The organism is Propionicimonas paludicola, assembly GCF_002563675.1.
GTDB classification, from domain to species: domain Bacteria; phylum Actinomycetota; class Actinomycetes; order Propionibacteriales; family Propionibacteriaceae; genus Propionicimonas; species Propionicimonas paludicola.
This window is the reverse complement of record NZ_PDJC01000001.1, coordinates 286,356-343,069: the sequence shown is the minus strand read 5'-3', so window position 1 is coordinate 343,069 and position 56,714 is coordinate 286,356. Positions and strand designations below refer to the sequence as shown.

At 68.3% G+C, this 56,714-nt stretch carries 56 protein-coding genes and 1 pseudogene (2 of these 57 cut by a window edge); 31 read left to right on the top strand and 26 right to left on the bottom strand.

The genetic code is table 11. From position 1 onward, the window contains the following. Together ATK74_RS01565 and ATK74_RS01560 are read right to left on the bottom strand one after the other, a co-directional pair. A protein-coding gene (locus ATK74_RS01565; RefSeq protein ID WP_169923684.1) for an extracellular solute-binding protein crosses the window boundary here: on the bottom strand, positions 1-494 show its 5' portion. The gene continues 769 nt to the left of window position 1, outside the view; only the first 494 of its 1,263 coding nucleotides appear in the window; its start codon is at positions 492-494; the stop codon falls past the left edge of the window. A 38-nt stretch (positions 495-532) separates the two neighbouring features. Continuing rightward, positions 533-1,237 carry an SDR family NAD(P)-dependent oxidoreductase gene (locus ATK74_RS01560; RefSeq protein WP_169923683.1) on the bottom strand — a complete coding sequence of 235 codons (705 nt, stop codon included), beginning with the start codon at positions 1,235-1,237 and terminating at the stop codon, positions 533-535. 237 nt (positions 1,238-1,474) lie between these two features. On the opposite strand from ATK74_RS01560, the gene ATK74_RS01555 reads away from it, so the two are divergent. The 14 genes from ATK74_RS01555 to ATK74_RS01490 all read left to right on the top strand — a co-directional run bounded on the left by ATK74_RS01555 (position 1,475) and on the right by ATK74_RS01490 (position 16,566). Continuing rightward, positions 1,475-2,482, top strand: a complete 1,008-nt coding sequence (locus ATK74_RS01555; protein WP_098459396.1) for an SIS domain-containing protein — start codon at positions 1,475-1,477, stop codon at positions 2,480-2,482. A 17-nt stretch (positions 2,483-2,499) separates the two neighbouring features. Beyond that, positions 2,500-3,315 (top strand): PfkB family carbohydrate kinase, encoded by an 816-nt coding sequence (locus ATK74_RS01550; protein ID WP_098459395.1) that lies wholly within the window; start codon positions 2,500-2,502, stop codon positions 3,313-3,315. A 56-nt stretch (positions 3,316-3,371) separates the two neighbouring features. Beyond that, a complete protein-coding gene (locus ATK74_RS01545) occupies positions 3,372-3,752 on the top strand; it encodes a VOC family protein (RefSeq protein ID WP_098459394.1) in 381 nt (126 codons plus the stop codon). 66 nt (positions 3,753-3,818) lie between these two features. Next, positions 3,819-4,823, top strand: a complete 1,005-nt coding sequence (locus ATK74_RS01540; RefSeq protein ID WP_098459393.1) for a LacI family DNA-binding transcriptional regulator — start codon at positions 3,819-3,821, stop codon at positions 4,821-4,823. A 166-nt stretch (positions 4,824-4,989) separates the two neighbouring features. Then, the gene (locus ATK74_RS01535; protein ID WP_098459392.1) at positions 4,990-6,657 is read left to right on the top strand and encodes a glycoside hydrolase family 13 protein; all 1,668 of its coding nucleotides are present in this window, start codon (positions 4,990-4,992) and stop codon (positions 6,655-6,657) included. 34 nt (positions 6,658-6,691) lie between these two features. After that, positions 6,692-8,104: an ABC transporter substrate-binding protein gene (locus tag ATK74_RS01530; protein WP_098459391.1), complete on the top strand. Its 1,413-nt coding sequence runs from the start codon at positions 6,692-6,694 to the stop codon at positions 8,102-8,104. A 72-nt stretch (positions 8,105-8,176) separates the two neighbouring features. Beyond that, positions 8,177-9,100, top strand: coding sequence for a carbohydrate ABC transporter permease (locus tag ATK74_RS01525; RefSeq protein WP_211283247.1), 924 nt, complete (start codon positions 8,177-8,179; stop codon positions 9,098-9,100). Continuing rightward, complete coding sequence (locus ATK74_RS01520; RefSeq protein ID WP_098459390.1) at positions 9,097-10,023, top strand: carbohydrate ABC transporter permease; 927 nt, start codon at positions 9,097-9,099, stop codon at positions 10,021-10,023. Before ATK74_RS01525 ends, ATK74_RS01520 begins: the two co-directional genes overlap by 4 nt. Before the next feature lie 71 nt (positions 10,024-10,094). Next, a complete protein-coding gene (mptB, locus tag ATK74_RS01515; RefSeq protein WP_098459389.1) occupies positions 10,095-11,450 on the top strand; it encodes a polyprenol phosphomannose-dependent alpha 1,6 mannosyltransferase MptB in 1,356 nt (451 codons plus the stop codon). 37 nt (positions 11,451-11,487) lie between these two features. Then, entirely contained in the window at positions 11,488-12,381 is an 894-nt protein-coding gene (locus ATK74_RS01510; RefSeq protein WP_098459388.1) for a TIGR01777 family oxidoreductase, read from the top strand. A gap of 50 nt (positions 12,382-12,431) precedes the next feature. Beyond that, positions 12,432-13,940, top strand: coding sequence for an IMP dehydrogenase (guaB, locus tag ATK74_RS01505; protein ID WP_098461870.1), 1,509 nt, complete (start codon positions 12,432-12,434; stop codon positions 13,938-13,940). 14 nt (positions 13,941-13,954) lie between these two features. Next, on the top strand, positions 13,955-15,061 hold the full coding sequence (locus tag ATK74_RS01500) for a GuaB3 family IMP dehydrogenase-related protein (protein ID WP_098459387.1): 1,107 nt from the start codon (positions 13,955-13,957) through the stop codon (positions 15,059-15,061). Between the two features lie 9 nt (positions 15,062-15,070). Then, a complete protein-coding gene (locus tag ATK74_RS01495) occupies positions 15,071-15,883 on the top strand; it encodes a sensor histidine kinase (RefSeq protein ID WP_098459386.1) in 813 nt (270 codons plus the stop codon). After that, positions 15,880-16,566 carry a response regulator gene (locus ATK74_RS01490; RefSeq protein WP_098459385.1) on the top strand — a complete coding sequence of 229 codons (687 nt, stop codon included), beginning with the start codon at positions 15,880-15,882 and terminating at the stop codon, positions 16,564-16,566. The genes ATK74_RS01495 and ATK74_RS01490 overlap by 4 nt, the downstream gene beginning before the upstream one ends. Before the next feature lie 34 nt (positions 16,567-16,600). Here the strand turns inward: ATK74_RS01490 and ATK74_RS01485 are convergent, their stop codons facing one another. From ATK74_RS01485 to groES, 4 genes are all read right to left on the bottom strand, one after another. Continuing rightward, the gene (locus ATK74_RS01485) at positions 16,601-17,836 is read right to left on the bottom strand and encodes an ABC transporter permease (protein WP_098459384.1); all 1,236 of its coding nucleotides are present in this window, start codon (positions 17,834-17,836) and stop codon (positions 16,601-16,603) included. Beyond that, complete coding sequence (locus ATK74_RS01480; RefSeq protein ID WP_098459383.1) at positions 17,833-18,801, bottom strand: ABC transporter ATP-binding protein; 969 nt, start codon at positions 18,799-18,801, stop codon at positions 17,833-17,835. Before ATK74_RS01480 ends, ATK74_RS01485 begins: the two co-directional genes overlap by 4 nt. Positions 18,802-18,936: 135 nt before the next feature. Next, positions 18,937-20,541: a chaperonin GroEL gene (gene groL, locus ATK74_RS01475; protein WP_098459382.1), complete on the bottom strand. Its 1,605-nt coding sequence runs from the start codon at positions 20,539-20,541 to the stop codon at positions 18,937-18,939. A gap of 9 nt (positions 20,542-20,550) precedes the next feature. Next, the gene (gene groES, locus ATK74_RS01470; protein WP_098459381.1) at positions 20,551-20,847 is read right to left on the bottom strand and encodes a co-chaperone GroES; all 297 of its coding nucleotides are present in this window, start codon (positions 20,845-20,847) and stop codon (positions 20,551-20,553) included. Positions 20,848-21,085: 238 nt separating this feature from the next. Between groES and ATK74_RS01465 the strand changes: the two genes are divergently transcribed. The 7 genes from ATK74_RS01465 (at position 21,086) to ATK74_RS01435 (ending at position 27,240) form a co-directional block, all read left to right on the top strand. Then, the gene (locus ATK74_RS01465) at positions 21,086-22,459 is read left to right on the top strand and encodes a DUF4032 domain-containing protein (protein WP_098459380.1); all 1,374 of its coding nucleotides are present in this window, start codon (positions 21,086-21,088) and stop codon (positions 22,457-22,459) included. Between the two features lie 41 nt (positions 22,460-22,500). Beyond that, a complete protein-coding gene (locus ATK74_RS01460) occupies positions 22,501-22,815 on the top strand; it encodes a GntR family transcriptional regulator (protein ID WP_342745414.1) in 315 nt (104 codons plus the stop codon). 9 nt (positions 22,816-22,824) lie between these two features. Then, positions 22,825-24,234, top strand: a complete 1,410-nt coding sequence (gene cysS, locus ATK74_RS01455) for a cysteine--tRNA ligase (protein WP_098459378.1) — start codon at positions 22,825-22,827, stop codon at positions 24,232-24,234. A 7-nt stretch (positions 24,235-24,241) separates the two neighbouring features. Beyond that, on the top strand, positions 24,242-25,210 hold the full coding sequence (rlmB, locus tag ATK74_RS01450; protein WP_098459377.1) for a 23S rRNA (guanosine(2251)-2'-O)-methyltransferase RlmB: 969 nt from the start codon (positions 24,242-24,244) through the stop codon (positions 25,208-25,210). A 127-nt stretch (positions 25,211-25,337) separates the two neighbouring features. Then, on the top strand, positions 25,338-25,850 hold the full coding sequence (locus ATK74_RS01445; RefSeq protein ID WP_098459376.1) for a SigE family RNA polymerase sigma factor: 513 nt from the start codon (positions 25,338-25,340) through the stop codon (positions 25,848-25,850). Then, entirely contained in the window at positions 25,847-26,692 is an 846-nt protein-coding gene (locus tag ATK74_RS01440; protein WP_098459375.1) for a hypothetical protein, read from the top strand. The genes ATK74_RS01445 and ATK74_RS01440 overlap by 4 nt, the downstream gene beginning before the upstream one ends. A 155-nt stretch (positions 26,693-26,847) precedes the next feature. Next, the gene (locus tag ATK74_RS01435; RefSeq protein ID WP_098459374.1) at positions 26,848-27,240 is read left to right on the top strand and encodes a cytochrome b5 domain-containing protein; all 393 of its coding nucleotides are present in this window, start codon (positions 26,848-26,850) and stop codon (positions 27,238-27,240) included. A 155-nt stretch (positions 27,241-27,395) separates the two neighbouring features. Here ATK74_RS01435 and ATK74_RS01430 read toward each other — a convergent pair whose 3' ends face one another. Then, positions 27,396-28,289, bottom strand: coding sequence for a DMT family transporter (locus tag ATK74_RS01430; protein WP_098459373.1), 894 nt, complete (start codon positions 28,287-28,289; stop codon positions 27,396-27,398). A gap of 86 nt (positions 28,290-28,375) precedes the next feature. On the opposite strand from ATK74_RS01430, the gene ATK74_RS01425 reads away from it, so the two are divergent. Next, positions 28,376-29,188: a TrmB family transcriptional regulator gene (locus ATK74_RS01425; protein WP_098459372.1), complete on the top strand. Its 813-nt coding sequence runs from the start codon at positions 28,376-28,378 to the stop codon at positions 29,186-29,188. 21 nt (positions 29,189-29,209) lie between these two features. Here the strand turns inward: ATK74_RS01425 and ATK74_RS01420 are convergent, their stop codons facing one another. Further along, complete coding sequence (locus ATK74_RS01420) at positions 29,210-29,752, bottom strand: type 1 glutamine amidotransferase domain-containing protein (RefSeq protein ID WP_245840576.1); 543 nt, start codon at positions 29,750-29,752, stop codon at positions 29,210-29,212. Further along, positions 29,752-30,672: a DMT family transporter gene (locus ATK74_RS01415; RefSeq protein ID WP_098459370.1), complete on the bottom strand. Its 921-nt coding sequence runs from the start codon at positions 30,670-30,672 to the stop codon at positions 29,752-29,754. Before ATK74_RS01415 ends, ATK74_RS01420 begins: the two co-directional genes overlap by 1 nt. A 180-nt stretch (positions 30,673-30,852) precedes the next feature. Here ATK74_RS01415 and ATK74_RS01410 point away from each other — a divergent pair, with 180 nt between their 5' ends. Together ATK74_RS01410 and ATK74_RS01405 are read left to right on the top strand one after the other, a co-directional pair. Beyond that, the gene (locus tag ATK74_RS01410) at positions 30,853-31,848 is read left to right on the top strand and encodes a LacI family DNA-binding transcriptional regulator (RefSeq protein ID WP_098459369.1); all 996 of its coding nucleotides are present in this window, start codon (positions 30,853-30,855) and stop codon (positions 31,846-31,848) included. Positions 31,849-31,985: 137 nt separating this feature from the next. Beyond that, positions 31,986-33,635, top strand: coding sequence for a fucose isomerase (locus tag ATK74_RS01405; protein ID WP_098459368.1), 1,650 nt, complete (start codon positions 31,986-31,988; stop codon positions 33,633-33,635). A gap of 52 nt (positions 33,636-33,687) precedes the next feature. Here the strand turns inward: ATK74_RS01405 and ATK74_RS01400 are convergent, their stop codons facing one another. Then, positions 33,688-34,890 carry an amino acid aminotransferase gene (locus ATK74_RS01400; protein WP_098459367.1) on the bottom strand — a complete coding sequence of 401 codons (1,203 nt, stop codon included), beginning with the start codon at positions 34,888-34,890 and terminating at the stop codon, positions 33,688-33,690. A 95-nt stretch (positions 34,891-34,985) separates the two neighbouring features. Further along, positions 34,986-35,534, bottom strand: a complete 549-nt coding sequence (locus ATK74_RS01395; protein WP_245840573.1) for an NUDIX hydrolase — start codon at positions 35,532-35,534, stop codon at positions 34,986-34,988. 119 nt (positions 35,535-35,653) lie between these two features. Between ATK74_RS01395 and ATK74_RS01390 the strand changes: the two genes are divergently transcribed. After that, entirely contained in the window at positions 35,654-37,093 is a 1,440-nt protein-coding gene (locus ATK74_RS01390; RefSeq protein WP_098459366.1) for a glycine hydroxymethyltransferase, read from the top strand. A gap of 36 nt (positions 37,094-37,129) precedes the next feature. Here the strand turns inward: ATK74_RS01390 and ATK74_RS01385 are convergent, their stop codons facing one another. Beyond that, positions 37,130-38,809 (bottom strand): DUF2207 domain-containing protein, encoded by a 1,680-nt coding sequence (locus tag ATK74_RS01385; protein WP_143483522.1) that lies wholly within the window; start codon positions 38,807-38,809, stop codon positions 37,130-37,132. Positions 38,810-38,921: 112 nt separating this feature from the next. Between ATK74_RS01385 and ATK74_RS01380 the strand changes: the two genes are divergently transcribed. Next, entirely contained in the window at positions 38,922-40,097 is a 1,176-nt protein-coding gene (locus ATK74_RS01380; RefSeq protein ID WP_169923682.1) for a neutral zinc metallopeptidase, read from the top strand. 3 nt (positions 40,098-40,100) lie between these two features. Here the strand turns inward: ATK74_RS01380 and ispF are convergent, their stop codons facing one another. From ispF to ATK74_RS01350, 6 genes are all read right to left on the bottom strand, one after another. Continuing rightward, a complete protein-coding gene (gene ispF, locus ATK74_RS01375) occupies positions 40,101-40,571 on the bottom strand; it encodes a 2-C-methyl-D-erythritol 2,4-cyclodiphosphate synthase (protein WP_098459363.1) in 471 nt (156 codons plus the stop codon). Then, positions 40,568-41,260 carry a 2-C-methyl-D-erythritol 4-phosphate cytidylyltransferase gene (gene ispD / locus ATK74_RS01370; RefSeq protein WP_098459362.1) on the bottom strand — a complete coding sequence of 231 codons (693 nt, stop codon included), beginning with the start codon at positions 41,258-41,260 and terminating at the stop codon, positions 40,568-40,570. Before ispD ends, ispF begins: the two co-directional genes overlap by 4 nt. Before the next feature lie 9 nt (positions 41,261-41,269). Then, entirely contained in the window at positions 41,270-41,755 is a 486-nt protein-coding gene (locus ATK74_RS01365; protein ID WP_098459361.1) for a CarD family transcriptional regulator, read from the bottom strand. A 176-nt stretch (positions 41,756-41,931) separates the two neighbouring features. Further along, positions 41,932-42,885 (bottom strand): ribose-phosphate diphosphokinase, encoded by a 954-nt coding sequence (locus ATK74_RS01360; protein ID WP_098459360.1) that lies wholly within the window; start codon positions 42,883-42,885, stop codon positions 41,932-41,934. Positions 42,886-42,949: 64 nt separating this feature from the next. Then, complete coding sequence (locus tag ATK74_RS01355) at positions 42,950-43,627, bottom strand: response regulator transcription factor (RefSeq protein WP_098459359.1); 678 nt, start codon at positions 43,625-43,627, stop codon at positions 42,950-42,952. Next, positions 43,624-44,772 (bottom strand): sensor histidine kinase, encoded by a 1,149-nt coding sequence (locus ATK74_RS01350; RefSeq protein WP_245840570.1) that lies wholly within the window; start codon positions 44,770-44,772, stop codon positions 43,624-43,626. The genes ATK74_RS01355 and ATK74_RS01350 overlap by 4 nt, the downstream gene beginning before the upstream one ends. Before the next feature lie 194 nt (positions 44,773-44,966). Between ATK74_RS01350 and phoU the strand changes: the two genes are divergently transcribed. Beyond that, on the top strand, positions 44,967-45,632 hold the full coding sequence (gene phoU / locus ATK74_RS01345; RefSeq protein ID WP_098459358.1) for a phosphate signaling complex protein PhoU: 666 nt from the start codon (positions 44,967-44,969) through the stop codon (positions 45,630-45,632). A gap of 81 nt (positions 45,633-45,713) precedes the next feature. Here phoU and ATK74_RS01340 read toward each other — a convergent pair whose 3' ends face one another. Continuing rightward, positions 45,714-46,463, bottom strand: a complete 750-nt coding sequence (locus ATK74_RS01340) for a phosphoglyceromutase (protein WP_098459357.1) — start codon at positions 46,461-46,463, stop codon at positions 45,714-45,716. A 68-nt stretch (positions 46,464-46,531) separates the two neighbouring features. Here ATK74_RS01340 and ATK74_RS01335 point away from each other — a divergent pair, with 68 nt between their 5' ends. Next, complete coding sequence (locus tag ATK74_RS01335) at positions 46,532-47,275, top strand: SDR family NAD(P)-dependent oxidoreductase (protein ID WP_098459356.1); 744 nt, start codon at positions 46,532-46,534, stop codon at positions 47,273-47,275. Here ATK74_RS01335 and ATK74_RS15250 read toward each other — a convergent pair. From ATK74_RS15250 to ATK74_RS01305, 6 genes are all read right to left on the bottom strand, one after another. Then, the gene (locus ATK74_RS15250) at positions 47,268-47,600 is read right to left on the bottom strand and encodes a DUF2752 domain-containing protein (RefSeq protein WP_169923681.1); all 333 of its coding nucleotides are present in this window, start codon (positions 47,598-47,600) and stop codon (positions 47,268-47,270) included. The genes ATK74_RS01335 and ATK74_RS15250 overlap by 8 nt on opposite strands. A 101-nt stretch (positions 47,601-47,701) precedes the next feature. Next, the gene (locus ATK74_RS01325) at positions 47,702-48,019 is read right to left on the bottom strand and encodes a CD225/dispanin family protein (protein WP_098459354.1); all 318 of its coding nucleotides are present in this window, start codon (positions 48,017-48,019) and stop codon (positions 47,702-47,704) included. Positions 48,020-48,143: 124 nt separating this feature from the next. After that, entirely contained in the window at positions 48,144-48,371 is a 228-nt protein-coding gene (locus ATK74_RS01320) for a DUF3073 domain-containing protein (protein ID WP_098459353.1), read from the bottom strand. Positions 48,372-48,484: 113 nt separating this feature from the next. Further along, complete coding sequence (purM, locus tag ATK74_RS01315; protein ID WP_098459352.1) at positions 48,485-49,549, bottom strand: phosphoribosylformylglycinamidine cyclo-ligase; 1,065 nt, start codon at positions 49,547-49,549, stop codon at positions 48,485-48,487. Beyond that, complete coding sequence (gene purF / locus ATK74_RS01310) at positions 49,539-50,996, bottom strand: amidophosphoribosyltransferase (RefSeq protein WP_098459351.1); 1,458 nt, start codon at positions 50,994-50,996, stop codon at positions 49,539-49,541. The genes purM and purF overlap by 11 nt, the downstream gene beginning before the upstream one ends. Positions 50,997-51,038: 42 nt before the next feature. Next, the gene (locus ATK74_RS01305) at positions 51,039-51,503 is read right to left on the bottom strand and encodes a DUF4870 domain-containing protein (protein ID WP_098461863.1); all 465 of its coding nucleotides are present in this window, start codon (positions 51,501-51,503) and stop codon (positions 51,039-51,041) included. A gap of 274 nt (positions 51,504-51,777) precedes the next feature. Between ATK74_RS01305 and ATK74_RS01300 the strand changes: the two genes are divergently transcribed. Further along, positions 51,778-53,256: a succinic semialdehyde dehydrogenase gene (locus ATK74_RS01300; protein WP_211283246.1), complete on the top strand. Its 1,479-nt coding sequence runs from the start codon at positions 51,778-51,780 to the stop codon at positions 53,254-53,256. Then, entirely contained in the window at positions 53,256-54,038 is a 783-nt protein-coding gene (locus ATK74_RS01295; RefSeq protein WP_098459349.1) for an SDR family oxidoreductase, read from the top strand. The genes ATK74_RS01300 and ATK74_RS01295 overlap by 1 nt, the downstream gene beginning before the upstream one ends. Before the next feature lie 609 nt (positions 54,039-54,647). Here the strand turns inward: ATK74_RS01295 and ATK74_RS01290 are convergent. Continuing rightward, positions 54,648-55,481: pseudogene (locus ATK74_RS01290) on the bottom strand (phosphoribosylaminoimidazolesuccinocarboxamide synthase); the annotation flags it as partial. 146 nt (positions 55,482-55,627) lie between these two features. Between ATK74_RS01290 and purL the strand changes: the two are divergent. Next, positions 55,628-56,714: the start of a phosphoribosylformylglycinamidine synthase gene (gene purL, locus ATK74_RS01285; RefSeq protein WP_098459347.1), read on the top strand. It continues 2,804 nt past the right edge of the window; the window shows 1,087 of its 3,891 coding nt (coding positions 1-1,087); it begins with the start codon at positions 55,628-55,630; the stop codon falls past the right edge of the window.

Here is a 56,714-nt window from a genome sequence, read left to right as displayed (position 1 = left end):
ACCTCCACACCGGCCTGCTTCAGTAGGTCGGTGCGGTAGTAGAGCATGTAGACCGCGCCGAACCACGGGATGCCGTACTGCTTGCCGTCCACGGTGGCCCACTTGGTGTAGGCGGGGACGAAGTCCGCGGCGTTGAGGTCCTTCTTGGCCGAGATCATGTCGCCCAGCGGACTGAGGTAGCCGTCCTTGATGTACTGCGGCATCCACAGGTAGTCGAAGCCGATCACGTCGTAGCTGTCCTTGCCGGAGCTGAAGCCGAGGACGGTGCGCTCGCGGACCGCGTCGTAGTCGTAGAGGTCGACCTCGACCTTGCCCTTGCCAGCCGCGGTGTAGGCCTCAGCGGCCGCCTTGAGTGCTTCACCGGGGCCACCAGCCTGAGCGACCACCCGGATCGTGTCTTGCGTCTCCGATTTGGCCGACACCGCACAGCCGCTCAGCGACAACGCGGCCGCCAAGCCGAGGGCGACCATCGCGCGGGACCCGAAGGATCCCATGCGCCTTATCTCCATCTGCGTTCCTTCCTCGGTAATCGTTAGTTGTCCACGGTGAAGCCGAGATGCGCCCCACCACTGACCGGCAGCAGGACGCCGGTCAGGTAACTGCTCTCCTCGCCCGCAAGGAAGCGGACGACGCTGGCGACCTCGGCAGGCTCGGCCACACGGCCGAGGGGGGTGGTCCGCTCATAGTCAGCGAAGACCTGCTCAGGGGTCTTGTGGGTCAGCTCGGCCTCCCAGGCCAGCTCCCTGGTTTCCATCGGAGTGCGCACGTACATCGGGCATACCCCGTTGATCCGGATGCCGTGAACCGCGAGTTCCGGGGTTGCCGACTCGATCAGCCCACTCACGGCGAACTTGGACGCGCAGTACGCGCTCAAGAACGGAGCCCCACGCAGGCCACCCATCGAGTCGATGATCACGATCGATCCGCCGCGACGAACCTTGGGCGCCAATGCGCGCACGCAGTTGAAGACGCCGAAGGCGTTCACTCCCATCTGGAAGTTCCAGTCCTCGTCCGTGGTCTCCAGCAGCGGGGCCATCCGAGAGACGCCGGCGGCCAGCACCACCGCATCGAGTTCACCGACGCCCGCAGCAGCCTGTGCAACCGAGGCGGACGAAGCCACGTCCACCCGTTCGGGCGAGTTCAGATCCCAGCCAAGGACCTCGTAACCGGCCTCAGCCAGGGCCTGCACGCAGGCGGCGCCGATGCCGCTCGCCGATCCAGTGACCACAGCCTTCATCCGTATCTCCATTCCTCTGATGCATACCTTGGCACTCTGATGAGTTGGCCGCACGGCCTAGGATTGCACCTCGAAACTCATCGCGCTAGACCCCGGAACAAAGTTGCAACCAACAGTCTCCAGATCGTTACATCACGCGGTAATCAAGGGTGGAAGCGTTGACACCCGACCTCGGCGAGCCTAGGCTCACCGATGACTCATTCAGTCCTCAGACAAGTTGATGCAGAAAGGCAAGAGATGCTGAATCTGGACGAGGATCGCTTCTTGGCGATCCAGTCAGGCGCCGTGGCTCAGGCCGCTCCGATTCGTGCAGCGGTGCGCGAACTCCAGACGACCGGGCTTCGTAACGTGTACTTCCTGGGCGCCGGTGGCGCCGGGATTCTGATGCAGCCCGCTGCAGACCTGATCACACGCGAGTCCACGGTCCCCTGCTTCCTCGCGTATCCCGCCGAGGTGGTCGTCCAGGGCGCCCCGAACCTCGGTGCAGGTTCGCTGGTAGTCCTCCCGTCACTGTCCGGGACGACCAAGGAAGCAGTCGAGATCATCGACTACGCCCATGCCGCTGGAGCGAAGGTGCTGGCCATGACCGGCCATGCCGACAGCCCGGTCGCCCAGGCCGCGGACTACTCCATCGTGAACTTCGCCGCGGACGACACCTCCAGCGAGTCCTTCTACGTGCAGTCCCTGCTGCTGGCCAAGGCCGTCATTTCCGACGACGCCGACTACGACAAGCTGGTACTCCAGCTGGACGCACTGCCGAACGCGCTGCTGGAAGCCAAGCGCCAGTTCGAGCCCCGGGCCCAGGAACTGAGCGTTCACTTCGCCGATCACGAGAACTTCCACATCTTCACCAGCGCCGGCAACACCTGGGCCGAGGCATACTACTTCGCCATGTGCATCCTGGAAGAGATGCAGTGGATCCGGACTCGTCCGGTTCATGCGTCCGACTTCTTCCACGGCACCCTCGAGCTGGTGGAGAAGGGGGTCAGCGTGATCGCCCTCAAGGGTGAGGACGCGACTCGTGCCGTCGTCGAGCGGGTCGAGGCGTTCGCTCCCCAGGTGACCGACTCGCTGGTCGTGATCGACACCGCCGAGTTCGCCCTCGACGGCCTCGATGCGGAGACTCGCGCACTGGTCTCGCCGGCCGTGCTGGCCACCGTCTGCGAGCGGCTCAGCGTGTACATCGAGCATGAGCGCCGTCACCCGCTCACCGTGCGGCGGTACTACCGTCGGATCGCCTACTGAACCGAAAGCACCAGCCCATGCCTCGCGCCAAAGTAGCTGTGGTCGGCGACAACACCGTCGATCGCTTCCTCGACACCGGCATCGACCTGATCGGCGGTGACGCGCTGAACACCGCCGTCCAGCTGGCGATGCTCGGTGCCGAGGTCAGCTACTTCGGCGCGATCGGCGATGACGAGCCCGGACGGCTGGTCATCGCCGAAGCGCAGCGCTGCGGCGTGGACGTCGCCTCGGTGGTCACGATGCCCGGTGTCACCGCCTTGACCACGATTCGGGTGCTTCCGAACGGCGACCGCCACTTCGAAAACGAAGACTTCGGAGTCACCGCTGAGTATGTTCCCGATGAGGCGGCGCTGCTCCGGATCGCCTCGGCCGACTGGGTGCACATCGGCATGCTGCCCCGGGCCGAGGCGTTCCGTCAGCGCCTGTTCGACATCGCCCCACTGCTTCCGATCAGCCAGGATTGCTCGGTGGCGCGGGGCTTCGAACACCTTGAGGTCGCCTTCCTCTCTGCGGCGATGGTGGCCGACACGGTCGAAGCTGCCGCGACACGAGCGCTGGAAGGGGGCGCTCAGCTGGCCGTGGTCACCATGGGCGGCGACGGGGTCTACGCCAGCGACGGGGAGGGCCACTGGCAACTTCCGGCACAGCCGATCCAACCGAAGGATGCCACCGGAGCCGGGGACGCCTTCATGGCCGGCTACATCTCCGGCTTCCTGGCCACCGGAGAGGTCGCGGCCGCTCTGGACACAGGAGTGCGCCGGGGTGCGTTCGCTTGCACCTACACCGGCGGCTGGCCGCAAACGCCCGAGGATCGCGTCCGAGCCGAGGGCTGACCGGCAACTCCTCACCGGCTCTTCCGGACCGGCTGACTCCGGCCTAGCGTGAGGCCATGGCAACTCCGATCGCACGTTCGCCGATCTTCGTCCTGGACTGCCCGGACGCAGCCGGCCTTGCTTCGTTCTACTCAGCGCTGACCGGCTGGCCGGTCGCCGTCGACCCGGACGCCGACAGCGACTGGGTCGAGCTGGACAGCGGCCAGCCGACCACCCTGGCCTTCCAGCAGGTGTCCGACTACCAGCCGCCCGACTGGCCCGGCCAGCTGCAGCCGCAACAGGCGCACCTCGACTTCACCGTCGACGACCTGGACGCCGCCGAGTCCGCAGCCGTCCTACTCGGCGCCCGCACGCACCCGCATCAACCGGGCACCGGCTTCCGGGTCTTCCTGGATCCGGCCGGCCACCCGTTCTGCCTGTGTCGGGCCGGCGCCTGAGCCACAGACCGCCTCGTTGAGCACAACTGCGAAAGTCTGCGCAAGTTCTTGCATATGATGTCGGCCATGGCTGGTCGACTTTCCGTGGTCGCCGACAAAGTCGGCGTGAGCGAGGCAACGGTCTCCAGAGTGCTCAACGGGCGACCGGGAGTCTCGGAGGCAACGCGCAACGCCGTCCTGACCGCGTTGGATGTCCTGGGCTACGAGCGACCGACCAAGCTTCGCGGTGATCGCAACCGGCTGGTCGGCTTGGTGCTGCCCGAGCTGGGCAACCCGATCTTTCCGGCCTTCGCAGAGGTGATCGGCGGCGCCTTGGCCCAACAGCGGTTCACCCCTGTGCTGTGCACTCGCTCAGCGGGCGGAATCACCGAGGCCGAGTACGTGGACCTGCTCCTCGACCAGCAGGTGTCCGGGGTGATCTTCGTCGGCGGGCTGTTCTCCGAGCGGGCGGCAGATCACAGCCACTACGACCGATTGCATTCCCTCGGCCTCCCCGTGGTGCTGGTCAATGCGGCGATCGAGTCGATGCCCTTTGCCAAGGTCGCCTGCGATGACGCCCTGGCAATGGAGCAGGCACTAGGCCATTTGTACTCGCTGGGGCACGAGCGAGTGGGCGTCCTGCTCGGCCCGTCCGACCACGTCCCCTCCCAGCTGAAGCTGGATGCGGCGCGGAAGTACTGGCAGCGAAACCATCTCCAGGTCGACCCACGGCTGATCGTGCACAGCCAGTACTCGCTCGAGGCCGGGCAGGCCTCCTGCGCACAGCTCCTCGACGCCGGGGCGACCGGTATCGCCTGCGCGTCCGACATGCTCGCCCTGGGCGCCATTCGCGCGGCCAGGCGAGCCGGCCTGAAGGTCCCCGAACAGATCTCGGTCGTCGGCTATGACGACTCCGCACTGATGAACTCCACCGAACCCGCACTGACCACCGTCCGTCAGCCCATCGAACCGATGGGTCGGGCAGCGGTCGAGATCCTCTCCCAGCTGATCCTCGGCTCAGGGAGCACCAGCCCGGCGCTGCTGTTCGAGCCCGAGCTCGTGGTGCGCGCGTCCACCGCAGCCCAGCGCTGATCCACCCCGTCCCGCGGGTCCACTGCATTGGACCCGCGCTGAGCCATGTCGCGATTTGATAACGTGACTGTCCAGTTCTTGCGTTCTTTCAGTCGTTCCCTTACGTTGATCTTGCTGCGCACCCAACGGAGGGTGCGGTCGCTCTGGACGAGGAGGTCCCTAGGTCATGCCGACCGCTGATTGGTGGCGAAGTGCCGTCATCTACCAGATCTATCCGCGCAGCTTCGCGGACGGAAACGGTGACGGCACCGGCGACCTGGCCGGTGCGCGCAGTCGGCTCCCCTATCTCCACGACCTCGGCGTGGACGCGGTCTGGCTCACCCCGTGGTACCTCTCGCCCCTCGCCGATGGCGGCTACGACGTCGCCGACTACCGGCAGATCGATCCGGCCTTCGGCGACCTGGCCCAGGCGGAGGCGTTCATCCGGGAGGCGGACGCCCTCGGCATCCGGACGATCATCGACATCGTCCCCAATCACATCTCCTCTGCCCATGAGTGGTTCCAGGCCGCGCTCGCGGCCGGCCCCGGCGCTCCGGAGCGGGACCGGTTCTGGTTCCGGCCTGGGCGCGGCCCGGGCGGCGACGAACTGCCCACCAACTGGGTCTCCAGCTTCCAGGGGAGCACGTGGACGCGGACCACCAACCCCGATGGCACCCCCGGCGACTGGTACCTGCACCTGTTCACCCCGGAGCAGCCCGACCTGAACTGGAACCACCCGGACGTCCGTGCCGAGCACGAGGCCGTCCTGAAGTTCTGGTTCGACCGCGGCGTCGCCGGGATCCGGATCGACTCGGCCGCAGTGATCATCAAGGACCCCGACCTCCCGGAGGTGCCGGCCGACGAGGCTGCGATCGCACCCGGTGGGCACCCCTTCATCGATCGAGACGCGATCCACGAGGTCTACCGCTCGTGGCGCACGATCGCCGACTCCTACGATCCGCCGCGGGTGCTGGTCGGCGAGATCTGGCTGCCGGACACGCAGCGCTTCGCCGCATACCTCGGCGATCAGGAGATGCACACGGCGTTCAACTTCGACTTCATGGCTCAGCCCTGGTCCGCCCCGGCACTGCGCCAGTCGATCCAGACCACGCTGGCTGCACACGCGAGCGTCGGAGCGCCCACAACCTGGGTGCTGTCCAACCATGACGTGACCCGCCCGGTGACTCGCTACGGACGCGAGGAGAGCTCCTTCGCCTTCCTCGCCAAGCGGTTCGGCACCCCGACCGACCTGGCGCTCGGCACTCGGCGGGCCCGCGCCGCCTGCCTGATCACCGCGGCGCTGCCCGGCTGCCTGTACCTCTACCAGGGCGACGAACTCGGCCTTCCCGAAGACGAGGAACTGCCCCTGGCCTGCATTCAGGACCCCATGCACTTCCGGTCCGGCGGAACCGACCCTGGCCGAGACGGTTGTCGAGTGCCGTTGCCCTGGACCTCCGATCCGGCGGCGAACTTCGGGTTCTCCGATCCCGAGGATCCGGCCCCGGCCTGGTTGCCCCAGCCGGACTGGTGGGGCCGGTACGCCGCATGGGCGCAGGCCGACGATCCGTCCTCGATGCTGTGGCTGTATCGCGACGCTCTCCGGCTGCGCCGCAGCGCCATAGATCCTCTGGCTCCCCTCGACTGGCTGAACCTAGGCGACGACGTGGTCGCATTCAGCCGTGGCCGGTTGGTCTGTATCGCCAACCTCAGCGCACACGACCTGGACCTCCCTGCCGCCTCGGTGATCCTCGCCAGCCAGCCGCTCCACCAGCACCGGCTCGCACCGGACTGCGCGGTGTGGCTGCACCTCCCGCCGACCGACTCTTCACAAGACCACCGCAAGATCCTCGGCTGAGCCGAGGAACAACGCCAGAAAGGAAACGACAAAGATGTCCGCAACAATCCGCAGGGCCATCGCAGGCCTTGGGGTGGTCGCACTCGCCACCACCGCAGTCGCCTGCGCCAGCCCCTCGGCGTCCAGCCCTTCCGCTTCCACAGCCCCTTCCAGCTCGGCTCCCGCCGCCCCGGTCAATCTGACCGTGGTCGGCCTGCTTCCCGGCGCGACTCCCGAGGCGCAGAAGAACCTGGCCAACCAGGTGAAGCTGTTCGAGGAGGCCAACCCGAACATCACGGTGACCACCAAGGAGTACGAGTGGAAGGCCACCACCTTCGCGGCCGATCTCGCCGGAGGCACCCTTCCCGATGTCTTCGAGATCCCCTTCACCGACGCCAAGACGCTGATCGCCAACGGCCAGATCTCCGACATGAACGACATGCTCGGTGAGTTCCCGTTCGGCGGCGCCTTCAACCCGAACGTCCTTCAGTACGGCCAGGGCCCGGACGGTCACGCCTACGCCATCCCGGCCAAGTCGGTCTATGGCATCGGCCTGCACTACAACCGTGAGCTGTTCACCAAGGCCGGGCTCGACCCGAACAAGCCCCCGACGACCTGGGACGAGGTCCGCAGCTACGCCAAGCAGATCGCCGACAAGACCAAGGCGGCCGGCTACGTGCAGATGACCCAGTCGAACACCGGTGGCTGGCAGCTGACCGTCGCCACCTACGCCCGCGGCGGCCAGATGGAGACCATCGGTGCCGACGGCAAGGCCACCGCGACCCTCGACAACGCGGCCACCAAGGCGGCCCTGCAGTTCCTGAAGGACGTCCGCTGGACCGACAATGCCGCCGGCTCCAACTTCAACCTCGACTGGGGCACCATCAACCAGGCCTTCGCCGCGGGCCAGATCGGGATGTACACCTCCGGTCAGGACGTCTACACCTCGCTGGTCCAAGCCAACGCGATCAAGCCCGACATCTACGGCCTGGCCATGATCCCGCTGGAGGGTGCCAACTCCGGCATCCTGGGCGGTGGCACGATGGCTGCGGTGAAGTCGGGTGCGTCGGACGACGTCCGACGGGCCGCAGCGAAGTGGATCTCGCACTGGTACCTGTCGCGCTACACCAGCGAGAAGGCCGCCCTGGCCTTCAACCAGCAGGCCTTCGACGACAAGCAGCCGGTCGGGACTCCGGAGCTACCGATGTTCTCCGACGCCAATCTCGAGCAGTACCGAGCCTGGATCAAGCCGCTGATCAACGTCCCGCTGGATCACATGACCGCCTTCACCAGCCAGATCGGTTCCGCGAAGATTCTGAATGAGCCCCCGGTGGCCACCCAGGACGTCTACGCCGCCCTCGACCCGGTGGTTCAGGCAGTCTTCACCGACAAGAACGCCGACATCGACGCTCTCCTGGCAGCGGCCAACAAGACCGCGCAGCGAGCGATCGACAAGGCACAGCGCTAGCCAGCTGCCGGCCGGCCCAGGCTCTACTCCCGAGCCCGGGCCGGCCGGCCCAACCTCATCCTGGAGAAGTTCATGGATCCGGCTCTTCCCCCAGCGCGGCGCCGCAGCCCACTGACGTGGGTGCGCGGCGGCGGCCCCACCACGCTGCTCTTCGCCCTGCCGATGATCGTCATCTTCGGCGTCTTCTCGGTCTGGCCCATCCTGCGCTCGGTGGTGATGGCCTTCCAGGAGACGAACCTCACCGGCACCGCGAAGTGGGTGGGCCTGGACAACTTCGCCTGGGTGCTCAGCGATCCTGATCTGCCGCTGGCTATCGGCAACACCGCCTACTTCGCCTTGCTGGCCCTGGTCTTCGGCTTCCCCATCCCGCTGATCGGCGCCGTGCTGATGAGCGAGGTGAAGCGGCTCAAGGGGTTCTTCACCACCCTGGCCTACCTTCCCGCAGTGATCCCGCCGGTGGTGTCGGTGCTGCTGTGGCGGTTCTTCTACGACGGTGCTCCGACCGGTGTGTTCAACCAACTGCTCGGCTGGATCGGGCTCGGTCCGTTCCCGTGGCTGAATGACCGCTGGTGGGCCATGCCGTCCCTGGTGCTGGAAGCAACCTGGGCCGGTGCCGGCGGAACGGTGATCATCTACCTGGCTGCTCTGGTCGGGGTGCCCGGTGAGCTCTACGAGGCCGCCGAACTCGACGGAGCCGGCATCTGGCGCAAGATCTGGCACGTGACCCTGCCCCAGCTGCGGGGCGTGCTGTTCATCACCTTGATCCTGCAGCTGATCGCCACCGCGCAGGTCTTCCTTGAGCCCTATCTGTTCACTGGAGGCGGTCCGAACAAGGCGACGCTGACCATCCTTCTGATGATCTACAACTACGCATTCGGGGCTTCGCTGGGCTCCGACTACGGCGCGGCGACGGCGCTGAGCATGATGCTGGCCGCCTTCTTGGCGATCTTCTCGCTGATCTACTTCCGGCTCACTCGATCCTGGAGCCAATCATGAGCATTGTGAGCACCCTTCGACACCGTCGCCGCGATCCACTTGTGCCCGGCGATCGGGCCGCCATCTCCCCGCTGGAGCGGCGTCGTCCGTCCGTCCGGGCCGTACTGGCCCTGATCAACGTGGGGCTGTTCGTGGTGCTGGCCCTGGCCTGCTTCGGCCCGCTGTTCCTGCTGCTGAAGTTCTCCATCACGCCCACCCAGGACATCCTGCGCACCCCGATGGCGCTGTTCCCGAACGGGGTTCGGTGGGAGAACCTGGCACACGCGTGGAACGACGTCCAGATCAACCGCTACTTCCTGAACACCGTCGTCATCGCCGCCGGCTCCTGGTTCTTCCAGATGCTGGTCGGGACCACCGGGGGCTACGTCTTGTCCGTGCTCCGCCCCAAGTACGCCCCGATCCTCAACGCGCTGGTCATCTCGACCTTGTTCGTCCCGGCCGTGGTGCTGCTCGTCCCGCTGTATCTGACCGTGCTGAACCCGCCTCTACTCGGGCACTCCCTGCTGAACACCTACTGGGCCGTGTGGCTGCCGTCGGCGGCCAGCGCCTTCAACGTGGTGATCATCAGCCGCTTCTTCGACTCCCTGCCGCGTGAGATCTTCGAAGCGGCCCGAGTGGACGGTGCCGGGCCCTTCCGGCTGTTCTGGTCGATCGTCCTTCCGATGTCGAAGCCGATCCTCGGCGTTGCCTCGGTGTTCGCGATCATCGCGAGCTGGAAGGACTTCCTGTGGCCACTACTGGTCCTCAAGCAGCCGGCCATCCAGCCGCTGTCGGTACGGCTGCCGGCGATTCAGGCACAGACCGACCTGGGCGTCTTCCTGGCGGCCCTGGCCATCTCCACCCTGGTGCCGGTCCTGCTGTTCCTGGTCTTCCAGCGTTCGTTCCTGCATGGAGCGGGAATGAGCGGCGCGGTGAAGGGCTGACCAGGCGGGCGCATCCTCGCTCTCGCGGTGGGCGTCCCTAGACTGGCAGCGCCCAACTCTCAGGAGACGCGATGATGTCCGGCCTTCAGGCCACGCTGCGATCACCGGCAGTGTGGCTCGGTGTGCTGGGCAGCGTCCTGGTGGGCTGGGGCTCGAGCCATCCCGAGTTCGCCCTCACCGGCACCTGGGGTGCGGACTGGATCGACCAGCTCGGCCGGACCGCCCCGATCCCGGCCGACCGGATCCTGCTGATCGCCGGCTGCCTGGGACTGACCTGGGCCTGGTGGCTGATCCGGCCCCAGCCGGGCCGGAATCACTCGGCTGCGCTGATCCTGAGCCTGTGGAGCCTGCCGCTCCTGCTCGTCCCGCCCGTGCTCAGCCCGGACGCCGTCCTCTACGCCGATCTCGGCTGGACGCTGGGCACCGGGGCCAACCCCTACGACGTCGGGTTGGCCAGCAGTGGCGGCCCGTTCGCGGCCCGGGTCGACCCCTTGTGGGCCGGCCACGGTGTCGCCTATCCCCCACTCACGCTACGCCTGGACCAGGCCGTGGTCTGGGCCACCGGTGCCGACCCGTACTGGTCGGTGGTGGCGATGCGGCTGCCGGCCATCCTGGCCGTGGTCGCCATGCTCTTCCTGGTGCCGCGGCTGGCCGCGGCGCTGGGCCGATCCGGCTCGCAGGCCACCTGGCTGGGCGTGCTCAACCCCCTGCTCGTGCTGCACTTCATCGGCGGTGCCCACAACGACGCGCCCATGGCCGCGCTCAGCCTGGCCGCGATCTGGCTGGTCGTCCGGCGCCCGAGCTGGTGGATGTCACTGATCGCCGCGCCGGTTCTGGTCGGGCTGGCCATGGCCGCCAAGCAACAGGGCGGACTGACCGTGATCGCGGTGGCCGGTCTGCCGGTGGCGGCCACGTTGGCAGCGCTGCCGCTGGGCCGCCGACTGTGGCTGCTCGGCTGGCGCACGGCGGTGGCCACAGCGGTGGCGGTCGCGACCTTCGTGGCGGTCAGCCTGCTCAGCGGGCTGGGCTTCGGCTGGACGCGCTGGCTGGATCTGATGGGGCTGGCCCACACTCCGGCCCCGCTGGCCTGGCTGAGCAAGGGCGGCGCCTTGCTGTGGGGCCTCGGCGGCGGTGACCCGACAGCCTTCCTGGTGGTGGCCGGCCGGGTGACCACGGTGATCCTGATCGTCGCGGTGGCCTGGACCCTGGTCCACTTCGCCGACCGGCCGCTGCCAGCGCTGGCCTGGGGCTCGGCGGTCCTGGTCGTCCTGGGCCAAGCCGTCCATCCCTGGTACGTCCCGTGGAGCCTGGCCCTACTCGCCCTGTGCCCAATGACGCGGCGCCAGCAGCGGCTGGTGATCGGCCTGACGATCACGTTCGCTGCCTGGAACGGGATCCAGACCGCGATCTGGCATGGCAGCGTCTGAACCGGTCCAGTTGGGCCTCAGTGGCAGGATCAACAGTATGCGAGTAGCAATCGGTGGCAGCAGCGGGTTCCTGGGGAGCGCGCTTGCTCGTCGGCTGTTGCGCAACGGGCACGAAGTGGTCCGGCTGGTACGCGGACGTCCGGCGGCCGCGGACCAGCGGCGCTGGGATCCCGACGCCGGACGCATCTTCGGCGCCGGCCTGGACGACGTGGACGCGGTGGTCAACCTGGCCGGCGGCCCGATCGCGGCCGGCCGCTGGACCAAGGAGCGCAAGGCTGAACTGCGCCGCTCTCGGGTCACGGCCACGCTCACCATCGTCACCTCACTCAGCCCGGACGGACGTTGCCAGCGGCTGCTCAACGGTTCGGCCGTGGGCTACTACGGCGACACCGGGATCGAGGTCGTGGACGAAACCTGGCCGCAAGGCCGGGGCTTCCTGGCCGGCCTTGTCGCCGACTGGGAGGCGGCAGCCAGTCATTCTCCGGTGCCAACGGTCACGCTGCGCACCGGACAGGTGCTGGCCCGCGAAGGCGGCTTCCTGGCCCGGCTGTGGCCGATCTTCGCTGCCGGAATGGGCGGACGGATCGGCGACGGCCGACAGTTCCTGAGCTGGATCAGCCTGGCCGACCAAGTCCGGGCCATGGAGCACCTGCTCACCTCCGAGCTCACCGGGCCGGTGAACCTGACTGCCCCGGTGCCAGTCAGCAATGCCGAGTTCACCCAAGCCTTGGGCGACCGGCTGAACCGGCCCACAGCCATCCCGATGCCGCTGACCCCGATGCGCGTGCTGTTCGGACGAGAGTTCGTCACCGAGGCCCTGCGGTTCGGCCAGCGGGCTCGTCCGGCACAACTGCTCGCCGACGGCTTCACCTTCGAACACTTGACCGTTCAACAGGCGCTGGCCGCAATCGAGCCCACATCACGGGGATAGACTGACCTCTCGATCCGACAGATTGGTGGCCTGTGTCGAGCCCAGCTGAGTTGACCCCGAGTGGAGTTCCCGGTCCCTTTGCGGCCCTGGGCCTGACTTTCGATGATGTCCTGCTCCAACCCAATGAGAGCGACGTCATTCCGTCCAGTGCGGACACCTCTACCCGGATCAGCAAGCGGATCGAGGTGCGCGTCCCGCTGCTCAGCTCGGCCATGGACACCGTCACCGAATCCCGGATGGCGATCGCCATGGCCCGCGAGGGCGGCATCGGCATCCTGCACCGCAACATGTCTGCCGAGGAGCAGGCCGACCAGGTCGACCGGGTGAAGCGGTCCGAGGCCGGCATGATCGACCAGCCGATCACCACCACCACCGACTCCACCATCGGCGAGGTGGACGAGCTGTGCGGGCAGTTCCGGATCTCCGGTGTCCCGGTGGTGGACGCCGAGATGCGTCTGCTCGGCATCGTCACCAACCGCGACATGCGCTTCGAGGACAACCCGAACCGTCCGGTCGGCGAAGTGATGACCAAGATGCCGCTGATCACCGGTTGGCCCGGGATCTCCTCGGAGGAAGCGCTGGCCCTGCTGGCCAAGCACAAGATCGAGAAGCTGCCGCTGGTCGACGCCGACGGCAAGCTGCGTGGCCTGATCACGCTGAAGGACTACGTGAAGTCCGACAAGTACCCGCTGGCCAGCAAGGATCCGCAGGGGCGGCTCCGGGTCGGCGCGGCCATCGGCTTCTTCGGGGACGCCTGGGAACGGGCCATGCTGCTGGTCGATGCCGGCGTGGACGCCATCATCGTCGACACGGCGCACGGCCACACCCGCGGCGTGATGGACATGATCCGCAGGCTGAAGGGTGAGCCGGCTGCTCGCGAGGTGGACATCATCGGCGGCAACGTCGCCACCTACGCCGGTGCCAAGGCCCTGGTCGAGGCCGGCGCGGACGGTGTGAAGGTGGGCGTCGGGCCGGGCTCGATCTGCACCACCCGGGTGGTCTCCGGCGTCGGCGTGCCCCAGGTCACCGCGATCTGGGATGCCGCGCAAGCCTGCCGTCCGCTCGGCGTCCCGGTGATCGGTGACGGCGGCCTGCAGTACTCCGGCGACATCGCCAAGGCCCTGGTGGCCGGCGCGGACGCCGTGATGCTCGGCTCACTGCTGGCCGGCTGCGACGAGAGCCCCGGCGAACTGGTCTTCATCAACGGCAAACAGTTCAAGGCGTACCGCGGCATGGGCTCGCTGGGCGCGATGGCCAAGCGTGGACGCAAGGCGTCCTACTCCCGCGACCGCTACTTCCAGGCCGACGTGAGCAGCGACGACAAGCTGGTTCCCGAGGGCATCGAAGGCCAGGTGGCCTACCGTGGCCCGCTGGCCGCGGTGGCCTACCAACTGGTCGGCGGACTGCGCCAGTCGATGTTCTACACCGGCGCGGCGAACATCGCCGAGCTGCACGAGAAGGGCCGCTTCGTCCGGATCACGTCAGCGGGCCTGCGAGAATCGCACCCACACGACATCAAGATGACCACCGAGGCTCCGAACTACTCAGCCCAGCAGTGAAGGCAGGATCAAGGATGATCGAAATCGGGCGTTCCAAGCGCGCCGTGGAAGTCTTCGGCTTCGACGACATCGCGATCGTCCCCACCCGGCGTACCCGCGGCCTGGAAGAGGTGAACCTGTCCTGGCGGATCGACGCACTCACCTTCGACTTCCCGATCCTGGCCGCTCCGATGGATTCGGTGATGAGCCCGGACACGGCGATCACCGTGGGCAAGCTCGGCGGCCTGGGCGTGCTCAACCTCGAAGGCCTGTGGACGCGCTACGCCGACCCCGAGCCGCTGCTGGACGAGCTGTCCCGGATCGACGACCAGCTGGCCGCCACCCGGCGGATGCAGGAGATCTACGCCGAGCCGATCAAGGCCGAGCTGATCACCGAGCGGATGCGGCAGGTCCGCGAAGCCGGGGTTCCGGTGGCCGGCTCGCTGTCTCCGCAGACCTGCGCCGAGTTCGCCGCCGTGGTCGAGAAGGCCGGAGTGGACTTCTTCGTGATCCGCGGCACCACGGTGTCGGCCGAGCATGTGTCCAGCGTCAGTGAGCCGCTGAACCTGAAGAAGTTCATCTACGAACTCGACGTCCCGGTGATTGTCGGCGGCTGCGCGACCTACCAGTCGGCGCTGCACCTGATGCGCACCGGTGCGGCCGGCGTGCTGGTCGGTTTCGGCGGTGGCGCCACCAAGCGGACCCGCAATGTGCTGGGTGTCGAGGTGCCGATGGCTTCGGCTCTGGCGGACGTGGCCGAGGCCCGCCGCGACTACCTGGACGAGTCCGGCGGCCGCTACGTCCACGTGATCGCCGACGGCGCCCTGGGCCGCTCCGGCGACATCACCAAGGCACTTGCCTGTGGCGCGGACGCCGTCATGGTCGGCTCTCCGCTGGCCCGGGCCACCGAGGCGCCCGGCCGCGGCTACCACTGGGGCCCGGAGGCCTGGCACCCGACCCTGCCGCGTGGCGAGCGGGTCAAGTTCTCCCGGGTCGGCAGCCTGGAGGAGATCCTGCTCGGCCCGTCCCATGTGGCTGACGGGACCATGAACTTGGTAGGCGCGCTGCGCCGGGCGCTGGCCACCACCGGGTACTCCGACGTCAAGGAGTTCCAGCGAGTGGAGATCGTCGTCCACCAGTAGGTTGGCCCCATGACCAAGCTGGAGGTGGCGCTGGCGCTGGCCGTGTTCGCGCTGGTGGCGCTGCTGGTGGTCTTGGTGATCGTGCTGCGCCGATCCCAACTGGAGCGCCGGGCCGCATTGGCGTCCCGGGCTGCCGCGCTGGACGCTCGGGAGCGGGTCGCCGAGCTGGCCGCCGGCAACGAGCGGATTCGGATCCTGCGCGAGATGCACGACGTGATCGCCCACTCGCTGGCCATCATGATCGCCCAAGCCGACGGCGGCAGCTATGTGGTCGCCGACCAGGCCGCCGCCAAGCGGGCGCTGACCACAATCGCCGAGACCGGACGCGCCGCGCTGGCCGACACCCGGCGGATCCTGGGCATCCTGCGCCACGGTGAGCCGGACGATCCGGTGCTGGCCCCGGCCGGGGATGGCCGGATCGACGACCTGGTCGCTCAGGCCCGCGCGGCCGGCGTGGAGGTGTCCCTGGTCCGAGTCGGCGAGTCCCGTCCGCTGCCCTCGGGGACGCAGATGGCCCACTATCGGATCTGCCAGGAGGCGCTGACCAACGTGATGAAGCATGCCGGAACCGGCGCCCGGGTCACCATCACCGAAAGCTGGCGGGCCGAGGATCTGGCCCTGACCATCACCGACGCCGGTGGAGATCGCGGATCGGTGGTCGCCTTGGACGGCGAGCCGCTGGCCGCGCTGGGCCTGGGCCTGGTCGGGATGCGGGAGCGCGCCGAACTGGTCGGCGGCAGCTGTCAGGCTGGACCCACCGAGGACGGCTACCAGGTGCGTGCCGTCCTGCCGTTCCGGCTTCCCGGGGAGGAAACCGAATGACCGAGCAGATCCGGGTGGTCCTGGTCGACGATCAGCAGCTGGTCCGGGCCGGGCTGGCCATGGTGATCGACTCCCAGCCCGATCTGCGAGTGGTCGGTCAGGCCGGCGACGGCCTGGAGGCACTCCGGCTGATCGCCACTCAGCCCTGCGATGTGGTGCTGATGGACGTCCGGATGCCCGGCCTGGACGGCCTGGAGGCCACCCGGCGGATCCTGGCCGACGCCGACCGAGCCGGCCGGACGCCGCCCCGGATCGTGATGCTGACCACCTACGACCTGGACGAGTACCTGCTCACCGCGATCCGGGCCGGGGCGTCCGGCTTCCTGCTGAAGAACACACCGCCGGAGGATCTGCTCTCCGCGATCCGGACGGTGTTCACCGGTGATGCCGTGATCGCACCCTCGGCGACCCGGCGGCTGCTCGATCACGTGGCCAACGGTTCGCCCGAGCCGGTGGCCGCCGATCCGAGGCTGGACTGCCTGACTGAGCGGGAGGCCGAAGTGCTGATGCTGATCGCCCGCGGTCTGTCGAACGCGGAGATCGGCGCCGAACTGTTCTTGTCCGAGACCACGGTGAAGACCCACGTCCGCCATCTGCTGGCCAAACTCGAGGTGCGCGACCGGGTGCAGGCCGTGGTCTTCGCCCACGAGTCCGGGCTGCTGCGCGGTCGCAACGGCGGCTGAGCCGGCGGCCAGGAAGCCCGACCGCCGGTCCGACTCAGGCGACCCGAGTGCCCGGCGCCAGCTTGCGGTAGGGCACCGACAGCCGCCGCACGGCCAGCCAGAACATCACGCCGCCGATCAGAACGTTCACGCCCAGCCCCCAGGGCCAGATCGGCGAGTCCACGCCGACCTTGCGGACCTTCACCGGGCTCTTCACGTCCACGGGGGCACCCGCGTTAGTGGTCACCACCAACTCCCCGGCATCGTTCCAGTTGACCTGGTATCCGGGGATCGAGCCGTACAGCTGGGTGCAGTCGTCCCGCTCTCCGGTCTCCGGTTGGGCCATCCTGCGGATGCCGTAACGGATCAGGGCCAGCGGGTCGGAGGAGCGGTTGGCGTAGTCGCCGAGATCCTTGGTGGCGGCCGGTGGTAGCGGGGCCGCATCGGCAACGATCACGAACGGGTTGGCCACACTGATCCACCAGATCCGGTCCAGATGGGGCACTCGCTGCTCACCGTCGTACCAGGCGCATTGGGCGACCGGCGGCAGCGGGCCGTAGGTGGCGTCCGGGTTCTCATTCCAGAACTTCTCGGTCTGGGCGTCGTACTCAGCCTGGACGGTCGGCGGCAACCCCCACACTCGGACCGGCTCATCCCGGATCACCAGCGGTGCCAGCAGCGCCATGATGATCAGGCTGATCACGGTCAGGAAGACCACGCTCAGATAGGTCATCATCGTTGACATGGCCGTCCGGTTCAGCAGCGCCGACCAGCCGATCCCGATGGCGCAGATCACGGCGACCTCGGCGAAGACCACAACGAAGGTGACTAGCACCTGGACGATCGAGATGTCGCCCCAGATCATCGACAACGCGATGAACGGCAGCGCGACCACCAGGAACAACGCTGCGGTCAGCCAGGCGGCGATCAACTTGCCCAGCGCGATCTCCAGGGCGCTCAACCGGGTGGCCTGGAGGAGCGCGAGGGTGCCCGCCGATCGGTCACCGTTGATCGAGGTGGCAGTGAAGGCCGGCGCGATGATCAGCCCCATGCCGAGCACGAAGAAGGTGATCGTGCCGAAGGCCAGCGGCCCAGCCCCAGGACCATGTTCGCCCGGTGAGTTGAAGCCCAGCAGCATCGGCACCGCGGCCAGAATCAGCCAGGTCACCGCGCCGATCACCACGAACCACAGCGCCAGCACCCAGATCCATCGCTTGGATCGGATCCGCTGCCGCAACTCCAGACCGGTGACGGTGCGGATGCCGTTCCAGGTCAACTGCCAGGTGTTCATATCCGCTCCTCGTTCAAGGCCAGGTAGGTCTGCTCCAGGCGTCCGGCGATCGGGGCGATGGTGTGCAGGCTCACGCCGGCACTGATCGCCGAGCGGGCCAGATCGGCTGCCGAGTCATAGCCGGCCAGGGACACCACAACCTCGCCGGCCGAGCTGCCCTGGGTCCAGGGGACGGCGATCGAGTCGAGGTAGGTGCGCAAGCCGGCGGGATCCAGCGCCTCCAGTCGCCAACCACGCATGGTCGGCGCGGACGCCTGGGCGGAGGCGGCCACGTCGACCGTGCGTCCCTTGGACAGGAACACCGCGTGGTCGTAGACCTCCTCCAGCTCGGACAGGACGTGGCTGGAGACCAGCACGGTCTTGCCCTCGGCCGCCAGCTCGCGCAGCAGGTCGCGCAGTTCGATTCGGGAGCGCGGGTCCAGCCCGGAGGCCGGCTCGTCCAGCAGCAGCACCTGCGGATCGTGGATCAGCGCCCGGGCCAGGCCGAGCCGCTGCTTCTGGCCGCGGCTGAGCACCCGAGCCGGCCGCTGGGCGAACTCGTCGAGGTGGACCCGCGCCAGCAGGTCGGCCACCTTCGCCGGAGTGGCCGCCACCCGCCGATCGATGGCGTAGGCGTGCGCGAACGCGGTCAGGATCTCGGTGCAGGTCAGCGCGTCCCAGGTGCCGAAGCTGTCCGGCATCCAGCCGGTCGCTGCCCGCGCCGCCAGCGACTCGGTGCCCAGGTCGTGGCCGGCCACCATGGCCCGTCCGTCGTCGGGAGCCAGCAGTCCGGCCAGCAACAGCAGCAAGGTGGTCTTGCCCGAGCCGTTGGGGCCGATCAGGGCGGTCACCGCACCGGCTGGGGCCTCGAAGCTGACCCCGTCCACGGCGTGCACATCGCCGAACCACCGCCGCAGCCCGTGGGCCTCGATTCCCGGCGGCACCGCGCGAGGCGGCTGCGCCGGTGCCAACTCTTCTATGGTCATGGCCCGAGCCTAGGAAGCCCGGACCGCGGCGACATCATCCTGATCGGCAGACTCGGTCATCCCCTGGGACGAGGTGGCCTACGACGCAAAGCGGGCCCCCACCGGTAGGTGGAGGCCCGCTTGTGGCGAACTCACTCAGTGGCTGTGGCCAGCCTCGTCGTCGTCATCAGCCGGCTTGTCGACCACCGCAGTCTCGGTGGTGAGCAGCAAGGCGGCGATCGAAGCGGCATTGGCCAGCGCGGAGCGGGTGACCTTGACCGGGTCGATTACACCCTGGGCGACCAGGTCGCCGTAGGTGTTGGTGGCGCCGTTGTAGCCCTGACCGGGCTCCATCTCGGCGACCTTGGAGACGACCACCAGGCCGGGCTCGCCACCGTTCTCGGCGATCCAGCGCAGCGGCTCGACGACCGCCTTGGCCACGATGGCCACACCGGTCTTCTCGTCGCCCACCAGGCCCAGGCCGTCAGCCAGCACCTTGGCGGCGTGCACCAGCGCGGAGCCACCGCCGGGGACGATGCCCTCTTCGATGGCCGCACGAGTAGCCGAAACGGCGTCCTCGATGCGGTGCTTGGTCTCCTTCAGCTCCACCTCGGTGGCGGCGCCGACCTTGATCACACACACCCCGCCGGCCAGCTTCGCGACCCGCTCGGAGAGCTTCTCGCGATCCCAGTCGGACTCGGTGTTCTCGATCTCGGCCCGCAGCTGAGCCACCCGACCGGCGACGTCGGCCGGAGCACCGGCACCCTCGACGATCGTGGTGTTGTCCTTGGTGACCACGACGCGACGGGCCCGGCCCAGCACGTCCAGCCCGATCTGATCGAGCTTGAGGCCGACCTCGGGAGCGATCACCTTGCCGCCGGTGAGGATCGCGATGTCCTCCAGCATCGCCTTGCGGCGATCGCCGAAGGCCGGAGCCTTGACCGCGAGCGAGGTGAAGGTGCCCTTGATCTTGTTGACGACCAGGGTGCTCAGAGCCTCACCCTCGACGTCCTCGGCCACCACGAACAGGGTGCCGCCAGCGGCGATGACCTTCTCCAGGACCGGCAGCAGCTCGGCCATCGAGGAGATCTTGCCCTGGTTGATCAGGATGTACGGGTCGTCCAGGACGGCTTCCATCCGCTCCGGATCGGTGACGAAGTACGGCGACAGGTAGCCCTTGTCGAACTGCATGCCCTCGGTGAACTCCAGCTCGGTGCCGAAGGTGTTCGACTCGTCGACGGTGATCACACCGTCCTTGCCGACCTTGTCGAAGGCATCGGCGATCAGGGCGCCGATCTGCTCGTCACGAGCGGAGATGGTCGCGACGTTGGCCATGTCGGCCGTGGTCTCGACATCGCGGGCGATCCGCCGGAGCTCGGTGGCGATGGCCTCGGTGGCCTTCTCGATGCCCCGCTTCAGGGCGATCGGGTTGGCGCCGGATGCAACCGCGCGCAGCCCCTCGTGGACCAGGGCCTGCGCCAGCACGGTGGCCGTGGTGGTGCCGTCGCCGGCCACATCATTGGTCTTGGTGGCGACTTCCTTGGCCAGCTGAGCGCCCAGGTTCTCGAACGGATCGGAGAGCTCCACCTCCTTGGCGACGGTGACACCGTCGTTGGTGATGGTCGGAGCGCCCCACTTCTTGTCCAGGACGACGTAGCGGCCCTTGGGGCCGAGCGTCACCTTGACGGTGTTGGCGAGGATGTCCACACCACGCTCGAGCGAGCGGCGGGCGTCCTCGTCAAACTGAAGAATCTTCGGCATGTGGAGTCCTTACTTGGTGACGACAGCGAGGATGTCGCGGGCGTTCAGCAGCAGGTACTCCTGGCCGTTGTACTTGACCTCGGTGCCGCCGTACTTGCTGAAGATGACGATGTCGCCCTCAGCGACGTCCAGCGGGACGCGGTTGCCGTTGTCGTCGATGCGCCCGGGGCCGGTGGCGAGCACCTTGCCCTCCTGGGGCTTCTCCTTGGCGGTATCGGGGATGACCAGCCCGGAAGCGGTGGTCTGCTCGGCTTCCAGCGGCTGAACGAGGATCCGGTCCTCCAGCGGCTTGATCGTGACTGCCACGTCAAAAACCTTTCGTTGCGCGGGCCTTTCGGCCCATCAGGGTCAGGTGTTCCGAGCCCCCGGCGTCGTCGCGGTGCCGCCGTAGGCTGATTGGCACCCTCACACCGAGAGTGCTAACAGCGAATGTATACCGCCCTTAGCACTCGATCAAGCCGAGTGCCAATCGCTGCGCAGGGTGTCCCGGCGCGGCAGGCCCGGCTCGGTGCGGGTGCGGCGGCGGCTTGTGCGAAACTGAACTGTGCCTCGGTTTCTGTCTTCGCGCCCCGACTCACGGCTGATTCCGCTGCCGTGGGAGGTGCCGCTGGCCGAGTGGCCGCCGGAGTACCTGGTCGCACTCCCCCGTGGCATCTCCCGCCACGTCGTCCGCTTCATCAAGGTGGGCAACTCGGTGTACGCGGCCAAGGAAGTGCTCGAGGCACTGGCCATCCACGAGTACCGCATGCTCACCGATCTGCACCGGACGAACACTCCGGCCGTCGAGCCGCTGGCTGTGGTCACCGGACGGGTCGGCCCGGACGGTGAGCCGCTGGACCCGGTGCTGATCACTCGGCACCTGGAGTTCTCGCTGCCCTACCGCTCGCTGTTCGCCCAGGGCGTCCGCCCCGAAACCGTCGGACGCCTGCTGGACGCCATGGTGCTGCTGCTGGCTCGCCTGCACCTGGTCGGCTTCCTGTGGGGCGACGTCTCGCTGTCCAACGTGCTGTTCCGGCGCGACGCCGGTGAGTTCGCCGCCTACCTGGTCGACGCCGAGACCGCCGAGATGCATGACACCTTGACCAAGGGTCAGCGCGAGCACGACCTGATGATCGCCACCACCAACCTGTTCGGCGAGTTCTGCGACCTGGAGGCCGGCGGCCTGCTGGACGAGTCGCTGAACCCGCAACGGCTGGTCGATTCGATCCTGGCAAGGTACCGCGAACTGTGGGCCGAGCTGACCGGGGCCGAGGAGTTCTCCGACCAGGAGGTGTTCCGGATCGAGAAGCGGGTCCGCCGACTGAACGCGCTGGGCTTCGACGTGGCCGAGTTGGCCATCGACACCATCGAGGACGGCTCCCGGATCCGGATCCAGCCCAAGGTCGTCGACGCCGGCCACCACACCCGGCGACTGCTCCGGCTGACCGGCTTGGACGTCGAAGAGAACCAGGCCCGCCGCCTGCTCAACGATCTGGACACCTTCCGGGCCCGCTCCAACCAGGGACACATGGACGAGGCCGTGGTGGCCCACGAGTGGTTGACCCAGTGCTTCCAGCCGGTGACCTCCGCGGTGCCGTCCGACCTGCGCGGGAAGCGGGATGCGGCGCAGATCTACCACGAGGTGCTCGACTACCGCTGGTACGCCTCCCAGCGCGCGCAACGCGAGGTGCCGCTGCTGGAGGCCACCCACGGCTACATCAACGACGTGCTGCGGGCGCTGCCGGACGAGGCCATGTCGGACACCCGACCGGTCGACGGACGCCAGCTGGCCAACCCCTACGACCCGTCCCAGGGCTTCATCGACGACGAGGGCCCGATGCCGGTCGATCCTTGGGAGGAAGCCGCGGCGGCCGGTGACCCGGTGACCCCGCAGGGCTTCCTCGACATCGACGCGCTTCGAGCCCGCAAACGCGGATGATCCGGATCGAGTCCGGTTCTGCCGAACCACCCTTCGACCAGGTGAAACGGCAGCTGACCGAGCAGATCGCGGCCGGCGAGCTGGCTGCCGGAACTCGGCTGCCGACGGTCCGGGCCTTGGCCGACCAGCTCGGACTGGCCCCCAACACCGTGGCCAAGGCCTACCGCGAGCTGGAAGCCGCCGGACTGATCGACACCCGGGGCCGGGCTGGCACCTTCGTCAGCGGGGACGGTGCCGCCGCCAGCGCCCGCAAAGCCGCCGCCGAGTACGTCCGGCGGACCCGGGAACTGGGCCTCAGCCCCGCCGAAGCGCTGGCCCTGGTGGAGCGCAGCCTGGGCGGTGCCGGCGGTCGATAGACTGCTGCAGTGAGTCTGCACCTATTTGATACCGCCCGACGCGAGGTGGTCGAGTTTGTCCCGCTGGTTCCCGGCGAGGTCTCGATCTACTGCTGTGGCGCCACGGTGCAGTCAGCTCCCCACCTGGGCCATGTGCGGAAGGAAGTCAACTTCGACGTCCTGCGCCGCTGGCTGGAGGTGAGCGGCTACCAGGTCACCATGCTCACCAACGTCACCGACATCGACGACAAGATCCTGGCCAAGGCCGAGGCGGCCGGTCGTCCGTGGTGGGCGCACGCCTTCCTGTTCGAGGCGGCTTTCCACGATGCGTTCCGCGCCCTCGGGGTCCGTCCGCCGACCTACGAGCCGCGCGCCACCGGCCACGTCCCCGAGATGATCGAGCTGATGGCCACCCTGATCGAGCGGGGCCACGCCTACGCCGCCGAGGACGAGTCCGGTGATGTCTACTTCGATGTGCGCTCCTGGCCCAGCTACGGCGAGCTGTCCGGGATGAAGATCGATGACATGTCGCCAGCAGAGGACGCCGACCCGCGCGGCAAGCGCGATCCGCGAGACTTCGCGCTGTGGAAGGGCGTCAAGCCCGGCGAACCGGCTTCGGCTTCCTGGGACACCCCGTGGGGGCGCGGCCGTCCGGGCTGGCACCTGGAGTGCTCGGCCATGGCCGGCAAGTACCTGGGTGACGCCTTCGACATCCACGGCGGCGGCATCGACCTGCGGTTCCCGCACCACGAGAACGAGATCGCCCAGTCCAAGGCGGCCGGACGTCCCTTCGCCAACTACTGGCTGCACAACGCCTGGGTGACCATGGCCGGGGAGAAGATGAGCAAGTCGCTGGGCAACACCGCCGACGTGCTCGCCGCAGTCGCCGCCCACGGCGGACGCGCCGTTCGGCTCTACCTGGCCGGACCGCACTATCGCTCAGCAATCGAGCTGTCCGACGCCTCGCTGGCCGAGGCTGCCGCCCAGCTGGCCCGGATCGACGGTTTCCTGTCCCGGGTGAAGGCGCTCAGGCCCGCCACGGCCACTGCCGAGCTGCCGGCCGAGTTCGTGGCCGCCATGAACGACGATCTGGGCACCCCGACCGCGCTGGCCACGGTCTTCAACACCGTCAAGCAGGGCAACATCGCCCTGGACGCCGGCAACCCCGATGCGGCTGTGGCCGCCTATGCGCAGGTGCTGGCCATGCTGGACGTCTTCGGGCTGAACCCGGACGCCCCGGAGTGGGCGCATGAGACCGGCGCCTCCAGTGATCTGACCCCGGTGGTCGACGGCCTGGTTCAGGCCCTGCTCGACCAGCGCACCCAGGCCCGAGCCCGCAAGGACTGGGCCGCCGCCGATGCCATCCGCGACCAACTGGCCGACCTCGGCCTGAAGGTCACTGACACCCCCGATGGGCCACGATGGTCCATCGAGAAGTGAGGACCTGATGCCAGGAAACAGCCAGCGCAAGGGCGCCGTCCGCAAGAAGGGCAAGACCACTCCGGCCGGTTCCGGCGGACGCGTCCGCCGCGGACTGGAGGGCAAGGGCCCGACCCCCAAGGCCGAGGATCGTCCCTACCACAAGGCATATCGCCGGCGCGGGCCGGACGAGCCGGGCAAGACCAGCGGCAAGCCGCGGACCCGTCCGGGCACCCGGGCGGCCAACTCGGTCGCGGCCGGCTCGGACTGGGTGATCGGACGCAACCCGGTCTTCGAGGCGCTGCAGGCCGGCCTGCCGGTGCGTCGCGCCTACGTGGCCGACGGCGTCGATCGCGATGACCGGCTGCGCGACATCTTGAAGTTCGCCGCCGAGAACGGCATTCCGCTGCTCCAAGCCACCCGCACCGAGCTCGACCGGCTCACCGGTGGCGCCGTGCATCAGGGCGTGGCTCTGCAGCTGCCTCCGTTCGAGTACGCCGACGCCGAGGACGTCCTGGACGACGCGCTGGGCTCGGAGACTGCACCGATCGTGGTGGCCTGTGACTCGATCACCGACCCCCGCAACCTGGGCGCGATCATCCGCAGCGCGGCCGCCTTCGGGGCGTCCGGAGTGATCATTCCGGAACGCCGCTCGGCCCAGCTCACCGCCGCGGCCTGGAAGACCTCAGCCGGAGCAGCCGCGCGCATCCCGGTGGCCCAGGTGACCAACCTCAACCGGACCCTCAAGCGCTATGCCGATGCCGGCTTCACCATCGTGGGCCTGGCCGGCGAGTCCGAGATCGACGTGGCCGGCTTCCCCGGCATCGACGGTCCGGTGCTGGTGGTGATCGGCTCCGAAGGCGAGGGGCTGGCTCGACTGGTCCGGGAGAACTGCGACGTGCTGATCTCGATTCCGATCGATTCGGCCGTCGAGTCGCTGAACGCGTCGGTGGCCGCCTCGATCGCGCTGTACGAGATCAGCCGCAGCCGCGGCTGATCTCCGACCGGGTTCGTCCCCGGAGGCCTAGAGTCGTGCCGTGACCAGCGAGCCACGGCCGGACGCTGATCCGCATTCTCCGCCCGAAGCCATGCAACCTTCGGCGAGCGCCGGGCGTCTACCGGATATGACCGTCTCATCCACCCCGGTGCAGTTGGACGCCGAACTCAGCTTCGAGTCCTTCGTCGCCGATCACCAGGTGCGGCTGCGGCGCTACGCCCTGGCCCTGACCCGCAACCCCACGGATGCGGACGATCTGCTGCAGACGACTCTGGTCAAGGTCTACCTGGCCTGGCACCGCATCGAAGACCCTGCCCAGGTCGTCGCCTTCGCCCGCACCACCATGTCGCGTAGCTACGTGTCGGCCTGGCGCCGATGGGGACGCCACGAGGCCCCCATCGCCGATCTGCCGGACAGGCCGTCCCCCGGTACCGACCCACTCGCTGACCGCGACCTGATCTGGCGGGGCCTGGACCGCCTCGGACGCCGCCAGCGCGCCGTCGTCGTCCTGCGCTACCTCGAAGACCTCGAACTCTCCGCGATCGCCGAGATCCTCGGCATCTCGACCGGAACGGTGAAGAGCCAACTCTCCCGCGCCCTCGACAACCTTCGCGACTACCTGGGAAGTGACCAATCATGAACGACCTGGACGATCTCATCCGCACCTCCCTGGTCGAGCACACCTCGGCCGGGACCCCCGATGACACCTTGGCCGAGCGCGTCGAAGCGACCGGCCGCCGGATCCGCCGTCAGCGGCGGGTGGCCGGCATCACCGCGAGCCTGGTCGCCGTGGCCGGGCTGGGCTGGGGAGCCACCCTGCTCCCCCACCCCGCACAGCCGGGGATCGCGGCATCACCGAGCCCGGTTCCGTCCAGCTCCAGCCCCACGAGCAGTGCGCCGCCGTCGCCGTCGCAGACGCCGAGTACCACGCTCGTCCGTCCGAACTGGGACCCGACGGCGACCACTCGAGATGTCTCGAGCGTGGGTGAGCAGATCGAGTACTCGGCGGCTGACATCAAACTGCGAGAGACGCGAGTGAGCTTCTTCTCCTCGCCGAGCGGCAAGTTCTGGTGCAGCATCAGCACCGAGTTCGCCAACTGCGACAACAACGTTGAGATGCCCGGGATCGAACCCACCCGCGAGCAGCTCGGCTGCGACGACGGGGTGGTGGAAGGCGTTGAGGTGAACACCGTAGGCCGCGGCGCCTGGTGGTGCGGCAGCGATCAGACCCAGTACCCTCAGTTGAATGACCCGAACGGGTGGGGGATGAGCGTTGACGGCACGCTGTGGTGGGACGCGCAGTTCGGCCAGACCCGTCCCGGTCTGCAAGATCCGTCTTACACGCTGGCGGTCTTGCCCTACGGCAAGACGCTGACCGCGGGCGACTTCAGCTGCACTCCGGAGACGAGCGGAGTGACGTGCACCAACGCTCGCACCAAGCATGGCTTCCGGATCAGCCAGTCCGCCGTCAAGCTCTTCTGAAGCGCAACCGCACCCCGAACCGTCCACCTCACGGAGCCGATCACTTCGGCTCCTTGAGGTGGACTTGAGGTTGGCTTGAGGACGTTCTGAGACGGCCCGACCTAGCGTCGGCTGTGGAGCCGTCCGGCTCCACAGACCCGAACGAAAGGCCGTGAATGTCTTCCCTCACGACGACCCTCGCCAAAGTCATCCTGATCCCGCTGGCCACCGCACTATCCCTGGTCGCCTGGGGCCCCGCCGTGGCCCCGGCCGTGGCCGCACCCGTCTCCGCCTCCGCCACCGTCAGCACCAGCCAGGTGCACGTGGCCGCGGTCAAGAAGTACAAGATGGCGACGGTCAAGAAGCACAAGACCGCCAAGTCGTGCTGGACCGTCGTCGGCACCGGCGTCTACGACCTGACCAAGTGGATCAAGAAGCACCCAGGCGGTTCCCGGGCGATCCTGTCGCTGTGCGGCAAGAACGGCACCAAGGCTTTCCGCGCTCAGCACGGCAGCACCGGTGCGGCCGCCCGCGCGTTGGCCAAGTACAAGATCGGCAAGCTGGCCTGAGCCAGCACCCTTCAGGGCGAGTGGACGGACCCCTTCCGTCCGCTCGCCCTTTGCGCTGACGCGATGTGCCGTCTCGATTCGCCGCAGGACCATCAGGGACGCGCGCAGACCCATCGAGTCCGCAAATCGCATCGACGACCTTGGCGAGTCTCCGGCTACGCGCCGACCACAACTCCGGCGGGCTTGAGCGCCGTCAGGGTGACCCCCAGGCAGACGATGAGGCCGCCGGCCAGCTGCAGCAGGTGAACCTGCTCGTGCAGGAAGCTGGCGGCAATCACCAGCCCCCATAGCGGCACCAGGTTCAGCCCGGTGACGACCGTGGTGCTGGACAGCCCGCGCAAGGCCCGGGCGTAGGTCACCATGGCGGCGATCGAGCACAGCAGGGTGAGCCCGGCGAGGGCTGCCAACGTGGACGACGGCTGGGTCGGCCAATGCCAACGGGGCAGCTCCAGCAGCGCCAACGGCACGAAGGCGAGCCCGCCAATCGCGTCCTGCCAGGTGATGGTGAGCAGCGGCGAAGTCGTCACCTCTGTGGTGATGAAGGTGTAAAACGCCCACAAGACTCCCGGGACCAGGAGGAGCAGGTCACCCCACAGCCGCATCGGCGTCATGGCGGACGCGTCCGGGACCGCCACCACGATGACGCTCACCCCCAGCCCGGCCAAGGCGATCCCGAGCCAGGCGACAGCGGAGGTGCGACGGCGGTTCACCGCTGCATCAGCCAGCGCTGTCAGCGCCGGGTAGGACGCCACCAACAACGCTGCATCGGTGGCATTGGCCCACTGCAAGGCCACGTTCTCCACGGCGAAGTACGCCGTCACCCCGAGGAGCCCGGCAGCGAGCAGCCGACGCCGGTCCGCCCGACTGGGTCGTGGCTGCCGGGTGACCACCGCCCACAGGGCGAGGATGGCTCCGGCCAGAACGAACCGGGCCAGGCCGAGAGTGAACGGCGGCAGATCGACCAGAGCGACCTTGGTCAGGGTGTAGCTGGCGGCGAAGAGCATCGTCGAGGCGATCAGGGCCAACAGGGCGGAGAGTCGATCGGACATGACGCCAGAGCGTAGTAGTTACCCAGGTAGTTACGCATAGTAGTTTCGTCAGGCGAGCGCTAGGCTTCTGGCCCGAGGAGGACACCTTGGCGACATCCGAAGTCACCGCAGCCCTGCAAACCCTCGGCCTGACCGAGTGGGAGTCCAGGGCCTACCTGGCCCTGCTCGAAGAGGCTCCGGCCACCGGCTACGCGATCGCCAAGCGCGCTGGAATCGCGCGGGCCAAGATCTATGAGGTCCTGGCCTCACTGACCGCGCGCAACATCGTCCAGGTCTCCCGCGGTGAGCCCCAGAAGTACGGTCCGCTGCCGCCGCGCGAACTGATCTCACGGCTTCGCGCCCAGTTCAACGACAACCTGGACGCCGCCGAGGACGCCCTCACCGTCTACGCCAACGCCGCCGAGTCCGGTGGGGAGATCTGGGATCTACAAGGGCGCAGCGCCATCATCGAGCGAGCCAACCAGCTGATCAGCGTGGCCAAGTCGCGGATTCTGGCCGAGATCTGGGCTCAGGACGTCCCGGCCCTGCACGAGCAGCTGATCGCGGCGATCGCGCGTGGGGTCACGGTGATCGTGATCGGCTATGGCGAGCTGGAACTTCCCGGGGCGGTAATCCATCGGCACCCGGGCACCGATGTGGTCACCTCCGGGCTGGGCGGACGCTGGCTGGTGATCTCGGTCGACGACCGTGAGATCGTCGCGGGCAATGTCTCGGCCGGCGCCCATTCCCGTGCGGCGTGGACGTCACATCCCGGGCTGGTGGTGCCGGTCACCGAGCTGGTTCGCCACGACCTGTACAAGATCGAGATGCTCGATCGCCATGCCGACGTGCTGGAGGCCAGCTTCGGGCCGGGCCTGCAGCGGCTGCGGGACAAGTACGCCCCGCTGGCCGGTCAGTAGACCGGCCAAGGGACGGCCGGATCAGGCTCCGGCGACCGCCTCGACCAGAGCGGCGTTGAACGCCGGCAGATCCCGCGGGCTGCGGCTGGTCACCAGGTTGCCGTCGACGACCACCTCGGCGTCCACCCAGTCGGCGCCGGCGTTCTTCAAGTCGGTGGAGATCCGGGTGGTGGAGGTGATCTTGCGACCGGGCACCACGCCGGCCTCGATCAGGATCCACGGGCCGTGGCAGATCGAAGCGACCGGCTTGCCGGCATCGAAGAAGGCCTTCACGAAGGCGATGGCCTTCGGGTTCGTCCGGATCTTGTCGGAGTTCAGGGTGCCGCCGGGCAGGACCAGCGCGTCGTAGTCGGCCGGGTCGGCGTCGTCCAGGGTGATGTCGACGTCGAAGTCGTCGCCACGATCCCAGTCGTGGATCAGCGCGGTGATCGTCCCGGGCTCTTCGCTGACCAGGACCGGCTCGGCGCCGGCACTCTCCAGCACTGCCCACGGCTCGGTCAGCTCCGGCTGCTCAACCCCGCGCTTCAGCAGGAAAGCCACCTTCTTGCCGCTCAGATCGGCCATCATTCCTCCTCGCTCGCTACGAGTTCGACCCTACTAGCGCGGGCCAATCCGAGCGACCATCGACCCTGCACGATCGACACACCGGCCAGCACCACCAGCCCGCCGACCGGCTCGGCCCAGGACAGTGGCTCGCCGAGCACCAGGACGCCCAGCAGGACGCCGACCACCGGGATCAGGTAGGTGACCGTGGACGCCCTAGTCGGCCCCCAGGCGTTGACCACGCTCGCGTTCCAGACGTAGGCCGCACCGGTGCCCAGCGCTCCGATGCCGAGCAACGCTCCGAAGACCGGCCAACCAGGTGCGGCCGGCAGCCCGCCGGCGAACGGCAGGATCAGGCCGGAGAGCACCGCGGCAGAGACGATCTGGACCAGTGCGGTCGCCAGGGCGGACAGCTCGAGCGGCGCGATGAACCGGCGGTGGTAGGCGAAGCCCAGCCCGTAGCACGCGGTCGCTCCCAAGCAGCCGAGCTGACCGGCCAGGCTGCCGTCCAGCCCACCCGTCCAGGGCTGGGCGATCACCACCACGCCGAGAACGCCGAGCACCAAGCCGAGAGCTCGCGAGGCCCCGGGCCGATCCCGGAGCAGCAGCCACGCGGCAAGTGCTGTCATCAGCGGCGTAGTGGCGTTCAGGATCGACGCCAAGCTGGACGCCACCTGCTGCTGCGCCCATGCGAACAGGTTGAACGGGATCACGCACCACAACGCGCCCAAGACGGTCAGATGCCCCCAGCCGGCCAACGTCTGCGGCAACCGTGGACGCCGCCACGCCGCCAGCACGACCAAGGTCAGCGCACCGATCAGGAGCCGGCCGAACACCAGCTGGCCGGGATGCAGTTCGGTCAGGGCGATCTTCACGAACAGGAAGCTCGACCCCCAGACCAGGGCCAGCAGCACGAACTGCACAGCGATCGAACGCCGCATCCCACACTCCTTGCCCCACGATGCCGTCGACCGCAGGTGGCTGAGCCTAACCAACCCCGGTGACGGTTGGCTGGCGGGAATCGGTCCTGACTCCCCTAAGCTCTCTGCCCAGGGGCGTGGCTCCCACCGGCGGCCCGCGGCCGCACGCACAGGCCGGGGCGGGGCAGGACGGAGGCTCGGATGGTCACCATCTACGACGTCGCCGACCGCGCCGGAGTCTCCGCGGCCACCGTCTCTCGGGTGTTCAACGGGATCAAGGTGACCCCCGAGCGCGCCGCGGCCGTGCACCGGGCCGCCGCCGAACTCGGCTTCGTGCCCAACCGGAACGCGCGCCGGCTGCGGACCAGTTCCTCGGAGATCATCGCCATGCTGATCCCCGACATCGAGAACCCCTTCTTCACGGCCATGGCGCGCGGGGTCGAGGACGTGGCCCGGTCGGCCGGCTACTCGGTGATGCTCGGCAACACCGACGAGGAGGCCGAGCGCGAGCAGGACTACCTGCGAGTCGCGGTCAGCGACCCGGTGGCCGGGATCATCCTGGTCCCAGCCAGCCCGCAGTCACAGCTCGACCTGGCCGTGGAGCGTGGCGTCCCGCTGGTCTGCGTTGACCGCCGAGCCCCGGGCCGGGCCGCCGACTCGGTGGTGGCTGACAACGTCAGCGGCGGCGCCCTGGCCACCCGGCTGCTGGTCGAGCAGGGCCACCGGCGGATCGCCTGCATCTCCGGCCCGGTCGGCGTGGACACCGCCGACGAGCGGGTGGACGGCTGGGCGAAGGAGTATCTGACCCGCAACGGTGAGCCGCCGGCCGCAGAGTTGCTGGTCCGCTCGAGCTTCACCGTCAGCGGCGGAGCGAGCGCGGCGCGACAGCTGATGAGCCTGCCTCACCCGCCGGAGGCCATCCTGGCTGCCAGCAACAAGCTGGCCACCGGCGTCATCCGCGAGCTGTCCGAGGCGGGCCTGCTTCCGCCGCAGATCGGGGTCGCCTCGCTGGGTGGGCTGCCCCTGGTTCTCCTACCGCCGGAGGTGATCCAGGTCCATCTGCCGGCCCGGGAGCTCGGAACGACGGCCACCGAGATGCTGCTGGAGCGGATTCGTGGGCTGGCCACGCCACCCCGGGAGACCGTCGTGCCGATCGACTCCGCCACCCAGCAACCCAGCGATCTCGAGCGCGTGTAGCTGCCTCCAAGCAATCTCTCTGACTAGGCCTATTGCATTCTGAAATCGATTGCTGCAATGCTGGAGTCATCCGTCGACGACGACCGGACCGCCCGGTGCTCGATCGGCGATCAGCCACCACAGGGATTGGACCGCGTGTGATCAGCTACCAGTTGCCGACCGTCGCACCTCGACCGGCACTTGCCCCCAAAACTCTCTACAGCGTCGCCAGCGGGGATCTGCGGCTGACGGCCAACCTGAAGACCTGGTCGATGCAGCAGGAGGTCGAGCGCCGCTTCGCTGCGGCCGCCGCCGCTTTCGGCTGGACGGTCACCCGGGCCCACCAGGAGGATCCGGCGACCGGCCACGGCTTCATCGACAGCCAGCGCAAGGGCATGGACGTGCTGGGCGCGATCCCCGCCGAGGCTCCACTGGTGGTGATCGAGGCGGTCTGGCAGTACAGCCACCATGTGCTGGCCGGGCTGCGCGACCACCGCGGCCCGATCCTGCTGGCCGCCAACTTCGCCGGCGACTTCCCGGGACTGGTCGGCATGGCCAATCTGCACGCATCGCTGACCAAGGCCGGGATCGCCCACTCGACGATCTGGAGCGAGGACTTCACCGATGAGTGGTTCACCGAGAAGCTGAACGAGTGGCTGACCACCGGCCAGATCGTCCACGACACCTCACACGTCCGCGACCTGCCCAGCCTGCCGGACTCGCCCGAGCGTGAACTCGGTGTCGCGCTGGCCGCCGAACTCGCCGCGAAGAAGGCCATCCTCGCGGTCTTCGACGAGGGCTGCATGGGCATGTACAACGCGATCATCGACGACGAGTTGCTCAACCCGGCCGGCATCTACAAAGAGCGGCTCAGCCAGAGCGCTCTGGTGGCCGAGATGAACAAGGTCAGCGACGCCGAGGCCGCAGCAGTTCGCGCCTGGCTCGATGAGGCCGGCATGACCTTCCACGTCGACAATGACGGCGACTGGACCGAGTGCCTCACCGACGAGCAGCTCACCAGCCAGTTCAAGATGTACATCGCCGCGCTTCGGATCGCCGACGACTTCGGCGCCGATGCGGTCGGCATCCAGTACCAGCAGGGGCTCAAGGACATGGTTCCGGCCTCCGACCTGGCCGAGGGGCTGCTCAACGATCCGCACCGGCCTCCGGTCACCTCCCGCGACGGCGCCCGGGTCCTCTACGAGGGCAAGGCCCTGCCGCACTTCAACGAGGTCGACGAGGGGGTGGCCGTCGATGCGCTGGTGACCAACCGGGTCTGGACGGCGATGGGCCTCGACCCGTCCACCACGCTGCACGACCTGCGCTGGGGTGACCAGTGGGGCGATGACTTCGTCTGGGTCCTGGAGATCTCCGGTTCGGTGCCGGCCGCACATCTGGGTGGCTACGCCCACGCACACTCCTACCGACAGAGCGGCTACTACTTCCCGCTGGGCGGCGGCACCCTGGCCGGAGTCTGCAAGCCCGGCGAGATCGTCTGGTCCCGAGTGTTCATCGCGGACGGAGTGCTGCACGTCGATCTGGGCCGGGGCACCTCGGTCGAGCTGCCCGACACCGAAGTGCAGCGTCGGCTGAACTCCACGAACAAGGAGTGGCCGATCATGAATGCCGTCCTGCACGGCGTCTCTCGCGATCAGATGATGGCCCGCCACAAGGCCAATCACTTGAATGTCGGATACGCCCCGGACGCGGCCACCGCCGATGCCGCCCTGATCGCCAAGGCCGCCATGTTCGAGGCCATGGGCTATCGGGTGCACCTGGCCGGCACTGTGGTGCCCGAGCTGGGCTGACCGGCATCACCACGGCTGGGGGCGGACGCGTTCCGTCCCCAGCACACCGGTCTCAGCCGCGCAGCACCTCGGCGATCGCGGCCGAAACCGGATCGAGGTTGCGCGGGTTGAGCGCGGCCACGCAGATCCGGCCCTTGTCGGTGCCGTAGATGCCGAACTCCGAGCGCAGCCGCAGCATCTGCTCCTTGGTCAGCCCGGAGTAGCTGAACATGCCGACCTGGCGGGCGATGAACTCCATGTCCTGCTCGACCCCGGCGGCCACCAGCCCGTCCACCAGGGCGCGCCGCATGGCCTTGATCCGATCCCGCATCGCGCCGAGTTCGGCCTCCCACAGGGCGCGCAGCTCCGGGTCGCCGAGCACGGTCGACACCACCTTGGCCCCGAAGGTGGGCGGGTTGGAGTAGTTGGTGCGGATCACGATCTTCAGCTGGCTGAGCACCCGGGCGGCCTGGTCCGCGTCGTCGCAGACCACGGCCAGAGCGCCGATCCGCTCGCCGTACAGCGAGAAGGTCTTGGAGAACGACACCGACACGAACAGGGGGCCGCCGGACTCGACGAAGCGGCGCACCGGGGCGGCATCGTCGGCCAGGCTGCGCGAGAAGCCCTGGTAGGCCATGTCGACGAAGGGCACCAGGCCACGTTCGCGGACGACCTTGACCACCTCGACCCACTGCTCGTCGTTGAGGTCGTAGCCGGTGGGGTTGTGGCAGCACGGGTGCAGCACCACGATCGTCCCTGGCGCGGCCGCACCGAGGTCCTCGAGCATGCCGGCGAAGTCGATGCCGTGGGCGGACTCGTCGTAGTAGCGGTAGGTGCCCACCTTCAGCCCGGCGCGGGTGAACAGCGCCTGGTGGTTCTCCCAGGACGGATCGGAGACCAGCACAGTGGCGTCCGGGCTCACCTGGGAGAGGAAGTCGGCGCCGACCTTCAGCGCACCGGTGCCGGACAGGGTCTGCAGCATGGCCACCCGACCGGTCTCGGCCACCTCGGAGCCACTGCCGAAGATCAGGTCACGGACCAAGTTGTAGTAGGTGGCCAGGCCCGGAATCGGCAGGTACGGACGCGGGGCGCCCTCGGCGTTGATCCGGTCGGACGCCTCGCGGACGCACTCCAGCACCGGGACCTTGCCGGACTCGTCCTGGTAGACGCCCACCCCCAGGTTGACCTTGCCCGGGCGCTGATCGGCGACGAAGGCCTCGGTCAGACCGAGGATCGGATCGGGCGGAGCTGCGGTTACCTGGGAGAACAGCGACATCAGTTGGTCCTTATCGTGGATTGCCGCCCAGAACTCTAGTCAGCCCGGACGCCCGGCCCGGCTGCGGCCGCCTCCACGGACAGCAACTGTCAGACTCAGGAAAGCAGTCTGGCGTAGTCGCGGACGCCGTCGCGGGCCAGGCCGGTCAGCAGATTTCGGGTGTCCGGGACGAATGCCCACGACGGATCCCGTAGCAGCGCCCCGAGGGCCTCGAGGGAGAGCCACTCACCGGCCACGATCTCACCGTCGGCAAAGCGGATCGGGCCGTCCCAGCGGGCCTCGAAGACGTACTCGAGCACTCGGACGGTGTCGTCCTGGTACAGCCGCGTCCCCAGCGGTTCGAGGACGGCACCCTCCACCCCGAGCTCCTCGGCCAGCTCGCGCGGGGCGTTCTCGACCGGGTCCTCCCCGTACCGAACCACTCCCCCACAAGCGGCATCGTGGGCCGAGGGGCACCAATCCTTCAGCGGCGAACGCTGGTGCACGTAGAGGTCACCGGCAACATTGCGCAGCAGTGTGGCGCTGGCGGCGTGCAGCAGGTTCTCGGCGCGCATCCGCGACCGTGGGACGCTGCCGAGCACCGTCCCGTCCGCGGCGACCAGGGCCACCTCTTCGTCCATGACTGCCTTCCGGGTCGACTGCACGACGCTCCGATTCTGCACCCACCCGAGGGCCCGAGGTTGTCCATCCCGGCCCGGCCTGGTTCGGTGCTGTCCGATGGTCTCGATAGGCTGGGCGGGTCGCCGATCGAGGAGTACAGCCCGTGTCCGACTTCGCCAGCACTGTGTCCGGCATCTACCAGCAGACCCTGTCCGTGATCGAGGCCGTGGAGCCGCGCATCGCCGCCGCCACCCGCGCCGAGCTCACCGACCAGCGAGGTTCGCTGAAGCTGATCGCCAGCGAGAACTACGCGTCCTTGCCGGTGCTGCTGACCATGGGTACCTGGCTCTCCGACAAGTACGCCGAGGGCACCAGCGGGCACCGCTTCTACGCCGGCTGCCAGAACGTCGACACCGTCGAGGACGTCGCCGCCGAGCACGCCCGCGAACTGTTCGGCGCCGAGTACGCCTATGTGCAGCCGCACTCGGGCATCGACGCCAACCTGGTCGCCTACTGGTCGATCCTGGCTCACCGGATCGAGAGCCCGGCCCTGGAGCGGCTGGGCGCCAAGACCGTGAACGACCTGTCCGAAGAGGACTGGGAGGACCTGCGGGCCACCTTCAACGCCCAGAAGGTGATGGGAATGAGCCTGGATGCCGGTGGTCACCTGACCCACGGCTTCCGGCACAACATCTCCGGCAAGATGTTCCGCCAGCACTCCTACGGCACCAATCCCGAGACCGGCCTGATCGACTACGACAAGCTGCTGGCCGACGCCCGCGAGTTCCAGCCGCTGATCCTGGTGGCCGGGTACTCGGCCTACCCGCGCCGGGTGAACTTCGCGCGTATGCGCGAGATCGCCGACGAGGTGGGCGCCACTCTGTTCGTCGACATGGCGCATTTCGCCGGCTTGGTGGCCGGCAAGGTGTTCACCGGCGAGGAGAACCCGATCCCCTACGCCGATGTGGTGGCCTCGACCACCCACAAGTCCCTGCGCGGCCCGCGCGGCGGCTTCGTCCTGGCCACCAAGGAGTACGCCTCGAGCGTCGATCGCGGCTGCCCGATGGTGCTCGGCGGCCCGCTGTCCCACGTGATGGCGGCCAAGGCGCTGGCCTTCGCCGAAGCTCGCCAGCAGTCCTTCCAGGTCTACGCCCAGCAGGTGGCCGACAATGCGAAGGTCCTTGCCGAGGGCCTGATGAAGCGCGGCGTGAAGCTGGTCACCGACGGCACGGACAACCACCTGGTGCTGATGGACGTGAGCTCCTTCGGGCTGACCGGCCGCCAGGCCGAGTCGGCGCTGCTCGACTCCGGCGTGGTGACCAACCGCAACTCCGTCCCCAACGACCCGAACGGTGCCTGGTACACCTCGGGCGTGCGGATCGGTACCCCGGCGCTGACCTCGCGCGGCTTCGGTGCCGCCGAGTTCGACAAGGTGGCCGAGCTGATCACCGACGTGCTGAAGGCGACCACTCCGGTGGCCACCGCTGCCGGCGCACCGGGCAAGGCGAAGTACACCATCGCCGACGGAGTGGCCGCGCGCACCCACGCTGCGGCGTCCGAGTTGCTGGACGCCAACCCGCTGTACCCGGGCCTGGAGCTCTGAGCGCCACCCGGGCACGGGTGAAGACGAAGCCGGGCCTCAGCGGCTGAACAGCACGCCCTGGACGGTGGTCACGAAGCTGTTCAGCGAGGCCGGTAGGTCGGCCAGCTGCCAGGTGGATGGGCCGTGGTACCAGTCGAGGTCCTCGGAGTCCGGCTGGTCGTCGTCATCGGCGTCGGCCAGCGCGGCCAGCCAGCGCTCGCGTCCGCCGAGCACGACGGCATAGGGCAACAGCCGGGAGACCTGGGCCAGCCGGTCGGCGATCGGCAACTGGTCCACCGGCTGGGTGAGCAGACTGCCGCGCAGCACGTCCAGGCCGGCCAGGACCGCCCGCCCCGACGTGGTCCGGGCCGGGAGCTCCTGGGCCACGAAGATCAGGCCCAGCGCCAGGGCGATCGTGACCAGCCCGGCCAGCCCGAAGTGGGTGAAGGCGGCCAGCGCCACGGTCAGCGAGACGGCAAGGGCAACAGCCACCCAGCCGACCACGGTCCAGCGGTTGCGGGTGGTGTCCGGACGCCGGGCGAACCAGCCGCGTTCGACGACCTCTTCGTAGAGCTCGGACTGGATCTGGCCGACCGAGGACGCCACGCTGCCGGCCAGGTTGGTCAGCAGCACCGGGTCTCCCTGGACGGGGGCGACCGCGTCCAGCAGGGTGCGCTCGTAGTCGAGCAGCGGACCGTCGTGGCGGCGCCGCGCGAACGTCCATTGGGCCGGGGCGTGTGCCGACTCCCGCTCCAGCTCGGTGATCAGCAGATGGCCGCGGACGGCCAGGTCGAGCACCGAGGCGGTGATGTCAATCGGATCGACGCGCTCGTCGGCAAGAGTCCCGATCTCACCGGGACGGACCCCGTCCACTGTCTCGAAGCTGACCTGCCCGGCTCCGGTCGGAGCGAAGCTGGCCACCAGCTGCGGAGCCACGGCGGACGCGTCCCGGCCGACCCGGCGGTGCAGCAGCCACAGCACCAGGGCGCCGATTACAGCCGTCCCGGCGGCCACGGCCAGCGGCAGCGGGTCGGTGGAGAAGGCGCGGTCCAGGGTCCACAGATCGCGCAGGTCCTGGTTGGCCGGAATGGCCGTGGCCGGGAACCGCAGGATGGCCACCACCACTTCGCCGGCGCCGCGACGCTCATCGCGGAAGTACGGGTTGGGGTACTCGTGGGTGCCGCCACCGTAGAAGGTGCAACCGCTGGGCGCGGCCGGAGCACCGGCCGCACAGTCGATCATGGTGAAGGCCGCCGGCGCGTGGATGGTCGCCTCGAAGGTCTCCACCGGGACGCTCAGGCCCTGCAACAGCGGCCAGGAGATCTGGGTCTCGTCGTCGGCCACCACCGCGGCACCGCGCACCGTGTAGCTCAGCTTCACCTGGCTGGCACCGCCGGTGGGCACGCTGATCCGAGTGGACGTCGCCGCCACCTTCGTATCGATGCTCGCGGCCGGGGCGCCCCCGACCTCAGCCGCGATGTCGCTGATTGCGTAGTAGTAGGCGCGCGCGTCGGCGGTCCGAGTCCGGGTGCTGAGCTCCTGGACCAGGGTGGCCGGTGCGGCACCGGCGAAGTCGATGGTCTCGGTGACCTTCAGCGCACCGTCGGGATCGATGGTGGCGTCCACGGTGTAGCTGCTGGCCCGCCCCTCGGCGTGCGCCAGGCCGGCCGAGCCGAGCATCAAGGCCAACCCCGCAATCAGGCTCGCGGTCACCCGGCGCGTCGTCCGTCCGATCATGCCCACCCCGTCCTTCGGTTCCGGGCCAAAGCCTAGGGGGTCGCCGCGGACGGCGTACACGGCGCGGCCGGACTCCTCCCGGTTCGTCGGGTCAGCGTCTAGGCTGTCCGGCGTGACGCAGCAGTGGGGTGGCCAGAGCCAGCAATGGCCGCCGCCCTCACAGTGGCCGCCGCCGCAGTGGCCGGCCCCGTCCGGTCAGCCCTACGGCCAGAATCCGGTCCCGGGAACCTTCAGCCCGTACCCGCAGCGGGCCTACCCCGCACCGGGTTCGTTCTATCAGCCGCCGCGTCGTCCGAGCCCGCTGCGCGGGCTGCTGTTCGCGGCGTTCCTGGCCATCGGAGTGGTGATCTTCGCCATCTCGGTGCTGAGCTGGCTCAGCGAGGACGTCTCTGCCACCGAGTCCCCGGACGCCACCAGCAGCGCCACGGCCTGGCCGAGCGATCCGACCAACCCCGACGACCAGCCGTCCGATCCGGGCAGCATCGATGACCAGGTGGGTCCGCCCGATCACCACCCGTCCGAGTTGCCGAACCCGGACACCTACACCCAGGCCACCGCCTGGCTGCAGAAGAACCCGGTGTATCGCCAGGCACCGGCCATCCCGACCGACTGCGCACTGCCCGAGATCGACATGACCCGGGCGTCCGGGACGGCTCTGGAGAAGCACCTCAATGAGCTCACCGCCTGCCTGGTGAAGGTGTGGAAGGCGCCGCTGGCTGCGGCCGGCTTTGAGCTTCCCCGTCCGCCGGTGACCGTGTACAACGGCGCGGTCACCACCAAGTGCGGAAAGCTCGACGACATCAACGCGGTCTATTGCTCGGCCGACCAACAGATCTACTACTCCAAGCAGTTGTGGAAGATCTTCCCGGCCTCGCAGCAGCGCGACCGCTTCGTTGTCGAGACGGTGCTGGCCCACGAGTTCGGGCACACGATTCAGGCCCGGACCGGCATCTTGATCTCCTCGATGGCCTGGGAGCAGCGGGCCGAGGAGCAGGACTCCAGCGCGGCGGCCAAGGTCTACTCGCGACGGCTGGAAGTGCAGGCCGACTGCTTCTCGGGCATGTTCAGCCACGCGGTGGCCCAGTCGTCCGGGTTGAGCGCGGACGAGCTGGCCAACCTGCGCAACGTGATCTACAACCTGGGCGATGATGTGCTCACCGGGCAGGCGGGCTACGACGGCGACCACGGCTCCGGCAATGCTCGCAAGACCTGGTTCAGCACCGGCCAGACCGGAACCTCGATGGGTGCCTGCAACACCTACACGGTCAGCGCGAAGGCGGTTCGCTAGGGCTCAGCTCTGGATCAGGGCGGTGGCGATGGCAGCCACGCCCTCGCCGCGTCCGGTCAGGCCCAACCCGTCGGTGGTGGTGCCAGAGACGCTCACCGGCGCTCCCACGGCCGCACTCAACACGGCCTCGGCCTCGGCTCGGCGCGCGGCCAGCCGGGGACGGTTCCCGATCACCTGGATGGCGATGTTCACCACCGAGTAGCCGGACTGCTGGAGCAGGGCCACGGTGGCGGTCAGGAAGGCCACGCCACTGGCACCGGACCACTCCGGACGGTCGACCCCGAAGTTGCTGCCCAGATCGCCCAGTCCGGCTGCGGACAGCAGCGCATCACAGGCGGCATGGGCGGCCACGTCGCCGTCGGAATGCCCGGCCAGGCCGGACGGCTCGTCGGGGAACTCCAGCCCGGCCACCCACAGCGGCACTCCGGCCGCGAAGGCGTGGACGTCGGTGCCTACTCCGACCCGGAAGCTCATCGTCGGCTCCGCTGGATCGCCTCGGCCAGCACCAGATCGAGTGGTTCGGTCACCTTCAACGCGTCCCGTGAGCCTTCGACGAGCGCGATCGGCTCGCCGAGCGCGGCGACGGCCGAGGCATCGTCGGTGATCGGCAGCCCGGTCCGGCGAGCCTCACTCAGCGCCGTCACCAGCAACGAGCGTTCGAAGCCCTGCGGGGTTTGGACGAGGCGCAGCTGGGAGCGGTCGAGCACCACCGAGCCGTCGGCGGTGAGTTGGCGGACGGTGTCCACCACCGGAACCACCGGGACGCAGCCGCGGGCACCCTCGCGCAGCGCGGCGATCACCCGGGCCACGACGGCACCGGGCACCAGAGCCCGCGCCGCGTCATGGACCAGCACATAGCGGCACTGATCGAGGTCGCGGTCACCGGCGATCGCCGCCAGCCCGGCCTCGACCGAGGCGGCGCGATCGTCCCCGCCGAAGACATAGCTGGCCGGAATCGGAGAGTCGGCCAGAGCAGGTTCGAAGCCACCCTGGGCACCGGCAGCCACCACGACAACCGCACGATCGACGCCGCCGGCGGCCAAGCCGTCCAGGCAGTGACTGATCAGCGGACGCCCATTCAGCAGGCGCAACGCTTTGGGCTCGGCTCCGCCGAGGCGAACGCCAGCTCCCGCGGCAACGACGACCGCAACCACCGGCTCCATGGCTGGTCCTTAGGAGGCCAGCACCTCGTCGAGCAACACCTCGGCGCGGTCTTCGGCAACCTTCTCGGCCAGGGCGAGCTCAGAAACCAGGATCTGCCGGGCCTTGGCCAGCATCCGCTTCTCGCCGGCCGACAGGCCGCGCTCCTTCTCCCGGCGCCACAGGTCGCGGACGACCTCGGCCACCTTCAGCACATTGCCGGAGTGCAGCTTCTCCAGGTTCGCCTTGTAGCGGCGCGACCAGTTGGTCGGCTCTTCAGCGTGGGGGGCTCGCAACACAGTGAAGACCCGTTCCAGGCCATCGGCGTCGACCACATCCCGGACCCCGACGAGGTCGAGATTGCAGGCCGGAACACGCACCACCAAGTCATTCTGACCGACGATCCGCAGCACGAGGTAAAGCTTTTCCTCGCCCTTGATCGTCCGGTTCTCCAGAGCCTCGATGACTGCCGCGCCATGATTGGGGTAGACCACGGTTTCACCAATTGTGAACGTCATAACAGCTTTGCCACCTTTCCCGGGTACCCATTCTAGCACGGGGGTCCAGCACTCCGAAGGCCGTCTCTCCTAGCCAAATGCACATTCCGGGTTGACAACCCCGACAGGCTGTGCCTCCGGAGGCCCCGCACAGATGACCCCTAGTCGGCGCGGCTTTGCACGAACGTGCGCTGGGATCAGCCGTAAGTGACTTCGTCGGAGAACAGTCCGGAAATGGACTCACCGCAGTTGATTCGGCGCACGGCCTCCGCGAACAGCGGGGCCACGGTGACCACCGAGAGCCGGTCCAGACCCACGGGCGGCGGCACCGTATCAGTGGTGACGATCTCGACGATATCGGGGACGGCGTTGAGTCGCTCGATGGCTTTGCCACTGAACAGGCCGTGGGTGCAGGCCACCGAGATCGAGTTCACGTGGTAGCGACGGACGGTCTCGATCAGCTCGACCACCGAACCCGCCGTAGCGATCTCGTCGTCCAGGATGATCACGTCCTTGCCGCCGACCTTGCCGACGATGGCGTCGATGACCACCTTGTCGTCGGCCTGGCGACGCTTGGATCCGGCCGCCATGCCCACCCCGAGCATCCGGGCGAACTGGTTGGCCTCCTTGGCGTTGCCGAAGTCCGGCGACACCACCACGGTCTTGGACAGGTCCCGGCTGCGGAAGTGCTCAGCCAGCACCTCCAGCGCGCTCAGGTGATCGACCGGCATCGAGAAGAAGCCGTGCACCTGCTGGGCGTGCAGCGCCATGGTGAGCACCCGGTTGGCGCCGGCGGTGTGGATCAGGTCGGCGACCAGACGTCCGCCGATGCTGATTCGCGGGGCGTCCTTCTTGTCCGAGCGGGCGTAGGCGTAGTGCGGCATCACCACCGTGACCGACGCCGCCGAGGCCCCGCGCGCAGCGTCGGCCATCATCAACAGCTCCATCAGGTTCTCCTGCGTGGGAGGAACCAGCGGCTGGATGATGTAGACGTCTCGCTGGCGGCAGTTTGCCCGCAACTGCACCTGAAGGCAGTCGTTGGAAAAGCGGGAGAGCCGCGACGGGGAGAGTTCTACGCCTAAGAGCCGGCAGACATCCTGGGCGAAAGCGGGATGGCCATGGCCGGAGAACACGGTAATGTCCGTCGTCACCGGAGTACCTTAGCCTTCTCTGGCCGACCCGTGCGCCGCGCCGGGTGCCGCGAGACGCTCGCTCTCAACTATTGAACTTGTAACCAAGTCCGCGCACGGTCACCAGCAGCTCCGGATTTGCCGGATCCACTTCGAGCTTTGCTCGCAGCCGCTTGACGTGGACGTCCAGGGTTTTGGTGTCGCCCACATAGTCCGGACCCCAGACCCGATCGATCAGCTGGCCGCGCGTGAGCACCCGGCCGGAGTTGCGCAGCAGCAGCTCGAGCAGCTCGAACTCCTTCAACGCCAGTTGGATCGGGATCCCGCGGACGGTGGTCTCGTGCCGCTCCACGTCCATCCGGACTCCGCCGGCCTCGATCACGTCGGTGACCAGGTCGACCTCGGCGCCACGGCGCAGGACGGCTCGGATTCGGGCCACCAGTTCGCGTCCGCTGAAGGGCTTGGTGACGTAGTCGTCGGCGCCCAGCTCGAGCCCGACCACCTTGTCCACCTCGGAATCGCGAGCGGTCACCATGATGATGGGGACGTTCCCGCGGGCCCGCAGCTGGCGGCAGACCTCGGTGCCGGACAGGCCGGGCATCATCAGGTCGAGCAGGACGATGTCGGCGCCCTGACGGTCGTAGGCGGCCAGGCCGGCCGAGCCGTCCGCAGCGGACGACACTTCGAAGCCCTCCCGCTGCAGCAGGAAGCCAATGGTCTCCCGGTAGCTCTCTTCGTCTTCAATGATCAGAACCCGAGTCATCGGGGAACCTCCTCGCGATCAGCCGGATCTCCGGCAGCAGACTGGACGGGGAGCCGCAGGGTGAACGTCGACCCCTGCCCTGGACGGCTCCACACACTGACATCGCCGCCGTGGGCGGACGCGATGTGCTTGACGATGGACAGCCCCAGGCCGGTGCCACCACTGGCCCGGCTCCGGTCGGCGTCCACCCGGTAGAAACGCTCGAAGATCCGCTTCTGGTCGGCATCGCTGATTCCGATGCCGGTGTCGGAGACCCGCAGCTCGACCTCGCCGACGGTCTCCTGGCCGGACACCGCCACTCTGGCGCCGCGCTCGGAGTAGGCGATGGCGTTCTGCACCAGGTTGGTCAGCGCGGTCTCCAGTTGCTCGGCATCCCCGTGCAGGGTGAGCCCGGGCTGGACCGAGGATGAGACCGAGATCCCGGCCGCCTCGGCCTGCTCCCTGGTCCGGGAGACGGCGGCCGCGATCACGTCCGCCACCACCACGGTGCGGGCATCGGTGGACGAGTCCGCGGCCTGCAGCCGGGACAAGGCGATGATCTGGCTGACCAGCTCGTTGAGTCGATCGGCCTCGGCGATCAGCTTCTTCAGGAAGTGCTTGACCGCCTCAGGATCGTCGGTGGCGGCCTCGGCCGCTTCGGCGAGCAGTCCGATGGCGCCGATCGGGGTCTTCAACTCATGGCTGATGTTGGCGACAAAGTCGCGCCGGGTCTGGCTGAACCGCAGGTCGGCGGAACGGTCCTCGCCGATCACCACGGCGCCGTCATTGCTGAGCAGGACCGCGCGCACCGACAACAGCAGCGGGGCTCCGGTGGACGGCTCGATCAACCGCATCTCGGCCTCGTTGGTGCGGTGCTGCACCCGGGCATCGGCCAGCACCTGCTGCACCTCGGCCAGGGCGATCGAGGAGCCGCGCACCATGCCGATCGACTTGGCAAAGTCCGAGCAGGCCAACACCCGATCGGTGTCGGAGAGCACCACCACGGCGGCACGCAGCGGTCCGAGGATCTCGCCCAAGTGGTGCCGGTTCACGATCTGGCCGGCCACCCGACGAGCGGAACGGCGAACCAGCAGCCACAACACCAGCGCGGCCAAACCGGCGCCGAGCACCACACCGAGAAGAGCCGACGAAGCTATGGGCGTCACAGTTGCTGAGTGTAGGCACTCCCCGAGCCCGCCATCGGCCTTTGTGCGCTCATCGCGACCAGGCTTGGTGGAAGATTCACCGACTGTTCACCGATCGTTCGCTCGGCTGCACCACGAGTGCAGGTCGGCATGTCTAGCCTTCTTCCTGGAAGCCACTGGGCGAGCGCGGGCGCGCCCCGGAACGGAAGAAGATCATGCGGGACAACTACCGAGAGAACCTGGAGAGCGTCGTCGCCGACCTGGTCGGGATGAGCGAGGCCGTCCAGGTGGCCGTCCGCCAGGCGACCCAGGCGCTGCTGGAGGCCGACCTGAGCCTTGCCGAAGCGGTGATCTCCGGCGACTCGGCGATCGACAAGATGCACGATGAGCTGGAGGCGCGCTGCTTCTCGCTGCTGGCCCGGCAGGCTCCGGTGGCCGGCGAGCTGCGCACCGTGGTGGCCGCGCTGCGAATGGTGGCCGACCTGGCCCGGATGGGCGACCTGGCTGCACACGTGGCCAAGATCGCCCGGCTGCGCTTCCCGGAGCGGGCCGTCCCCGAGGGCCTGGTCCCGAACTTCACTCTGATGGCGCGCGTCGCCGAAGAGATGGTGGCCACCGCCGGACGGTCGCTGCGTGAGCGCAATGCCCACGACGCCGGTCGGCTGGCCGACTCCGACGAGGAGATGGACGAGCTGCGCAAGAGCCAGTTCCGAGTGATCCTCGGACAGGACTGGCCCTACACCGTCGAGGCCGCCGTGGACGTGGCCCTGCTCGGTCGCTACTACGAGCGGATCGCCGACCACGCCGTGATCATGGCGGCCCGGGTGATCTACGTGATCACCGGCCTGCTGCCCGAAGGCGAGAACTGGCCGGTCGCCTGACCCCGAAATGCACGCAAGCTGTGAGTTTGGCGGCGATGTCACCGCCAAACTCACAGCTTGTTTGGTTTATGGAGGGGTGAGCTACTTCTTGCCCTGGTTCTTGACGGCCTCGATGGCGGCCTTGGCGGCCTCCGGGTCGAGGTAGCGTCCACCCGCGGTGATCGGACGCAGGTCGGCGTCCAGTTCGTAGAGCAGCGGGATGCCGGTCGGGATGTTCAGCCCGGCGATGTCGGCGTCGCTGATCCCGTCCAGGTGCTTGACCAGAGCGCGCAGCGAGTTGCCGTGGGCCACGACCAGGACGGTCTTGCCGTCACGCAGATCCGGGACGATCGAGTCGTACCAGTACGGCAGCATCCGGATCACGACGTCCTTGAGGCACTCGGTCTGCGGACGAGCCTCCGGCGGCAGGAAGGCGTACCGGTCGTCGTTGAACTGGGTGTACTCGTTGTCGGCGTCCAGGGCCGGCGGCGGGGTGTCGTAGGACCGACGCCACAGCATGAACTTCTCTTCGCCGTAGGCGGCCAGGGTCTCGGCCTTGTTCTTGCCCTGCAGGTTGCCGTAGTGGCGCTCGTTGAGCCGCCAGGAGCGACGCACCGGCACCCAGTGCCGATCGCAGCCGTCCAGGGCCAGGTAGGCGGTGTGGATGGCCCGACGCAGCACGGAGGTGTGCACCACGTCCGGCAGCAGCGCCTCCGACTTGAGCAGTCCGGCGCCCCGCTTGGCCTCGGCGACTCCCTTGTCATTGATGTCGACGTCCACCCAACCGGTGAACAGGTTCTTGGCGTTCCATTCGCTCTCGCCGTGGCGGAGCAGGATCAGCTTGGCACTCATATCGGAAAGCCTATCCGCGTTCACGACCCCGAGATTCACGGTGTCTGCAAGCTGGCAGAATCCCCACCATGACGCAATCTGGGCTAGCAGTGGTGACCGGAGCCAGCAGTGGGATCGGGGCGGCCACCGCCCGACAGCTGGCCGCAGCCGGTTTCGAGGTGATCTGCGTGGCCCGGCGCACCGATCGGATCCAGGCCCTGGCCGACGAGATCGGTGGCCGAGCCCTGACCTGTGACATCACCAGTGACGCGGACGTGGCCGCCCTGGCCGACGCGGTCGGCGGCCGCCTGGACGTCCTGGTGAACAACGCGGGCGGCGCCTTCGGCCTATCTCCCGTAGCCAGCGCCGACATCGCCGAGTGGGATCGGATGTACCAGCTGAACGTGCTCGGCACCGAGCGGGTCACCCGGGCCCTACTGCCGTCCCTGACGGCAGCGCACGGCGCGCTGGTGTTCGTGACCTCGACCGCGGCCGAGTCCGCCTACGAAGGCGGGGCCGGCTACTGCGGCGTGAAGGCTGCCGAGCGGATGCTGGTGGGCGCGCTGCGGCTGGAGTTCTACGACCAGCCGGTGCGGATCACCGAGATCAGCCCGGGCATGGTGCACACCGAGGAGTTCTCACTGGTCCGCCTGGGTGGCGATCAGGCCAAGGCGGACGCGGTCTACGCCGGAGTGCCCAACCCGCTGGTGGCCGACGATGTGGCCGAGGCCATCGTCTGGATGGCCACTCGTCCGGCTCATGTGAACATCGACCGGATGGTGATCCGTCCGGTGGCTCAGGCGGCCAACCACAAGACCTACCGGGTCAGCTGAGGCGGTGCGGAGCCAGCACCTCCAGCCCCGGGACGTTTCGCAGCACTCCGTAGACCACCAACCCGATCCCGACGGACAGGATTAGCCAGCCGGGGGCCAGGAAGGCGCGAGGCCGTCCGGTGATCTCCCGCCGGGCCCACAGCAGCCACGACACGGCCAGATAGGGCACGGCCAGCACCGCGGCGGGGTTCATGGCCCAGGCTGCCTCGAGGTTGCCGACAGTCAGGAAGTGCAGCGCCCGCAGTGCGCCGCAGCCGGGGCAGTACCAGCCGGTGAGCGCATAGGTCGGACAGGACGGGTAATGGCCCGGCTGGTTCGGGTCCACCCCGTGCAACAGGACGAGGCCGGCCAGGCTGCCAGCGGCAACCAGGCCGACCTTCGTCAGCGCCCAGCCACGAGACTGGGACGCACGCGCTGCTGCAGCGATCAGGACTGACCGGCCTGCAGGAGGGCCAGGCCGCCGAGGGCGAAGAGGAAGATCAAGTAGCCGACCACCACGACAATGCCGGCAATCGCGGCCCAGATCGAGAACTGCTTGGCCTTGTTCGACGCCTCCAGCGCACCGGCTGCATCACCGGCTGCCCACTTGCTGTTCACCTGCGAGGAGAACACGATCGCAGGGACGCCCAGTGGCAGACAGCAGAGCACCGTCGCCAGGATCGCCCAGACCAAATAGTTGTTCGGCGGAGCCCCTTGATAGGGCGGCTGAGCACCGTACTGACCCGGTCCTGTTGGTTGTGACACTTTCCATCTCCTCCCGTAGGTGCGCACAACCTAGCGGAGCGGAAACGGAGCAGTAAGAGTCTGCGCCAACAGGGCGCAATTTCACTCCCGACAAGGCATGTCTTGTGGCGGGAAGAGCGTCCGATCAGCTAATGCGACGGTAGGTGTCCACGTCGCCGGGATCGGCGTAGCGATCAGCGAGATCGGCGTAGGGGTCGTCCTCTTCCGCCTCTTCGACCTCGGCCACCGGCTCGGGATCGTAGGGATCACCGCGCAGCTCACGCTCAAGGGAGGTGAAGTCGGTGGAGTAGGAACGATATTTCAGATCGCGAGCGACTTTCGTCTGCTTCGCCTTTGCACGGCCGCGCCCCATATGGTCGGGTCAGCCCCCTCGCCTGTCGCAGCGGTCGAAGCCGCTATCTGTGAGTCATGGTTTCGTCGTGAGGCAAGGGTACCTAATCCCGGCACCGTCGCAAAGACAGACGCTCAGTAGCCGGGGTGGGTTCCGTGCAGGCTGACCCGGGCCGGAGCACCCGGCTCGGCCACCGCAGCACCGGCCACCCAGGCGTGGATGCCTGCTGCCTCGGACAGTTCGATGGCCTTCGCCACCGACGACTCAGGCAGCACCAAGGCCATCCCGACACCCTGGTTCAAGGTTGCTTCGACATCGGCCAATGGCAGCTTGCCGACCTGCTGCACCAGCGAGAAGACCGCCGGTGGGGTCCAGGTCGAGCGATCCAGATCGATGCCGATCCCGTCCGGAATCACCCGGACCAGGTTGTTGGCCAGGCCACCGCCGGTGATGTGACTGATCGAGTGCACCTCGACGTGGCGGATCAGAGCCAGCAGTTCCTTGGCGTAGACCCGGGTCGGGGTGAGCAGTGCGTCGCCCAGACTGGTACCAAGTTCTTCCACCTCACGGTCCAGCTTCCAGCCGGCCTGATCGAGCAGGACGTGGCGGACCAGCGAGTATCCGTTGGAGTGCAGGCCGGATGCGGCCAGAGCCAGCACCACGTCGTCCGGACGGACTCGCTCGGCACCCAGGATGTCGTCGTACTCGACCACACCGGTGGTCGCTCCGGCCACGTCGAAGTCCTCGGGGTCCATCAGGCCGGGGTGTTCGGCGGTCTCACCGCCCAGCAGGGCAGCACCGGCCGCGGTGCACGCCGCGGCGATGCCGCCGACGATGGCCGCGATCCGCTCGGGGTGGACCTTGCCGCAGGCGATGTAGTCGGTGACGAACAGCGGCTCAGCGCCGGTGACCACCAGGTCGTCCACCAGCATGCCGATCAGGTCGTAGCCGATGGTGTCGTAGACTCCCATGGCCCGGGCGATGGCCACCTTGGTGCCGACGCCGTCGGTCGAAGTGGCCAGCACCGGACGCCGATAGCCGGCCAGGGCGGACGCATCGAAGAAGCCGGCGAAACCACCCAGCCCGCCGAGCACTTCGGGACGGTGGCTGGCAGCCACCGAAGCCTTCATCAGTTCCACGGCACGCTCGCCGGCGGCGATGTCTACTCCCGCCGCGGCATAGGCGTTCTCAGCAGCCAAACTTCTGCTCCAATCCCATCTGCTCGGCCCGGTCGGCCGGGATCGGCACCGGGTAGTTGCCGTCGAAACAGGCTCGGCACAGCCGACGTCCGGATACCCCGGTGGAGGCAGTCAGGCCCTCTAGCGAGATGTAGCCCAGCGAATCGGCGCCGATCGAGCGGCAGATCTCGTCGGTGCTCAGCCCGGGCGCGATCAGCTCGGCCCGAGTGGCGAAGTCGATGCCGTAGAAGCACGGCCATTGCACGGGCGGTGAGGAGATCCGGACGTGCACCTCGGCCGCTCCGGCCTCACGCAGCATCTTGACCAGCGCCCGCTGGGTGTTGCCGCGGACGATCGAGTCGTCCACCACGACCAGCCGCTTGCCCTCGATCACGTCCCGGATCGGGTTCAGCTTGAGCCGGATGCCGAGCTGGCGGATGGTCTGGGACGGCTGAATGAACGTCCGCCCCACATAGGAGTTCTTGACCAGGCCCAGCCCGAACGGGATCCCGGACGCCTCCGCGTAGCCGATCGCCGATGGGGTGCCGGACTCCGGAGTCGGGATCACCAGGTCGGCGTCGGCCGGGCACTCCAGGGCCAACGTCCGTCCGATCTCGACCCGGGCGGCGTGCACCCGACGCCCCGAGATCAGGGTGTCCGGCCTGGCCAGATAGACATACTCGAACAGGCAGCCCTTGGGATCGGCCTCAGCGAAGCGGGTGCTGTTCAGCCCGGCCTCGTCGATCCAGATCAGCTCGCCAGGCTCCACTTCGCGGATCAGGGTGGCCCCGATGATGTCCAGGGCCGCGGTCTCACTGGCCACCACCCACCCGTGCTCCAGGCGTCCGAGCACCAGCGGATGGATGCCCTGCGGGTCGCGGGCCGCGAACAGGGTCTTCTCGTTGCTGAAGACCAGGCAGAACGCCCCGTCCAGCCGGGGCAGCACCTGCATGGCCGCCGAGCGCAGGCCGTCCCCGGAGTAGACCGAGAGCAGTGCGGAGACCAGAGCGGTGTCGGAGGTGGAGTCCATCCGGTTCTTGCGGGGGACGTCCGACTCGGCGATCTTGCCGGCCAGCCAGGTCTCCAGCTCATCAGTGTTGGTCAGGTTGCCGTTGTGAGCCAGGGCCATTCCGCCGGTCTCGGTGCCGCGGAAGGTCGGCTGGGCATTGCTCCACGTGCTCGCACCGGTGGTGGAGTAACGGCAGTGCCCCACGGCCAGATGGCCCTTGAGGGAGTTGAGGGTGGCTTCGTTGAAGACCTGGGAGACCAGGCCCATGTCCTTGAAGACCATGATCCGCTCACCGTTGCTGACCGCCATGCCGGCAGACTCCTGGCCGCGGTGCTGCAGGGCATAGAGCCCGAAATAGGTGAGTTTGGCGACGTCCTCGCCAGGGGCCCACACGCCGAAGACGCCACAGGCGTCCCTCGGACCGGGCTCGTCGGAAAAGTCGTCACCCGGGCTCAGCACGCCACAACCTTACTGGCGAGCCGAGCCCGGGTGCGACCAAGCTCACTTCACCAGGCGAAGGGCGAAGGGGTACTTGTAGGTCTTGCCGCTGTTGGCTGCGATCGCGCCCTGGATCTGGAAGATCAGGCCGACAACCCACACCAGGAACGGAAGGAAGAACAGCAAGCCGAAGCTCACGGCCACCAGGATGTAGGAGATCACGTAGCCGATGATCAGCGTGATGTTGAAGTTCAGCGCCTCGACGGCGTGATCCTTCACGAACTTGTCCTGCTCGCCCTTGGTCAGCCAAATGATCAGCGGGCCGATGAAGCTGATCAAAATGCTCAGCCAGTGCGCCATCGACGCGAAAGTCGTGTCGCCGGCCGCCGGAGCGGAACCACCGAAGCTGGGCTGCGTGTACGGAGGGGGCACCGAGGAGTCCGGTGCTTGCGGGGCGACCGGGTCGCCGATATTGAAGTCCGGGGTCTGGTCGGCGCCGGGTTCGCCGTTGGACGGTGTCTGCGTCATGTGCACAAGATAGCGCTGTAATGCCCCGCACGGATATGGATTCGATTTGGCAGTTTGTGCGGGTCGAAACTCACTCTCAGATGGCGTCGAGTAGGCATTTCTTGGCATCGGCAATGCCGGGCTAATGGACGTCTCCACGGCCGGCTGATAGAGATGCATTTCCCCTCATCAGATGCTGAATTGAGCCGGTGGGCAGTGCTGCTGCCAGGCTCCCCCTCCGGACAGCACCCACCATTTCCCCCGAGGGCTCCGGCCCTGCGCGTAGCCTGTGCGCGTGTCCAGCGAACAGTTGATCGTCCGCCGTCCCTTCGACGCCAGTGAGTACGGCGTGCTGAGCGCAGCCGCCCCGTCCGACGTCATCGCCGCTGCCGCCCGCGGTCGCGCCGCCCAGCCGGCCTGGGCAGCCCTTCCGGTGCGGGAACGGGCTCGGGTGTTGAGCCGGCTGGCCGAGGTGATCCTGGCCAACCGCGACCGGGTCCTGGACACCATTCAGGACGAGACCGGCAAGTCGCGACTGAGCGCCTTCGAAGAGGTGCTGGACGCCGCCCGCGCCGTCCGAGTGTTCGCCCGACAAGCACCGGGACTGCTGCGTCCGACCCGGAGAGCCGGCGCCATTCCGGTCCTGACCAAGACCGTCGAGCATCACGTCCCGCTCGGCCTGGTCGGAATCATCAACCCGTGGAACTACCCGTTCAACCTGCCGGCCTCGGACGCCGCGCAGGCCCTGCTGGCCGGCAACGCCGTGATCCTCAAGCCTGACTCCCAGACTCCGCACTGCGGCCTGCTGCTGGCTGAGCTGCTCGCCGACGCCGGCCTGCCGGACGGGCTGTTCCAGGTGGTCACCGGAGCCGGCTCGGTGCTCGGTCCGGCCCTAGTCGAGGCGGTCGACTTCTTGATGTTCACCGGTTCCACGGCCACCGGGAAGGTGCTGGCTCATGCCTGTGCCGAGCGGCTGATCGGCTTCTCTGCCGAATTGGGTGGCAAGAACCCGCTGCTGGTCCTGGCCGATGCGAACGTGCCCGCCGCCGTGGCCGGCACCGTCCGTGGCGCCTTCGCGAACACCGGCCAGGTGTGCGTGGGAATCGAGCGGGTCTACGTGGTCGCCGAGGTGTGGGACGCCTTCGTGGCCGGCCTGGTCGCGGCCGTCGGAGAGCTTCGGATCGGGGCTGGGCACGACTGGAGCATCGATGTCGGCTCGCTGTCCTCGGCCAAGCAGCTGGCCACGATCAGCGCCCACGTGGACGATGCCGTGGCCAAGGGCGCCACCGTGTTGGCCGGCGGGCGGGCTCGTCCGGACCTCGGCCCCTACTTCTACGAGCCCACCGTGCTGACCGATGTCACCGAAGAAATGACGCTGTGCCGGGACGAGACCTTCGGGCCGGTGGTCTCGCTGTACCGGGTGGCGGACGAGGCCGAGGCCATCGCCCGGGCCAACGACTCGGTCTACGGCCTGAACGCTTCGGTCTGGTCGGCCCGACGCGGCGAGGCGGTGGCCGCCCAGCTGCGGGCCGGCACCGTCAACGTCAACGAGAGTTACGCCGCAGCCTGGGGTTCGCACGCCGCTCCCATGGGCGGGTTCGGCGAGTCCGGGATGGGCCGACGGCACGGAAGCCAGGGGCTGCTGAAGTACACCGAGGCGCAGAGTGTGGCCGTCCAGCGGCTGCACCCGATCGCTCCGCCGCGCGGGTTCACCAACCAGCGCTACGCCGACCTGATGACCAAGGCCATCGCCCTGCTGAACAAGGTGAACTGATGAAGCTGGCCGGCGCGACGCTGCTGATCACCGGCGGCGGCAGTGGCCTGGGCCGCCAGCTGGCTCGGCAGAGCGTGGCTCGCGGGGCGAAGGTCGTGCTCTGGGATCGCAACGGTGCCGCCGCCGAGCAGGTGGCCGGCGAGCTCGGGGCGTCCGCACGGTGGGCGCAGGTGGATGTCACAGACACCGCCGCGGTGGGCGCGGCAGCGTCCGAGGCCGGTGCGGTGGACGTCCTGATCAACTGCGCCGGGGTGGTCACCGGCAAGCCGTTGCTCGAGGCGTCCGAGGGCGAGATCCGGCGGACGTTCGAGGTGAACACCCTGGCCGGCTACTGGACGACTCGCGCCCTTCTGCCCGGGATGCTGGAGCGTCACTCGGGACTGGTGGTGACCATCGCCAGCGCGGCCGGACTGGTCGGAGTGGCTCGGCAGACCGACTACGCGGCCAGCAAGTGGGCGGCCATCGGCTTCACCGAGTCGCTGCGCGGCGAGCTGGCCGGTACCGGAGTGGGCACCCTGATCGTGGCCCCGTTCTACATCGACACCGGCATGTTCGACGGAGTGAAGACCCGGTTCCCGGTGCTGCTGCCGATCCTCAAAGAGGCCGCGGCCGCCGGCAAGATCCTGGACGCCATCGAGCGCGGACGCCAGCAGCTGATCATGCCGCCGATGGTGCGCACTGTCCCCTGGCTACGAGTTCTGCCCGTCCGCGCGTTCGACGCCGTGGCCAACTTCTTCGGGATCAACCACTCGATGGACGAGTTCCGCGGCCGCCAGAGCTGAGCTCGGGCCAGCCGTCCCCGACTCGCGCGCTCGCGCCGCGCGCCCGTCCGACTCGACCCGCCCCCGTTCCCGTCCCCCGCTCCCCCGTCCGCCCGTCCGACTCGACCCCGCCCCCGTCCGCCCTCCTTCACGGTTCCCGCTACCGAAAGCAACTCCCGCTACCGGAATCTCGGCAGCAAGCGTTGCACTCGGTAGCGCGAACTGGTGTGGGGACGGCGACGAACCGGGTGAGGACGACCACGAACCGAGGTGGTGACGGACACGCGTCCGCTCCCCCGTCCGCCCTCCTCCACGGTTCCCGCTACCGAACGGAACTCCCGCTACCGGAAACTCGGCAGCAAACGTTGCACTCGGTAGCGCGAGCTGGTGTGGGGACGGCGACGAAGAACCCGAGTGAGGATGGACCCGGGACTGTTCCGGAAGGGCCTGTGGACGGGCGAGCTAAGCCCCGTTCGCGTCCGCCCTCCTTCACGGTTCCCGCTACCGAAAGCAACTCCCGCTACCGGAAGATCGGGAGCAAACGTTGCACTCGGTAGCGCGAACTGGTGTGGGGACGGGGACGAGTAGAAGTCGGCCAGAACGAGAAGTCGGACGGCGCTAGAAGTCGGTGCCGGTCAGGCGGCGGTAGGCCTCGAGGTAGCGGTCGCGAGTGGCGGCGACCACGGCGTCCGGGAGCGCCGGCGGCGGGGTGTCGGACGCACGGTCCCAGCCCGACTCCTTGGCCAGCCAGTCGCGGACGTACTGCTTGTCGAAGCTGGGCAGGCTGCGTCCGGGCTGCCACAGGGCCGCATCCCAGAAGCGGGACGAGTCGGGAGTGAGCACCTCGTCGGCCAGCACTAGGGTGCCGTCCGGCCGCAGCCCGAACTCGAACTTGGTGTCGGCCAGGATGATCCCCCGCTCGGCGGCCAGCTCGGCGGCCCGGGAATAGATGGCCAGCGTGGCGTCGCGGAGGCGTGCGGCCAGCTCGGCGCCGTGGAGTTCGACGATGGTGGCGAAGTCGACATTCTCGTCGTGCTCCCCCAGCGGCGCCTTGATGGCCGGGGTGAAGATCGGCGCGGGCAGTTTCGAACCGTCCACCAGCCCGGGCGGCAGAGGCACTCCGCAGACCGAGCCGGACGCCTGGTACTCCACCCAGCCGGAGCCGGTCAGGTAGCCGCGGGCCACGCATTCGACCGGAACCATGTCCAGCCGCTCGACGATCACCGCGCGACGGGCGACCTCGTCCGGCACCTCGGTGGAGACCACGTGGTTGGCGATCAGATCGCGCAGCTGGTCGAACCACCACAGCGACAGCTGGGTGAGAATCGCACCCTTGTCCGGGATCTCGGTGGAAAGCACGTAGTCGTAGGCCGAAATCGCGTCGGTGGCGACCATCAGGATCTGGTCGTCGCCCCAGTGATAGAGCCGCCGGACCTTGCCGGAGTGGAACGGAGTGTCGAGCACCCGGTCAGCCTAACGGGCCGGGCCGGACGCATGCCCGACTCTCATCACGGCACCGATGCGGTTCTCGCCGAGCGAGGCGCGGACGCCGCCGCGGCCTGAGCCCGATAGCCTTGAGCCGCCGCCAGTAATGCCGATCCGGAGGTTTCATGACCGCGTCCGCCGCGTTCGTTCTGACTAGCTTCGGGGGCGGCAATGCGCTGTCGCCGTTCCGCGCCAAGGCCGTCCTCCAGCGGCTGCAGGGGGCCAGCAGGGCGATCACCGCTGTCAGCGCCCGGTACGTGCATTGGGTGGCCAGCGACGCAGCCCTCGATCGGGAGACCACTCAGACCGTGGCCACGCTGTTGCGCTACGGTCCGGCCGAGGGCCCGGCCGCCGAGGGCAGCAGGACCGCGATCGTGGTGGTGGCACCGCGACTCGGCACGTTGTCGCCATGGGCGTCCAAGGCCACCGACATCGCCCACAACTGCGGGGTTGCAGTACGCCGGGTCGAGCGCGTGATCGAGTACTCCCTGGCCTGCACCCGCGCCCTGCGCTCCGACGAGTGGGAGGCCGCGGCCGCTCTGCTGCACGACCGGATGACCGAGTCGGCCTTCGCCGACGTCGAGGATTCGGCGGTGCTGTTCAACGAGCGCGAAGCCGAGCCCATGGCGCACGTGGACGTCCTGGGCGCCGGCCGGGACGCGATCGCCGAAGCCAACGTCACCTTCGGTCTGGCGCTGAGCGACCACGAGATCGACTACCTGGTCACCGCGTTCACCGAGCTCAAGCGCAATCCCACCGACGTCGAGCTCATGATGTTCGCCCAGGCGAACTCCGAGCACTGCCGACACAAGATCTTCAACGCCGACTTCGTGATCGACGGCACCCCGGCCGAGCACACCTTGTTCGGCATGATCCGCCACACCGAGAAGGTCAACGGGGCCGGCACCGTAGTCGCCTACCGCGACAACGCCTCGGTGATGGCCGGCGGCGTGATCAGCCGCTGGGCCCCCGAAGCCGCGGACGGGCCGAGCAGCTACGTCCATCGCGACGACGAAGTGCATGTGCTGATGAAGGTGGAGACCCACAACCACCCGACCGCGATCAGCCCCTTCCCGGGCGCGGCCACCGGTTCCGGCGGCGAGATCCGCGACGAGGGCGCCACCGGACGCGGCTCGGCCCCGAAGGCCGGCCTGACCGGCTTCGCGGTCTCGAACCTGCACCTGCCCGGCACCAACGAGCCGTGGGAGGCCG

Coding starts and splice junctions, on each gene's coding strand:
- ATK74_RS01500 (WP_098459387.1), top strand. CDS start 13,955: ATGATCGAAATCGGGCGTTCCAAGCGCGCCGTGGAAGTCTTCGGCTTC.
- ATK74_RS01510 (WP_098459388.1), top strand. CDS start 11,488: ATGCGAGTAGCAATCGGTGGCAGCAGCGGGTTCCTGGGGAGCGCGCTT.
- ATK74_RS01295 (WP_098459349.1), top strand. CDS start 53,256: ATGAAGCTGGCCGGCGCGACGCTGCTGATCACCGGCGGCGGCAGTGGC.
- ATK74_RS01410 (WP_098459369.1), top strand. CDS start 30,853: ATGGTCACCATCTACGACGTCGCCGACCGCGCCGGAGTCTCCGCGGCC.
- ATK74_RS01420 (WP_245840576.1), bottom strand. CDS start 29,752: ATGGCCGATCTGAGCGGCAAGAAGGTGGCTTTCCTGCTGAAGCGCGGG.
- ATK74_RS01440 (WP_098459375.1), top strand. CDS start 25,847: ATGAACGACCTGGACGATCTCATCCGCACCTCCCTGGTCGAGCACACC.
- ATK74_RS01535 (WP_098459392.1), top strand. CDS start 4,990: ATGCCGACCGCTGATTGGTGGCGAAGTGCCGTCATCTACCAGATCTAT.
- ATK74_RS01525 (WP_211283247.1), top strand. CDS start 8,177: ATGGATCCGGCTCTTCCCCCAGCGCGGCGCCGCAGCCCACTGACGTGG.
- ATK74_RS01430 (WP_098459373.1), bottom strand. CDS start 28,289: ATGTCCGATCGACTCTCCGCCCTGTTGGCCCTGATCGCCTCGACGATG.
- ATK74_RS01305 (WP_098461863.1), bottom strand. CDS start 51,503: ATGACGCAGACACCGTCCAACGGCGAACCCGGCGCCGACCAGACCCCG.
- ATK74_RS01480 (WP_098459383.1), bottom strand. CDS start 18,801: ATGACCATAGAAGAGTTGGCACCGGCGCAGCCGCCTCGCGCGGTGCCG.
- ATK74_RS01415 (WP_098459370.1), bottom strand. CDS start 30,672: ATGCGGCGTTCGATCGCTGTGCAGTTCGTGCTGCTGGCCCTGGTCTGG.
- ATK74_RS01320 (WP_098459353.1), bottom strand. CDS start 48,371: ATGGGGCGCGGCCGTGCAAAGGCGAAGCAGACGAAAGTCGCTCGCGAT.
- ATK74_RS01550 (WP_098459395.1), top strand. CDS start 2,500: ATGCCTCGCGCCAAAGTAGCTGTGGTCGGCGACAACACCGTCGATCGC.
- ATK74_RS01445 (WP_098459376.1), top strand. CDS start 25,338: ATGACCGTCTCATCCACCCCGGTGCAGTTGGACGCCGAACTCAGCTTC.
- ispD (WP_098459362.1), bottom strand. CDS start 41,260: ATGGAGCCGGTGGTTGCGGTCGTCGTTGCCGCGGGAGCTGGCGTTCGC.
- ATK74_RS01520 (WP_098459390.1), top strand. CDS start 9,097: ATGAGCATTGTGAGCACCCTTCGACACCGTCGCCGCGATCCACTTGTG.
- ATK74_RS01545 (WP_098459394.1), top strand. CDS start 3,372: ATGGCAACTCCGATCGCACGTTCGCCGATCTTCGTCCTGGACTGCCCG.
- ATK74_RS01385 (WP_143483522.1), bottom strand. CDS start 38,809: ATGATCGGACGGACGACGCGCCGGGTGACCGCGAGCCTGATTGCGGGG.
- phoU (WP_098459358.1), top strand. CDS start 44,967: ATGCGGGACAACTACCGAGAGAACCTGGAGAGCGTCGTCGCCGACCTG.
- ATK74_RS01485 (WP_098459384.1), bottom strand. CDS start 17,836: ATGAACACCTGGCAGTTGACCTGGAACGGCATCCGCACCGTCACCGGT.
- ATK74_RS01490 (WP_098459385.1), top strand. CDS start 15,880: ATGACCGAGCAGATCCGGGTGGTCCTGGTCGACGATCAGCAGCTGGTC.
- ispF (WP_098459363.1), bottom strand. CDS start 40,571: ATGAGCTTCCGGGTCGGAGTAGGCACCGACGTCCACGCCTTCGCGGCC.
- ATK74_RS01365 (WP_098459361.1), bottom strand. CDS start 41,755: ATGACGTTCACAATTGGTGAAACCGTGGTCTACCCCAATCATGGCGCG.
- ATK74_RS01495 (WP_098459386.1), top strand. CDS start 15,071: ATGACCAAGCTGGAGGTGGCGCTGGCGCTGGCCGTGTTCGCGCTGGTG.
- ATK74_RS01435 (WP_098459374.1), top strand. CDS start 26,848: ATGTCTTCCCTCACGACGACCCTCGCCAAAGTCATCCTGATCCCGCTG.
- ATK74_RS01335 (WP_098459356.1), top strand. CDS start 46,532: ATGACGCAATCTGGGCTAGCAGTGGTGACCGGAGCCAGCAGTGGGATC.
- ATK74_RS01355 (WP_098459359.1), bottom strand. CDS start 43,627: ATGACTCGGGTTCTGATCATTGAAGACGAAGAGAGCTACCGGGAGACC.
- ATK74_RS01555 (WP_098459396.1), top strand. CDS start 1,475: ATGCTGAATCTGGACGAGGATCGCTTCTTGGCGATCCAGTCAGGCGCC.
- mptB (WP_098459389.1), top strand. CDS start 10,095: ATGATGTCCGGCCTTCAGGCCACGCTGCGATCACCGGCAGTGTGGCTC.
- ATK74_RS01530 (WP_098459391.1), top strand. CDS start 6,692: ATGTCCGCAACAATCCGCAGGGCCATCGCAGGCCTTGGGGTGGTCGCA.
- groL (WP_098459382.1), bottom strand. CDS start 20,541: ATGCCGAAGATTCTTCAGTTTGACGAGGACGCCCGCCGCTCGCTCGAG.
- ATK74_RS01560 (WP_169923683.1), bottom strand. CDS start 1,237: ATGAAGGCTGTGGTCACTGGATCGGCGAGCGGCATCGGCGCCGCCTGC.
- ATK74_RS01340 (WP_098459357.1), bottom strand. CDS start 46,463: ATGAGTGCCAAGCTGATCCTGCTCCGCCACGGCGAGAGCGAATGGAAC.
- ATK74_RS01540 (WP_098459393.1), top strand. CDS start 3,819: ATGGCTGGTCGACTTTCCGTGGTCGCCGACAAAGTCGGCGTGAGCGAG.
- ATK74_RS01400 (WP_098459367.1), bottom strand. CDS start 34,890: ATGTCGCTGTTCTCCCAGGTAACCGCAGCTCCGCCCGATCCGATCCTC.
- rlmB (WP_098459377.1), top strand. CDS start 24,242: ATGCCAGGAAACAGCCAGCGCAAGGGCGCCGTCCGCAAGAAGGGCAAG.